The sequence below is a fragment of the Streptomyces sp. HB132 genome, assembly GCF_016909575.1.
Taxonomy (GTDB): domain Bacteria; phylum Actinomycetota; class Actinomycetes; order Streptomycetales; family Streptomycetaceae; genus Streptomyces.
The window spans coordinates 284,054-325,913 of record NZ_JAFBGA010000009.1 but is presented as its reverse complement, the minus strand read 5'-3'; the positions used below and the strand labels follow the sequence as shown (position 1 = coordinate 325,913).

Below are 41,860 nucleotides of genomic sequence, written 5' to 3'. Positions count from 1 at the left end.
CCCGTTTCACCGGGGCCCTCCGGGCGCTTCCCTTCGTTCTTGCGTTTCCGACTCTATCAGACTCTTTCGTGTCCGATTCCCGGCCGAAGCGGGATACTGCTTTTTCGCTTTCCAGTTCTTCGCTTTCGCGTTTCCCTTTCCGGCGAGTCCGACTCTATCAGGCCTTTTCCCATTCCCTGACCGGGGTCTCGCGAACATGCGAGAGCACAGTCAGAGTTACAGTCTGGGCTTGGGAGTCGCTGCCGATCCCGGACTCGAAGGTCGCGTTGGGGTCAGGCAGGGGTACGACAGTACAGGCCCTTGTGAGGCGAGGCAAATCGTTTCCGGTGCACCCCTAGGTCGGCCAACCGGTAGCTCTCGGGCGGAACCGGGACTTCATATGACTTACGCTGCTGATCAGTACGCCGCCCTCCGTCAGCCATGGCGGTGACATGCGGATCCCCACCCCTGGGAGGCTTTCCATGACCACAGTGACGTCCCCTCTTGACGGTCGCGCCATCGGACTCACCGCGGTTCCCGACCCCGTCTTCTCCGGAGCGATGGTCGGCCCGGGTACCGCCATCGACCCCGTGCGCGAGCCTTCCGAGGCCGTCTCACCGGTCGACGGGATCGTCGTCTCCCTCCACCCGCACGCCTTCGTCGTCGTCGACGACCAGGGACACGGAGTGCTGACGCACCTCGGGATCGACACCGTGCAACTCAACGGCGAGGGCTTCGAACTGCTCGTCAACAAGGGGGACACGGTGGCCCGCGGTCAGGGCATCGTCCGATGGGACCCCTCGGCCGTCGAAGCGGCCGGGAAGTCGGCGATCTGCCCCGTCGTGGCCCTGGAGGCCACCGCCGAGTCCCTCTCCGACGTCCGCGAGGACGGCGACGTGAAGGTCGGCGAGACGCTCTTCGGCTGGCAGTGACACCCTCGGCGCAGTGAAGAGCCAGTTGGGCATCCACCGCGGTGACGCAGTCGCCGCACAATCGGAGACGGGTGAAATGGAGACAACGCTGCGAGGCGTCGGTGTGAGCCACGGTGTGGCGATCGGCGAAGTTCGGCACATGGGCACGGCGGTGCTCGAGCCGCCGGCCAAACAGATTCCCGCGGAGGAGGCCGAGCGCGAGCAGGGGCGTGCCCGCCAGGCCGTGGAAGCTGTTGCGGCCGACCTGATTGCGCGCGGCAATCTGGCGGGGGGCGAGGCACAGCATGTGCTGGAGGCCCAGGCCATGATGGCGCAGGACCCCGAGCTCATCGCCGATGTCGAGCGTCGTATCGCGGTCGGCAGCACCGCCGAGCGCGGTGTGTACGACGCGTTCGCCGCGTACCGGGCTCTGCTGGCCAACGCCGGGGAGTACCTGGCGGGACGCGTGGCGGACCTCGACGACGTACGGAACCGCATCGTTGCGCGGCTGCTCGGCGTGCCGATGCCGGGTGTCCCGGACAGCGACGAGCCGTATGTACTGATCGCGCGTGACCTGGCTCCCGCCGACACCGCCCTGCTCGACCCGACGCTGGTGCTCGGCTTCGTCACGGAGGAGGGCGGGCCCACCAGCCACAGTGCGATCCTCGCGCGTGCGCTCGGAGTTCCGGCCGTCGTGGCTCTCCCCGGCGCGGGTGAGATCGCCGAGGGCACGGTCGTGGCGGTGGACGGCAGCACCGGTGAGATCTTCGTCGAGCCCGGTCAGGAGAAGCGGGCCGAGATGGAGAGTGCCTCGGCGGCCCGCAAGGCGGCGCTGACGGCAGTGACCGGGCCCGGAGCCACCTCCGACGGTCACAAGGTGCCGCTGCTCGCCAATGTCGGCGGTCCCGCCGACGTGCCGGCCGCCCTGGAGGCCGGTGCCGAGGGCGTGGGTCTGTTCCGTACGGAGTTCCTCTTCCTGGACGACAGCAAGCAGGCGCCGTCCGAGGAGAAGCAGATCGCCGCCTACCGCGCGGTACTGGAGGCGTTCCCCGAGGGGCGTGTCGTCGTGCGGGTGCTGGACGCCGGCGCCGACAAACCGCTGGACTTCCTGACACCGGCGGACGAGCCGAACCCCGCGCTGGGTGTGCGTGGCCTGCGCAGTCTTCTGGACCACCCCGATGTACTGCGGACTCAGCTGACGGCGCTGTCCAGGGCGTCCGAGGGTCTGCCGGTGTACCTCGAGGTCATGGCCCCGATGGTGGCCGACCGCGCCGACGCGAAGGCGTTCGCCGACGCCTGCCGTGAGGCGGGGCTGCAGGCGAAGTTCGGTGCGATGGTGGAGATTCCGTCCGCCGCGCTCCGGGCCCGCTCGATCCTGCAGGAGGTGGAGTTCCTGTCGCTGGGCACCAACGACCTGGCGCAGTACACCTTCGCGGCCGACCGTCAGGTGGGGGCCGTCTCCAGGCTGCAGGACCCGTGGCAGCCCGCGCTGCTCGACCTGGTCGCGCTCTCGGCCGAGGCCGCGAGGGCCGAGGGCAAGAGTTGTGGTGTCTGCGGTGAGGCCGCTTCGGATCCGCTGCTGGCGTGTGTGCTGACCGGTCTGGGTGTCACCTCGCTGTCGATGGGTGCGGCGTCCATCCCCTACGTGCGGGCGACGCTGGCGAAGCACACGCTCGCGCAGTGCGAGCGCGCGGCCTCCGCCGCGCGTGCGGCGGACTCGGCCGACGAGGCACGCCTCGCGGCGCAGGCGGTGCTGTCCGGCGAGTGACGCCGCCCGCTGTCAGCAGTCGGGTGTGATGGGGGTTCCCGCCGGTTCCGGCGGGAACCCCCATCGGCTTTCTCAGCGGTGGGCCTCCGGTTCGTCGGCACCGAGGTCGAACCCCGCGCAGTACTCGACGCCGGACTCCGGCGAGACGGGTTGGCCCGTGTCCGCATCGGTGCAGTAGGCGCTGAAGACCTCCCCCGCCGTGAGCGGGAGGAGGCTGCCCCGGTGCAGACGCCAGCCGTGCACCCGGTCCGGGGCGTCGGGCGTCGTGGTGCGCAGGACGACGCCTCCCCGGGTCTCCAGCGCGACACCCACGGCGAGCACGGTGGCGAACTCCGCCCCTTCCGACGACTCGAGACGGACCGGGCCGTCCGCGTCCCGGGCGGTGTGGAGGACGGCCAGAAGCTGTTCGGCCTCCGTGGGCATGCTGCACACGACGTGGTGGGTGCCCGGCCCCGCGGTGTCGAGCAGACGCGTCAGCAGATGGGACGCCCGGTCGAAGGCCGCTCCGCCGATGTCCTGCCCGCAGTCCGCACAGTCGCCGAGGCCGGCCAGGAGCATGGTGGCGTACTCCCATGTCGCGCGGCGGACGGCTCGTGAGACGAGGAGCGGGACCAGTGTGTCGATGGGTTGGCCGGTGTACGCCACGGTGGCGCCGGCAGCCGCGATCTCGGCGGTGAACCGGCTGCGGCTCGCCCGCTCGTCGGGATCGAGACCGGACTCCGTGCAGAACTCCGCGTAGTCGTCCGGGTCGAAGAGGGCGACTGTGGTGTGCATCCCCTGGGCGGCGCGTGTGCGCAGCAGGCCGTCGACCTGCCGCAGGTATTCGGTGTGGTCCTCGAAGACGAAGCTCCGGTAGTGGCGCATGGCCGCGAAGTCCTCGGAGTCGACCAGGAGCCCGACGGTGCTGGGTGCTTCGCGGCGCAGTGCGCGTCGCATGGATGGTGCGGAGCGCGTTCGGCTGCGCTTGTCGGTCTGCTTGATGTGCGCCATGAGTCCCCCTGTGCGCTGTCGATCGATGCTCACTCAGCGTAACCAGGGGGACTGACAACGGCCTGCACGGCGGTCGGATCAGCGGCGTTCGCGGCCCAGGTCCTCGTAGAAGCGGAGGAGTTCGAGGTTGTCGACCGAGCCCGGGTTGACCGCCTTCGAAAGGGCTGTTCCCTGGAGGAGACGCTTGACCGGAACCTCGATCCGCTTGCCTGTGAGGGTGTGCGGGATACCGGGGACCGCGATGACCTCATCCGGTACATGACGGGGTGAGAGGTTCTCGCGGATGGTGCGTTTGATGCCGTCGCGAAGCTCGTCGTCGAGTGTGGCGCCCTCGGCGAGGTGGACGAACAGGGGCATCCAGTAGCCGCCGTCCGGTTCCTCGAGGCCGATGACGAGGGACTCGTGGATCTCGGGGAGCCTCTCGACCGCCTCGTAGATGTCGGCGGACCCCATGCGGACACCCTGCCTGTTGAGGGTGGAGTCGGAACGGCCGTGGATGACGACCGAACCGCGGTCGGTGAGGGTGATCCAGTCCCCGTGGCGCCAGACGCCGGGGTACGTGTCGAAGTAACTGTCGTGGTAGCGGCTGCCGTCGGGGTCGTTCCAGAAGCGGACCGGCATGGAGGGCATGGGTGCTGTCACGACGAGCTCGCCGACCTCACCGGTGAGCGGCTTGCCGGCGGGGTCCCAGGACTGGAGGTCGGTGCCGAGACAGGGGGCCTGGAGTTCGCCGATGTGGACCGGCAGGGTGGGTACCGCGCCGGCGAAGCAGCTGCAGACGTCCGTGCCGCCGCTCACCGACGCGATCCACAGGTCCTCGGCGACCTCGTCGTGGAGCCAGCGGAAGCCGTCGGGCGGGAGCGGGGAGCCGGTGGTGGCGACGCACTGGACCCGGCTGAGGTCGTGGTCACGGCCCGGGTGGACGTCCGCTTTCCGGCAGGCCATCACGTAGGCGGCCGATGTGCCGAAGAGCGTCGCTCCGGTCTGTTCGGCCACACGCCACTGGGCGCTGACGTCCGGGTAGCCGGGGCTGCCGTCGTACAGTACGACGGTGGTGCCGGTGAGCAGGCCGGAGACGAGGAAGTTCCACATCATCCAGCCGGTGGAGGTGTACCAGAAGAAGCGGTCGTCGGGGCCGAGGTCGCAGTGCAGCCCGATCTGCTTGAAGTGTTCGAGGAGGATCCCCCCCTGGGACTGGACGATCGCCTTCGGAAGTCCGGTCGTGCCGGAGGAGTACAGCACCCACAGGGGGTGCTCGAAGGGAATCTGTTCGAAGACCGGCTCGATGTCGGAGGCGGTGAGTGCCGACCATTCGAGGGCGCCCTCGGGTGCGTCCGTGCCGAGGAGCGGGATGTGGACGACCGCGCGCAGCGTCGGGAGTTCGCGTCGGAGTTCGGCCACGGCAGCGGTGCGGTCGTGCTCCTTTCCGCCGTAGCGGTAGCCGTCGACCGTGAACAGGACGACGGGTTCGACCTGCTGGAAGCGGTCCAGGACACTGCGGGCGCCGAAGTCGGGGGCGCAGGAGGTCCAGACCCCGCCGACCGCGGCGGTGGCGAGGAACGCGACGACGGCCTGCGGGATGTTGGGCAGGTAGCCGCTGACCCGGTCGCCGGGCCTGACACCGAGGGCGCGTAGTTCCGCTGTCAGTGAGCCCACCTGGCGCCGGAGTTCGCTCCAGCTGACGGAGAGCTGGGTGTGGGTCTCGTCGACGTACAGCAGGGCGGGGGCGTCCGCGCGGAGCGGGTCGTCGGCCGTGCGCAGGGCGTGCTCGGCGTAGTTGAGGGTGGCGCCGGGGAACCACTGGGCGCCGGGCATCGTGCGGTTCCTGATGACGGTCTCGTACGGGGTGGAGAAGCGTACGTCGAACCAGTCGGCGACTGCCTGCCAGAAGGTGTCGAGCTCGTCGACCGACCAGCGCTGCAGGGCCGCGTAGCCGCCGTCGGCCGGCGCTCCGTGGCGCTCGGCGGCCCATCGCTGGAAGCGGGTCACGGCTGCGGCCTCGACGCGCTCGGGTCCGGGCTGCCAGAGGGGGGCTTCGCCGGCTGCTGAGGTCATGGAGGCTCCCTGGCCCTTCGGGGTGTACGCGGTGTGTGCGTGCGTCGCGCGCACCGCTGGGATGCGCGCGTTAACGGTCGTTACGGACGATGCCATGTGATCGTCCTGCGCACCAGGGTCCCCCGGCCATGGTCGTGTGTCCGACTGTGTGGCGGAGCCACAGGTGAACGGAAGCTGAACGGACCGCGTTTCCGTCACGGCGAATGGCAGGGTGGTCCGCATGGATGGTCGTGACCTGGTGCGCTCGGTGAAATCGGTTGGTTCTGTGCAGGGGATGCGGGCGGTGAGGTCGGCGTGGCGGAACCGGCGTGCGGATGCGCGGGCGCTGGCACCGCGCGGTCCCGAGCGGGCGCGTGTGCCGGGCCTCCTGGTCGGTGCGGAGCCGGAGCCGGGCGGTGGAGTGGTGCGGTTCGCCCGCTCGCAGCTCCGGATCCGGGTGGCGGCGGGCGGTGCGGTGTTCTGGTCCTGGGACGCCGCCGGGCCGCTGCCTTCGTACGCCCTTGCGGGAGCTGAGCCGGAGCCGGATCCGCGGGCGCGCCTGGAGCCGGACACGAACGGCGGCTGGATGGTGGTGTCGGAGCGGCTGACGGTCGTCGTGTCGCGGCACGGGGCGGTGGAGCTGCGTACGCCCGGCGGGGTGCTGCTGCGCCGCGAGCTGCCGCCGCGCTGGTGGGAACCGGTGGAGGGGGGCGCGGCGCGATGGGTGCAACGGTCCGAGGTACCGGCCGACGCACGCTTCTTCGGACTCGGCGGGCGCTCGGGCGGTCCGAGGCTGAGGGAGGGCACGTACCGGCTGTGGAACACCGATCCGGGCGGGCGTTTCGGTCCGGCGGACGATCCGCTGTACCTGACGATGCCGGTGCAGATGGTGGTCTCCGATGCCGGGACCCATCTGGCGTTCCACGACAACACGTGGTCGGGCGGGGTGACGCTTCGGGAGGGTGAGGAGGGTGCCGGCTCGGGGCATGACCGGCTCGGTACCTGTGAGGTGCGGATGGAGGGTGGTCCGCTCCGCTGCTGGGTGGTCGTGGGTACGCCTGCCAGGGTGCTGCGGGGATGGACGGCGCTGACGGGGGCGCCCGCGCTGCCGCCGGCGTGGGCGCTGGGGCCGCAGCACGCCCGCTGGGGGTTCGGCAGCGAGCGGGAGGTGCGGCGGGTCGTGAAGGGGTACCGGGATCGGGGGCTGCCCCTGTCCGTGCTGCATCTGGACATCGACCACTACGACGCGCATCAGGTGTTCACGGTCGATCCCGAGCGGTTCCCCGATCTTCCCGGACTGGCGAAGGAGCTGCGGGAGGAGGGCGTCCGGCTGGTGTCGATCGTCGATCCGGCGGTGCGGGCGTCTGCGGGCAACGCGGTGTTCGAGAGCGGCCTCGAGGTCGGTGCCGAGGGTGCGTTCGTCCGGGATCCACAGGGTTCTCCCGTGCTCGGTGAGGTGTGGCCGGGTGAGTGCGTCTATCCGGACTTCACCGATCCGATGGTGCGGGACTGGTGGGGCGCGCTGTACGAGGAGCGGCTGGGGCAGGGGTTCTCCGGTGTGTGGCACGACATGAACGAGCCGGTGTCGTTCTCGGCGTTCGGCGATCCGTCTCTGCCTCGGTCGTCGCGGCACGCGCTGGAGGGCCGTGGCGGGGACCACCGGGAGGCCCACAACGTGTACGCCCTGGCGATGGCGAGGGCCGGTTACGAGGGGCTGCGCCGGCTGCGGCCCGACGAGCGGCCGTTCCTGTTCTCCCGTTCGGGCTGGGCGGGGATGCAGCGGTACGGCGGGACCTGGTCCGGCGACGTGGCGACGGGGTGGCCGGGGCTGCGGGTCTCGCTGGCCCTGGTGCTGGGGCTCGGGCTCTGCGGGGTGCCGTACTCGGGGCCCGATGTCGGCGGGTTCGACGGGTCGCCGTCGCCGGAGCTTTATCTGCGCTGGTTCCAGTTGGGTGCGTACATGCCGTTGTTCCGGACGCATGCGGCCATCGGGGCGGGGCGCCGGGAGCCGTGGGAGTTCGGCCCGGAGGTCCTCGCGCGTGCCGGGGAGATCCTGGCGGAGCGGGAGCGGTTGCTGCCGTACTTCGTGACGCTTGCGCACCTGGCGCGGCTCACCGGTGCTCCGTATGTGCGGCCGGTGTGGTGGGGCGCGTCGGGGGACCGGGAGCTGCGGGACTGCGAGGACGCGTTCCTGCTGGGCGACTCGCTGCTGGTCGCTCCCGTGCTGGAGGAGGGGGCGGACCGCAGGCAGGTGCGGTTGCCGCGGGGGCGGTGGTACGACACGGCGACCGGGAAGGCGTACGAGGGGCCGGGCCAGGTGGTGGTGGACGCGCCGCTGTCACGGATTCCGGTGCTGGCCCGGGCCGGTGCGGTGATCCCGGTGCGGGGCCCGGGCGGAGGCCTGGAACTGGAGGTGTGGGCTCCGCCCGCCGGGCGCACCGGGGGCGGGCTGGTCGTGCGGGACGCGGGCGACGGGTGGGAGCGGGCCGAGGTGGAGCGCTACACGTCGCGCCTCGGTGCGGGGCGCGTGGTCGTCGAGCGGGACGGTACGCAGGAGCTGGTTCCGTATCCGGTCCGGGTGCGGGGGCGGTCGGGCCCGGCTCAGCCGTAGGCGCCGGCGAACCAGGCGCGTACGGCTCGGGTGTGCAGGGGAAAGGCGAGTTCGTCCGGGGTGCGCAGCACGTCGTATCCCGAGGTCTCGTCCGTGGGTGCGGAGGGCGGGAGTTCCGCGGCGGCTCGCGGCGGGAGCAGTCCGAAGAGGAGCAGGTGGCCGTCCGGGGAGCTGAGGGCGTCGGCGAGCCGTACGTCCGTCTCGTCCGCCCGGATGCCGGTCTCTTCGCGCAGTTCGCGGGCGACGGCGTGGCGCCAGTCCTCGGTCCGGTCGATGTAGCCGCCGGGCAGCGCCGTCCCGCCGGTGTGCGGAGGGATGGTCCGGGTGATGACGACGAGTCCGGTGCCGTGCGGTCCGGTGACCGGCAGCAGGGCGACGGCTACGGGCAGCGGGTTGCGATAGGCGGTGTGACCGCAGGCCGTACAGGTGCGCGGCCAGATGTCGGCGGCGTACGGGGTCCCGCAGCTGCCGCAGTGGGAGTCCTTCACGGGCGGACTGTATCCGATCACTCTTCTCCTGCGGCTCGGAAGCTGATAGACGGTGTGCCCATGACAGGAATTGCTCGTACTCTCCGCGCTCTGGCCGCAGCCGGCGCCGCTCTGCTCGCCGTGACCGCCGCCGCCCCGGTGGCCGCGGCCAGGCCCGAACCCAAGGCTCCGCCGGAGTTCGTCGATCTCCGTTCCGTCGATCCGACGATCCTCACGGAGATGCGCTACACCACCGCGCACAACTTCATGGGGGAGCCGGTGGACGGCTACCGGCAGCCCGTCTGCATCCTGACCCGGCCCGCCGCCCTCGCGCTGCGCACGGCCCAGCGGAGCCTCCTGCGTCAGGGGTACTCGCTCAAGGTGTACGACTGCTACCGGCCGCAGCGCGCCGTGGACCACTTCGTGCGCTGGGCGGAGGATCTCGACGACCAGGCCATGAAGGGTGAGTTCTATCCGGAGGTCGACAAGACGCGGCTGTTCGAGGACGGTTACATCGCGGAGAAATCCGGTCACAGCCGGGGCAGCACGGTCGACCTCACCCTGGTGAAGCTGCCGGCCCTGCCGACGAGGCCGTACGAGCCGGGCGAGGAACTCACCGCCTGCTCCGCGCCGCAGGACGCGCGCTTCCCCGACAACTCGGTGGACATGGGCACCGGGTACGACTGCTTCGACACGCTGTCGCACACGGACGACCCGCGGGTGCGGGGAGCACAGCGCGCCCACCGGCAGTTCCTCAAGGGGACGCTCACCGGCCTGGGGTTCGTGAACCTGGCGGAGGAGTGGTGGCACTTCACCTACAAGCCCGAACTCTTCCCGGACACCTACTTCGACTTCCCGGTGGCCAGGCGCTCCGTCGCGGGGCACTGACGGCGCGGGCACCGAACGGGCGGCCGGGGCCACCCCCGTGTGCTCCGGCCGCCCGTTCTCCCTTTCGGACGCGGAACTGCCGTGTCCGGTTGCCGGTTCGGCCGTTACGGTGCCCTCATGTCACAGCAGACGTTCGATTCGTATGAAGAGTTCTGGCCCTACTACGTGGCCATGCACTCCAGGGCGGCTACCCGGTGGGTCCACCTGACCGGCACACTGACCGGTCTGGCGGTCACCGCGTACGGTCTGGCACGGGGACGCAGGCGCTATGCCCTGGCGTTGCCCCTGATCGGATACGGCAGCGCGTGGCCGGCGCACTTCCTCATCGAGAAGAACAATCCGGCGACGTTCGGCCATCCCGCGTGGTCGCTGCGCGGCGATGTGCAGATGATCCGGATGATGCTCGCCGGACGGGACGGGGAACTGGCCGGGATCGCGGCAGAGTGGCTCGCGGAGAACCCGGCACCCCCGGGACGCGCGCAGGGTTGACGGCCCGTCACCGCGGGTGAAGACTCCTTCCACGCCCGCTGCCCCCGCACCGTACGCGCGGTCCGTACCCCGGTCGGCGGGGGTACGGGCCGCGTCACGGGCGGCCCTCAGGCCTTGGCGGGTTCGCGGAGCCGGTCGGCACGCACCATGGCGTACTCCACGACCGCGACGAGCACATCGCGGACGGACGCCCGGTCGCGTGCGTCGCAGAGCAGCACCGGCACCTCGGGGTCGAGGTCGAGTGCCGCCTGTACCGTTTCGGTGGGGAACTGCTCCGCGCCTTCGAAGAGGTTGACGGCGACCGTGAAGGGGATCCCCCGGCGTTCGAAGTAGTCGACCGCCGCGAAGCAGTCCTCCAGCCGCCGGGTGTCGGCGAGGACGACCGCGCCCAGGGCGCCCTGGGCAAGCTCGTCCCAGAGGAACCAGAAGCGGTCCTGCCCGGGGGTCCCGAACAGATAGAGGACCAGGTCCTCGCGCAGGGTGATCCGGCCGAAGTCCATGGCCACCGTGGTGGTGCTCTTGGACTCGACCCCCGCCACGTCGTCGACGGGGCGGCCCGCCTCGCTCAGCCTCTCCTCCGTGCGCAGCGGTCTGATCTCGCTGACCGCACCCACCATGGTCGTCTTGCCCACGCCGAACCCGCCTGCCACCAGGATTTTGAGGGTGACGGGCTCGACGTGCCGCTTTCTGCGGCTAGAGCGCCCGAAGGCCATTGATCACCTCGCGGAGAAGGCTCTCGTCCGGCAGCTCGGCCGGCGGAACGGGACGGGTGACGTGCACCAGTTCGTCCTCGACGAGGTCACCGACCAGGACACGGACCACCCCGACGGGGAGATCCAGCCCGGAGGCGAGTTCGGCGATCGACTGGGGCATGTCGCTGCACAGTTCGACGATCTCCACGTGCTCCGGGGAGAGCGTCTGATCCCGGCCGGGATCGTCGGCCGCAGGTTCGGGGATGACGATCGCGATCAGGTCGAGACGATGACGGGAGGCGCTGCTGGTTCGTCCGCGGGTCATCGCGTAGGGCCGGACCACCGGCCCCGCTTCGGCGTCGTACCAGCGGGAGGAGCCCGCTCCGTCGGGAGCGAACGGTGATCCGGGCGCGGTGTCCCGGACGGAGTCTGCGCTCATCCCCCCGCCTCACCCTCCGGCGGGCAGACCGGTGGTACGGGGGGCATTGGCCAGGTGCGCCCCCACGCGCTTGACCATCAGGGTCATCTCGTACGCCACCTGCCCGACGTCCGAGTCGGAGTCGGCCAGGACGGCGAGGCAGCTGCCGTCACCGGCCGCCGTGACGAACAGGAAGGCCTCGTCGAGCTCGACCACCGTCTGCCGGACCCGGCCGGCGTCGAAGTGCCGGCCCACGCCCTTGGCGAGGCTGTGGAAACCGGAGGCCACGGCTGCCAGGTGTTCGCTGTCCTCGCGCGTCAGGTCCTGGGACGTGCCCGTCGCGAGGCCGTCGCTGGAGAGCACCAGCGCCTTCCGGATGCTCGCGACACGCTCGACCAGTTCGTCGAGGAGCCAATTGAGTTCGCCCGATCCCTGGCGTGTGGTGTTGTGTGCTGCGGCGTTCGGTGCGGTCATCGACCGTCCCCTCCCGGAGTGGTTCCTGGTGCTGTCTCGCCGGGGCCGGTCCCGTCCTCGGCGTTCTGCCGACGGCCGCGCTGCCAGCCACGTTGAAGCGAAGCCATGCGATTGCGTACTTCGTCCGCGTCACGTTCGAGGTCGTCGTCGGTGGCGGCGGGGGCGTGCCCGGAAGGCCGCCCTGCGGATTCCTCCCGGAGCTGTGGGGCGAGGCTGGCCTGCCGGACCCTGCGCGGGAGGCCGCCCACGGTGTCCGGAGTGGTCGGCCGGGATCCGGGTCGCACCGGGGCCTCAGCTGCCGGGGAACTGCCGGGGCCGGACTCCGCGGTGGCCGTCTCGGAGCCGCCTGCGGACGCGAGGCGGTCGGGTGTGCCGGGACGGGAACGGCCGCCGTCCCCGATCCGTCGGCCGTGCTCGGCGACGAGGGTCGGCGTCTTGCGGCGCGGCAGCGGGACGGGCCCCGCGGGGCGCATCGGCCGGACGTCCGCGGAGCGGCCGTCCGACGCGTCGAAGGCCTGCTGGTGCTGCTCCCGGTCGTCCTGCCTGCGCAGATCGCGGGCTCGGAAGATGCCGCCGCGCTCGCTCTCGGTGTCCTCGAGGTCGGACACGCCGTCGAGGACGGGGCCGAGCGCCGGATCGAGCTCCCGGTCGAGTGCCGGGTCGGTGAACCCGAGTGTGCCCACCGGGCCTTCGAGTTCGACGGGTCCGTCGAGCACGGACGGGTCGGTGAGGCCCGTCGGCACCGGGGCGAGCCCGGGCGGCCTGCCCGGGATACCGGCGTCCGCCGCCCCGTCCCTGCGGGCCTTGGCGCTGTCGGGCGTGTCCCTGCCCGGCCGGCCGCCGCCGATCGCCTTCTCGGCCCGGCGGTCGAGGCGGAAGCCGGTGCCGTGGGTCTCGGGGGCGTCGGTGAGCAGCTGCGCCGGGATGAAGACGACCGCGGTCGTCCCTCCGTACGGTGAGGTCTGCAGGGACACCCTGACGTTCTGCCGCTGGGCGAGCCGGCTGACGACGAAGAGGCCGAGCCGGTCGGTGTCGGAGAGCTCGAAGTCGGGCGTCTCGGCGAGCCTCAGGTTCGCGTCCAGGAGGACTTCCGGCACCATGCCGAGGCCACGGTCGTGGATCTCCAGGGTGAAGCCGTTGGCCACGCGTTCGCCGTGCACCTGGACCGCGGTGTGCGGGGGCGAGAACACCGTGGCGTTCTCGAGCAGTTCCGCGATCAGGTGGGTGAGGTCCGCGACGGCCGGGCCGCCCACGCCGATGCGGGGCAGACGCCGGACCTCGATCCGCTCGTAGTCCTCCACCTCCGCCACCGCCGCCCGCACCACGTCCATCAGCTGGATCGGCTTGCGCCACTGCCGGGACGGGGCCGCTCCGGAGAGAATCACGAGGCCCTCCGCGTGGCGGCGCATGCGGGTGGTGAGGTGGTCGAGGCGGAAGAGGTCGGCCAGTTCGTCGCTGTTCTCCGTACGCCGCTCCATGGTGTCCAGGAGCGTCAGCTGGCGGTGCAGGAGCACCTGGTTGCGGCGTGCGAGGTTGACGAAGACCTCGGAGACGCCGCGCCGCATGTCCGCCTGCTTGACGGCGGCCTCGACGGCGGCCCGTTGAAGGGTGTTGAGCGCCTGCCCGACCTGGCCTATCTCGTCGCGCTCGTAGCTGAGGTGGGGCGCCTCGGTCTCCACGTCGACCTGCTCGCCCGCGGCCAGTCGGCGCATCACGCTCGGCAGCCGGACCCCGGACACCTCGTGTGCGTCCTTGCGCAGCCGGGAGAGGTCGCGGACGAGTTCGCGTCCCACGCGTACGGAGACGAAGACGGACACCAGCAGGGCGGCGAAGCCCAGGACGCCGGCGACGCCCGCGCGGATCAGCACGCGGTAGCCGGCGGGTTCCGCGCGGTCCTGGAAGCGGTTGGCCATCTCGGTGCCGTCGTTGGCCAGGTGTTCCAGGACGGGCGGGGCCACTTCCTCCCAGCGCGCGGCGTCGACGGTGCCCGGCTTCGTGATGGGCCCGGCGGCGATGAGCTTCTGCTCGGCCGTGCGGAGGGGCTCGGTGTCGGGGCTGCGCCAGAACTGCTCCATGCGCCCGCGCTCGCTCCCCGGCAGGAGCTCGAGGTTGACCTCGTACAGGAGCGTGCGCCTGGCGGCGAGGTCGGAGACGACGCGGAGTTCGGGGGCGCCGAGTCGTCCCGCGATGAGGCCCGAAGCGATCAGGGCGTCCTCACGCGAGAGCATCTCGCGGGCCCGGGAGATGCCGACGAGGGCCCGGACCTGCTTGTCCATCGATACGTTCTCCATCGTGTGGAGACCGTTCAGGAAGCGGTAGCAGGGGTCGACGAGACCGTTGTAGAAGTCGAGGGCCCTGGTCCGGTCGACGGTCCGCTTCTCGACGGAGGCACGCAGTGCGTCCAGGCCGTCGACCTCGCTGAGGATGGAGTCGAGCAGGGCCTCCGACTCCGGGCTGAGCCTGTCCCGGATGTCCTTGCTCTTCGCGCTCTGCCTGACGTCGGCCACGACCCGGTCGGTCGCGGCGCGCTGGCGGCGCAGGAGGGGAAGGGCGTCCGATGCCCGGGGGTCGGCGAGGAAGACGAGTGTCTGACGGCGTTCGCCCTGGACGGCGCGGATCGTGTCTTCCAGCGGATGGCCGACCTGCTCCACGATGGCGCTCGCGCCCATCAGCTCGGTGGCTTCACGGCCGGTGACGTAGGTGGCGAACACCCAAAGGCCCGTAAGTGAGGCGAGCGGCACCAGGAGCAACGCCACGATCTTCCTGCGGATGGACTTCCCGCGAAAGCGCATGGCCTCCCCCAGCTCGGCCCCGCACCGCGGGGTGATTGTGCCGGCGTTCCCGGTCGTTCCGGTTGCCCGGCCTTCCTGATCGTTCGGGTGTCCGGGCGGCGGTCCGAGGGCGTCGGCCGGACTTCCGTCAACAAACGGCGCGAGCCTACTACTGACCCACCGGTAACTCGAAGACATGTCCGGACTGTTTCCGGCCGCCCCGCCTTGAGTTGCTCACCAGTTGTCCGGGTATTCCCGGCGAAGAAGTTCGCGAAAGCGACAGAGATCCCCTGGCCGACCACGAGGTATTCTCACAGGGCAGTTGGCTGGAACTTGACGTTCCGTGACCTTTCGGGGCCGGTTGGGGCCCTCGGACGGGAATCTTCGTGACCTGGCGTTCGTCCAGACGTACGGGGCAGAAGAACCTCGCGGGGTATGTGCGACAGGCGGGCGGCTCCGTTCGCGTAGAACGGCGGCCGGCCGGGCAGCCATGCCACCCTGGGGTCGGACAGTGGTGGGGAGTTGAGGTTCTTGGACACGGATGAGCGCCGGGGCGCGGCGTCGTCGTCGCCCGCCGGTGCGTCGACGGCGGGCACACGGGCGGCCGGTCCTTCACCGGAAGGCGCGTCGGCCGCGGGCGCCCGGATTCCGCGGCAGCTGTGGGTGGAGGAACCCACGACACGGCGGCGGATGCCTGACCCGGTGCGGACGGCCGCCGTGCGCGCGGTGATCATCATGTCGCTCACCATCATTCAGGCCGTGGTGGCCTTCCTGTGCACGCTGGCCGGTTCCTGGCTCGCCTTCCCGATGGTGCTGGGCGGGGTGGCGGGCACGGTGGTGGCGACGTGGTCGGTGCTGGACGTCTGGGTGACCCGGCAGGTGTGGAACCAGCGCCATGGCGTGGTGTCCGTGCCGAGCAGCACGGCACGCCGCATGCGGCGTGAGCGGCGGGTGGCCAGGCGTGCCGCCCGGTCCCGGGCACGGGGGGAATCCCGGATACGACGCCGGAGCGAAGGCCGGCTCTCGCGGGCCTGAGCGCTATCGCTTCTCCGAGGACCGTGCCGGCTCCGCGGTCGTGTCCGTCATCTCTCCACGCATCTCCGGGACCGCCGCACCGCCGCGCGTCTCGTCGGTCCGCCTGAACATGCGGGTGGCGGTGATCTCGCCATGGACGGTCGCGCCCTCGGGGTCCTGCTGCGGCAGCCCCGGCCTGAGGTGCTCCTCCACGCTGATGTACTTCAGCCCAGCCCGAAGGTCCGCGTCGTTGCGCAGGCGGATGACGAGCGGGAACTCGGCGAGCGCCGTGGTGTCGAACAGCCCCGTGGTGTACAGCAGTTGGACCCCCAACGCGTCGGAGACCGCGCGCTGGAGCTCCAACAGGTACGTGGCGTTGGCACGCCCGATGGGGTTGTCGAGGAAGAGTGTGCCCGCGTGCCGGTGCCGGTCCCGGCCCCTGTCGTTGCTGCGCAGGGCCGCCATCGTGCAGTACAGCGCGATCGCGGCGGTGAGCAGCTGGCCACCGGAGAAGACGTCGCCCATCTGTCCGACCGGGACGCGCTCCGCTCGGAGCACCGCGTCCGGCTTGAGGATCTCCACGGCGATGCCCTTGGGCTGCAGCGCCGCCTGTACACCGCGCAGCAGCAGGGACATGCCGTCTCTGCGCAGGTCGGAGTTCTTCTTGAGGGCCGCGTGCGTGGCCTCGTCGATGACCTCACCGAGCCTCTCGGTGAGCGTGGCCTGGTCGGGTTCCTCGAAGCGGATCCGGAGGAACTCCTGGCCGGACCACTCCCCCAGCCCTTCGGGCAGCTGGGAGAGACGCTGCGCGGAGCGGAGCGTCGTGAGGGCCGACTCCACGAGGCCGCGGAGCCGGTCGACGATGGAGTCGCGGTTGCGCTCCAGCTGCGCGAGCTCGTCGGTGAGCACGCGCAGCCTGGGCGCGAAGGCCGCGGCCCATTTCTCCGCGTGGTCGGGCAGGGCCGCTGCCGGCAGTTCCCTGATCTGCTGCCGGGCCGGGGTGCGGACCTGTTCGTAGCGGGTGGCGTTGGCGTGCCGTACGAGGACGTCGCTCGCCTCCCGCACGGAACCCTCCGCGGCCGACAGGTCGGTGACGCAGCCGCGCAGCGAACGGCGTGCCTCGGCGGCGGACTGCCTGGCCTCCTCCAGGGTGCCCGGGTACGGGTCGGGGCTGTCGGCCTCGTCCTCCGGGCCGTGTTCCCTGAGCAGATCGCGCAGGAGGGCGGCGGTCTCGTCGAAACCGCCCGCGGAGTCCTCGGCGGTGCGGTGCGCGCGCAGCAGTTCGGCGTGGGCGGCGCGTGCGGTGTCCAGTGCCGCGGTGGCGGCGGCCAGTTCGGCCGTGGCGGTCCGCAGGAGGGTCTGAGCCTGGTCTGCGTCGGCCGGCGCCAGGTCGTCGGGGAGGTCGGTGTGGTGGGGTGCGTCGTCCTCGGGGGCGAGGCGTTCGGCTTCGCCGCGCAGCCGGCCCAGCTGTTCGCTGGCCGTGGACGCCCGGGTCTCCAGGAGCTGTACGTGGGATTCGGCGCGGGCGGCGGCCGCCTGACGCGAGGGCCCGTCGGCTCCGTCGGTGCCCTCGAGGAGCTGGGCGGCACGGGTGCGGACCTTGTTGGTGAGGCGGTCGAGTTCGGCCAGGGCGGCGCTCTCGTCGCTTTCGGCGCGTGCCTGTTCGGCGCGGAGGTCGGCGCCGACGCCGACCTTCTCGTAGAGCCGGGAGGCCGCCCGGTATGCCTCGCGCAGTGCGGGCAGGGAGGTGCGCGCGGTGGAGGCTTCGGGCTCCGGGAGGGTTTCGGGGGCCCCGGCGATCTCGGCGCGCTCGGCGCGCAGGGCACGGGCGGTGCGGTGGGCGTCGTCCGCGGCACGCTGGGCGGCCCGGCGGTCCTCGTCGGCGGCGCGTGCCCGCTCCAGGCATTCCGTGGCGCGGGCCTCGGACTCGGCTGCCTCGTCGGTGAGTTCACGCAGCCGCGCCTGCCAGCCAGCCCGGTCCCGGAGGCGGTGGGCGAGTCCGGCGAGCGCGTCCGCCGCACGGCGGGCGCGCTGCGCCGCCTCCTGCCGGTCGTCACGGACACGCGAGGCGTCGGAGGCCGCCTCGTCGGCCTCCGCGCGCGCGGTGCGGGCCTCGGCGAGTGCGGCCTCCGCCGTTTCCGCGGCGGCTCGGGCGGTGCGGGCGGCCTCACCGAGCTCGGCGAGCATCCCGGGCGGGCAGTCGGCGCGCCAGGACCCGATGCGGGCGGCGAGGGAGCGGTCGGCGGTGAGCCGGGCGGCGAGCGACCTGATGTCCTCGTCGCGTGCCGCGGCGCGGGCCCTGAGTGCCTGGCGCTCCTCGTCGGCGGCGTGTTCGTCGTGCATCGCGGGGTTCGGCGGGACGAGGAAGACGTCCTCGGCGCCCGTGCCGCCCGGCGCCGGTACCGGGGCGAGAAGGGCCGCGGTGGTACCGACGGCCACGGCCGAGCGGGGCAGCAGTGCCGCGGCGGCCAGGACCTCACGGGCGCGGGTGTGCGCGTCGGGGTCCGTGATGACGACACCGTCGACGAGCTCGGGCCGTGCGGCCAGGACCGCCGCGTGGTCGGCGGGGTCCACCGCCTGGGCGAGGTAGCGCCAGCCGGGCAGGGCGGGGATGCCGTGCTCTCCGAGGTACTCGACGGTGGCGAGGACGTCGGGGCCCGGAGGCAGCAGTCCGCCGTCCCCGAGGGCGCCGAGGATGCGGGAGTCGTCGGCGGCGGCGGTGCGCAGGTCGAAGAGCCTGCGTTCGGCGGCGGCGACCCCTTGGTCGAGGAGCTCGCGCAGTTCGTCGGCGCTGTTGTCGAACTCCTCGGCGGTGAGGGACTGCGCGTCGCCTGCGACCGGTTCGTTCGCGCCGGTCCCGTCCGTCCCGGTGCCGGCGCGGCGGGGGCGTGGGACACCTGCCGCCGCGGGAAGGCCCAGCAGGTCGGCGAGGCGGTGTTCGGCGGCGATCGACTCGGCGGCCCTGCGCTCGGCCTCGTAGGACTGTTCCGCGGCCTGGGCACCGTCGGCGGCGCGCGCCGCGGCGAGCTCGGTGCGGCTCTCCGCGGCCGCGGCTTCCCTGGCCTGGTCCGCGGTGGTCCGGGCGGCCTCCCGCGCGGTGTCCCAGGCGGCGACCGCGGTCTTCTCCGCGTCGTTCGCGGCGAGGGCCGCGCGGGCCGGGTCGGCGTCCGGCGCGGTGTCGTCGAGCCACCCGGCCCGTACGGCTTCGGCGGTCTCCTGCTCGACCTCGGCGAGGCGCTGGCGCAGGTGGCCCGCCTCGCTCCGGGCGCGCTGGGCCTCGGTCGCCGCGGTGGTGGCGTCCCGGTGTGCCGTCTCCCCGGTGGACTGCAGGGTCGCGGAGCGCTCCTCCTCCTCGTCCGCCACCCGCTCCCCCGCCTCGGCGGCGGTGTGCAGGGCGCGTACGAGGTCGGCGGCGGCCGTGGCGCGTGCGGCGAGGGCGGGGGCGGCGTCCCGCTCGGCCTCCCGGATGGCGACGGCGACGCGTGCGGAGCGGTCGGCGGCGGCCCGGTGCCGGAGGACCGCTTCGGCGGCCTGCCAGGCGGAGTGCAGGGTGCGCGCCTCGACCAGCTCGCGACGCTGGGCAGCCGCGCTCTTCTCGGCGGCGGTCAGGGCCAGGGAGGCGTGCCGGTAGGCCAGTTCGGCCGCGATCAGGTCCCGGTCGCCCCGGGTGGCCTCGGCCTCGGTGACGGTGTGGGCGGCGGCCGTGACCTGCTGGGCGAGTGCACCGGTCCGGCCGCGCTCCTCGGCGGCCCGCCCGGAGAGCCGGCGTGCGAGGGTGCGGGTGCGCCGCTCGGCACCGGCGTGGACGTCACGGCTGCGGGCCCTGGTCGTGGTCGCTTCGACGATCCGGCCCAGCAGGTCGACGGAGCCGGCGGTGAAGTCGCGTTCGGCGGTGAGCTCGGCGCGGCGTCCGAGCTTGTTGCCGAAGCCGCTGACGAGGTCGGCGAGGCCGTCCGTGTCGCGGGTGTCGGTGACGGCCCGCAGCAGCAGGTCGGTGAAGTCGGAGTCCTTCTTGACGGCGAAGAGTCCGGCTGCCTCGCCCTCGTCGGCGTTCATCTCCCGCTGGTAGCGGAAGAGTTCGGGGTCGAGCCCGAGGTCACCGAGGTGTTCGTTCCAGCGGTCGTGGATCTCTTCCCAGTGCACGTCGAGGTGCGGGTAGAACTTGCCGGCGTCCGTGAGGGCGTCGCGGAAGCCCTTCATGGTGCGGCGCCGGCCCCGGGCGCCCGATACGCCTTCGACGGGGCGGCCCACCGTGGTCGCCTCCGCGACGGGCAGGCTGTCGAGGCTGAGACCGGGTCCCGGGCGGAAGGAGTACCAGGCCTCGGCGAACTTGCGTGGGTCGTTGGAGACCTGGCGGCCACGCCATTCGCTGACCTTGCCGACGACGACGCATTCGCCGGTGAGCGTGTGCTGCCACTCCAGGGCGACGTGTCCGCAGTCGTCGGCGAGCAGGAACTTGCGCAGCACACCGGAGCTGGCGCCGCCCAGGGTGTTGCGGTGTCCGGGCAGCATCACCGAGAAGATCAGCTTGAGCAGGACCGACTTGCCACCGCCGTTCTCCAGGAACAGCACGCCTGCGGGCGCCGGGCGGCGTGGGGGACCGACCGGCTCGTCCTCGAAGAACTCCGCCTGGGCCGGCGCGGGCCTGGGGACGGGTTTGCCGACTCCACGCAGGTCGAGCACGGTGTCGGCGTAGCGCGCACCGGCGGGCCCGATGGAGTAGAGGCGGACCCGGGACAACTCGTACATGGCGGCGGACTCTCGTCGTTCAAGGGGCGGGTGGGGCGGGCGGTTCAGGAGTGGAAGGGCAGGCCCGCGTCGGCGGCCAGCTCAAGCCCTTCGGTGTCCGGCGGGGGCAGCAGGGTGGCCGAGCCGTCCGTGACGGGGACGACGCCGAGTTCCAGCAGCTCCGCCAGGGCGGCGCTGCCCGCCATGTCACGTACCTGGAGCTGGTAGCGGGCCGTGGTGCGGTAGGCGCCGCCCGCGTCGTCCCCGGTTCGCTGGAGGAAGCCGGAGTCGGTGAGGAAGGCGACGGCCTTGCCGATGATGCCGGTGGTGGATCCGGCGAGCCTGCGGGCGTCCTTGGTGGCTCCGGTCGAGCTGCGGCGGGCGTAGACGCGCCAGCCCGATTCCAGGCCGGGGGTGTCGGTCGCGGGGTCGGTGTTGTCGCCCTGCTCGTCGGCACGCTCCTCCAGGCGCAGGCAGGCCTGACGGACGAACGCGTCGACTCCGTTGACCGTGATGCGGCCGATGTAGGAGTCGTCGGCGAGGTCCTCGGGCCGGGGGAAGGCCATGGCGGCCACGGCGAGGTGGGCGAGTCCGTGCAGGAAGCGGTCGGCGGCGTCGGTGGACGCGCGGCGGGCGTAGTCACCCATGCGTACGGCGAAGACCGAGTCCTCGCCGGCGGTCACGGCCATCCCCGCGCGGGTGGAGACCTCCAGGACGACGAGTCCGAGGCCGGTGGCCACGGCGTCGGCGAGCCGGGCGAAGGCGGGCTCCTCCCGGTAGCGGCGGAGCAGTTCGGTGTACTCGGCGTCGCGGGCGGGCATCAGCTTCGGCTGCAGCCCGAAGGAGACCAGCCGGGCCGCGTCGGCCGCGTCGGCGGGAGTGACGGCGGCGGGAGCGGCCGGCCGGGCGGCGTCGGCCGCGTGCGTGAGGGACCGGTCGCCCCACGCGTCGGTGTGCTCGGCGTGCTGCTCGCTCAACTCGGTGACTCCTCGGTACGGGTGCCGCTCTCGCGCGGCAGCGGGTGGGTGGCCGGCCCGGCAGGGCTCACGAGGCGTCCTTGCGGTCCGCGGCCATGCCTGCGGCGTCCAGCAGGGCCATGCCCACTATCAGGTCGGCTCCGCCGAACTCGTGGTCCTCGAGCGGGGTGCCGTCGTCGACGGCGAACAGCAGTCGGCGCTCGCCCTGGCGGTAGGCCGTGCCGACCGGGGGGCTCGCCGCGTGGACGGCGAGCAGGGCGACCAGGTAGGGCAGCTCGGGATCGCGCAGCCGGGCCTCGGCGAGGAGTCCGGAGAGCCGTCGCGGGGCGTCGTGCTCCAGGTCGAGCAGCTCCATGGCGTGTCCGAGCTGCTCCTCGCTGAACCGGCTGTCGTCCGGGGTGGCGATGAGGTCCGGCTCGGGCATCTCGGCGCCCAGGTGCTCGCGCTCCACCGGGGGCATCAGCAGCAGGTCGACGAGGTCGCCGACCCGGACCGAGGTGGGGGTGCGCAGGCCGGTGCCGTGGGCGAAGAACGCGTCGGTGGGCCGGGTGGCCTGTTCCACGGGAAGCGGCAGCAGGGGGACGACGAGCTGGCCGTACAGGTCGAGGCCCGACCTCGCGGTGGGCGTGGCGAAGGCCTGCCGGTCCTGCTCGGCGCGGAAGAGGGGGCCCGCCTCCAGCAGCCTGGACTGGAGCTGGGTGTGGCGGCGGATGCAGTCCTTGACGATGTCGACGAGTTCGGCGGCGCGGCGCTTGTGCTCGGGTTCCTCCGCCTCGTCCCTGGCCTTGCGGATGTTGGTGAGGATGGCGTTCTCGTGGCGGTAGCGGTCGGCGACGTGGTCGAGCGCTTCGGTGATCATGTCGGGGACGGCGTTGAGCCAGTCGACGGCGCGGACGTTGCGGCGGGTCGCCTCCAGCGTCCGGCGGAGCGTCTCGGCGTACTGCACGGTGCGGTAGCGGGCGTGTTCGGCGGCGAGCTGCGCGTCCGCGAGGCGGCCCCTGCTGATGAGGACCTCCAGCTTCACCTCGGCGGCGATCTGGGCGCTGGTGACGTCCGTGTCCAGGGCGCCGACCAGGACGTTGACCGCCTCGTCGGTGGCGCGGAGGTAGACGGTGCCGCCGTGGCCGGGGACTTCCTCGATGAGCTTGAAGTCGTAGTCCCTGCGGACGTAGACGCCGTCGGGCCCGAAGGTGCCGTACACGGCGCGGAAACCGCGGTCCACGCTCCCGACGTTGATCAGGTTCTCCAGGACCCAGCGCGCGACCCGTTCGTGCTCGGTGACGGGCCGGCGCGGCGCCTGGGCGGCGACCCGCGGGAGGAGTCTGGCCACTATCTGGTCGTGGTCGGCACCGGTGTCGAAGTCCATGTTGAGCGTGACCAGGTCGATCGCGGCGAGGGCGACTTCGGCCATGGCGTAGACCGTGTACTCGCCGGCCAGATTGGCCTTGCGTACGTCCAGGTCGTGCAGCGGGGCGGTGCAGGCGAGCGCGCGCAGCCGACGCGAGAGCCCCTCGTCGGCGGCGGGTCCCGGAGCGGGCCTCGGTCCCGCGCTGAGCTGGGGCGCAGCGGTCTGGATGTCGGCGGTCGAAGTCACGGTGCACAGATTAGGTCCTCGCACCGACATCGGTCGAAACGGCGCAGAAGCGACCGGTCACGGCTGCCCGTAACCGCCCCCTCCCGGGGTGCGCAGCACCAGGACGTCCCCGGCGTCCAGCTCGGCGGTGTCACAGCCCCGGAGCGGGGTCACCGACGATCCACGCGCCCGTTCGACGTATTGCTCGCCGAGTGCTCCGGGACCGCCTCCCGCCATGCCGTAAGGAGGCACCCGGCGGTGTCCCGACAGGAGGGCCACGGTGACGGGTTCGAGGAAGCGGATCCTGCGTTCCAGCCCGCGGCCCCCGTGCCACCGGCCCGGGCCTCCGCTGCCCTCGCGCACGCCGAAGCTCTCCAGAAGCACCGGGTAGCGCCATTCGAGGATCTCGGGGTCGGTGAGCCGGGAGTTGGTCATGTGGGTCTGCACCGCGTCCGCCCCGTCGAAGCCGTCACCCGCGCCGGAGCCGCTCGCGACGGTCTCGTAGTACTGGACGTGGTCGTTGCCGAAGGTGAGGTTGTTCATGGTGCCGGATCCCTCGGCCTGGACGCCCAGGGCCGCGTAGAGGGCGCCCGTGACGGCCTGGGAGGTCTCGACGTTGCCGGCGACGGTGGCCGCCGGGTGGGCGGGGGCCAGCATCGACCCGTCCGGGACGCGGATGTCCAGGGGTTTCAGACAACCGCTGTTGAGCGGGATGTCGTCCTCGACGAGTGTCCGGAACACATAGAGGACGGCGGCCATGACCACGGACTTGGGGGCGTTGAAGTTGCCGGTCTGCTGCGGGGAGGTGCCCTCGAAGTCGAGGACGGCCCTGCGGGCGTCGCGGTCCACGGTCACGGTCACCTCGATGACGGCGCCGTTGTCCGTCTCGTAGCGGCAGGAGCCGTCACGGAGCCCGGTCACGATCCGGCGGACGGACTCCTCGGCGTTGTCCTGGACGTGCCCCATGTACGCCTCGACGACGTCCCGTCCGAACTCGCTCGTCATGCGGCGCAGTTCCGCGATGCCCTTCTCGTTGGCGGCGATCTGGGCGCGCAGGTCGGCGAGGTTGGTGTCCGGATCACGCGAGGGGTGGGCGGCGGCGGTGAGCAGGTTCCTGGTCTCCGCCTCGCGGAGCGTTCCGTCGCGCACCAGCAGCCAGTTGTCGAACAGGACGCCCTCCTCGTCGACCGTACGGCTGAAGGCGGGCATGGAGCCCGGGGTGATGCCACCGATCTCCGCGTGGTGGCCGCGGGACGCCACCAGGAAGCGCAGTCGGCCCTGTTCCCCGTCCGCGGGCTCGTCGAACACCGGCGTCACGACGGTCACATCCGGCAGGTGTGTACCGCCGTGGTACGGATCGTTGATGGCATACACGTCACCGGGCCGCAGGGAGCCCTCGTTGCGGCGCAGCACCTCTTTGATGGACTCCCCCATGGAACCCAGGTGGACGGGGATGTGGGGGGCGTTGGCCACGAGACCGCCGTCGGCGTCGAACAGTGCGCACGAGAAGTCCAGCCGTTCCTTGATGTTGACGGAGTGCGCCGTGTTCTGCAGCCGTACGCCCATCTGTTCGGCGATCGACATGAACAGGTTGTTGAACACTTCGAGCATGACGGGATCCACCCGGGTGCCGACGGCGGTGCGCCCGGGTCGCGGCTCGGCCCTGCACAGCACGAGGTGTCCGGACGCTTCCGCCGTGGCCTGCCAGCCGGGGTCGACGACGGTGGTGGCGTCGTCCTCGGCGACGACGGCCGGGCCGGTCACGGTGTCCCCCGCGCGCAGCGTCCCGCGGCGGTACAGCGCTGCGTCCCGCCATGTGCCCCCGGCGAACATCCGCACGGCTCCCGGTGGCCGCGGTGGCCCTTGTCCCGCACGCGCACCGGTGCGGGGCAGGGTGTGCGGGCCGGCGGCTCCGGTGGCCTCCACGGAGACGGCCTCGACGACCAGGGGCTTGTCCATGGCGAACCCGTACCGCGCCCGGTGGACGCCGGTGAACTCGTCCGTCATGTCGGTGACCGTCCCGTGGGCGACGGGCAGGGCGGCGTCCGTCCCGGAGTAGCGCAGGAGGATCCGCGCCCGGGTGCCGATGGCGCTGTCGGGGACGCCGTCGGCCCGGAGTTCGGCACGGGTGCGTTCCGCCAGGTCCTCGCAGAGACCGCGCACCCTGTCCCCGGTCTCCTCGTCCAGTGCGGCCTCGACGGACTGTTCGCGCATCGCGGTGGCGTCGGCCAGACCGATCCCGTACGCGGAGAGGACCCCGGCGAGCGGTGGTACGAGGACGGTGTCGATGCCCAGGGCGTCGGCGACGGCGCAGACGTGCTGGCCTCCGGCGCCGCCGAAGCCGGTGAGCGCGTAGCGGGTGATGTCGTGGCCGCGCTGGACGGAGATCTTCTTGACGGCGTTCGCCATGTTCAGCACGGCGATCTCCAGGAACCCCGCGGCCACCTGCGCGGGCGTGCGCCCGCTTCCCGTGGCGGTCGACACCTCCTCGGCCAGTGCCCCGAAGCGCTCCTTCACCAGACCGGCGTCCAGCGGCTGGTCGCCCGCCGGGCCGAAGACGGAGGGGAAGTGCTCCGGAAGGACGCGGCCGAGCATCACGTTGGCGTCGGTGACGGTGAGCGGCCCGCCCCGGCGGTAGCAGGCGGGGCCGGGGTCCGCTCCGGCCGAGTCGGGGCCGACCCGGTAGCGCCGCCCGTCGAAGTGCAGGACGGACCCCCCGCCGGCGGCGACGGTGTGGATGCTCATCATGGGCGCGCTCATCCGTACCCCCGCCACCTGGGTGCCCAGCTCACGTTCGAACTCGCCCGCGTAGTGGGAGACATCGGTGGAGGTGCCCCCCATGTCGAACCCGATGACCCGGTCGTGGCCGGCCTGCCCGGACGTACGCACCATGCCGACGACGCCTCCCGCGGGACCGGAGAGCACCGCGTCCTTGCCCCGGAAGTGCGCGGCCTCGCGCAGCCCACCGTTGGACTGCATGAACATGAGGCGGATCCCGGCGAGTTCACCGGCCACCTCCTCGACGTACCGGCGCAGGATCGGCGAGAGGTAGGCGTCGACGACGGTCGTGTCGCCGCGCGGCACGAGCTTGATGAGCGGGCTGACCTCGTGCGAGCAGCTGACCTGGGTGAAGCCCGCCTCCCCTGCTTCCTCGGCGACGGCTCGCTCGTGGTCCGGATGGCGGTAGCCGTGCATGAGGACGACTGCGGCGCTGCGGATCCCGTCCTCCGCGGCCGCCCTCAGCCGCTCCGACACCACGGTGCGGTCGAGGGGTTTCACGACCTCTCCCCTGGCGTCCGTACGTTCGGGAACCTCGATGACCCGGTCGTAGACGGCCTCGGGAAGCAGGATGCGGCGGTCGAAGAGGCGCGGCCGGTTCTGGTAGGCGATCCGCAGGGCGTCCCGGAAGCCTTCGGTGATGACCAGCACGGTCGGCTCTCCCCGACGCTCCAGGAGGGCGTTGGTGGCGACGGTGGTGCCCATCTTGACGCCCGCGACGCGGTCGGCGGGGACCGGGTCGTCGGGGCCGAGACCGAGCAGCAGCCGGATGCCGGCGACGGCCGCGTCGCGGTAGCGGCCGGGGTCGTGCGACAGCAGTTTGCGGGAGATCAGCCGGCCGTCGGGGTCACGCCCCACCACGTCCGTGAAGGTGCCGCCGCGGTCGATCCAGAACTCCCAGCGTCCGGTCATCCCTCCATTCTGGCGCGGGGGACGAACCCTCGCAGAGAGGGCGTACGGCGCGGATCCGCCGGCGGCCGCTCGGCCCGCGCGTCGAGCCGACCGCCCGTGCCGCGACCGCGAGGGCCGGCAGCCGGGGCAGGGGATCCCTGCGCGTCGTCCGCGCGCCGGTTCACAGGGCGGTCGCGTCCGGCCCGATCCTGCTGCGTACGGCGGTCTGGACCTCGGCCTCCTCGGCCGGGTCGGCGGCGAGCCGCCTCAGCCGTTCGGCGACCCGGATGTCCCCGGTCTCGGCGTGGTGTGCGGCGAGCTCCCGGGTGGTCTCCTCGCAGTCCCAGAGGCATTCGACGGCGAATCCGCTGGCGAAGGACGGATCGGTGGCGGCCAGCGCCCGGGCGGCTCTGCCCCGCAGGTGCGAGGAGGACGTCTCGCGGTACACGTGGCGCAGCACGGGTGCGGCGCAGGCGATGCCGAGGCGGCCCGCGCCGTCGACGAGGGCCCACAGGCGCTGGGCGTCGGGCCCCTCGCCTCTGACCGCCTCGCGCAGCGCGGCGAGTACGAGCGGGGCGTCCTGTACGTCGCCGCGGCAGGCCAGGACTCCGGCGGCCGAGGCTCCGAGGGCGTCGGGCCGGTGCGCCCAACCCCGGGCCCGCTCGACCGCCGCTTCGCCGCACATGCGCTCGAAGGCGGCCACGGCCGCCTCGGCGACGGTGCGGGACGGGCCGACGGCGGCCCGCTCGACGAGGTCGAGCACGGCAGGATCCCGCGCCTCGGCCAGGTAGTGGAGTGCGGCACAGCGCGCACCGTCGGAGCCGCCGCGGGCGGCCTCGACGATCAGGGGACGGTCCCCGGCCCCGGCGACGGCGGAGAGGCAGCGGGCCGCGGGGACGTGGAGCGCGCTGCCGCGTTCCAGTCCTTCCTGCGCCCAGTCGAAGACGGCCTGGACGCTCCAGCCGGGTCGCGGACCGCCGGGCCTCATCTGTCGCTGCCACCGGTCGAAGGAACCCTGCTCACCGGCCGCCCTGACCCGGGCGCCGACCGCTTCGCGCGGGTCGTCGGCCCAGAGCCGCCATGGTCGGGGCTCGAAGGCGTCCCGGACGGCGGCGGCCAGACCGGCGGCGCCGTCCGGGGTGGCGGGGAACCGGCCGAGCACGGCCTCGGCGAGGGACCGCAGTCCGGCGTCGTCGTCGCGCAGGGCCAGTTCGTCCAGCGCCCAGGCCCAGTTGGCCCCGGTCGCGGCGTAGCGGCGCAGGAGCACGAGGGCGTCGTCGCGTCCGTAGGAGGCGAGGTGCCCGAGCACGGAGAGCGCGAGACCCGTGCGGGAGTCGTCGGTGTCGAGGTGGTCCTCCGCGTCCCACAGGTGCCGCTCGATCTCCTCGGTGCCGCCGTCGAGATCGAGGTAGAGGCGCGCGTAGTAGAGGGAGCGGTTCTCGACCTGCCAGTCGTGACGTGGATCGCTCAGGACGCAGTGGTTGAGGGCCGCGAGGGCCTCGGGGCGGGGGGCGGCGAGCGCGTGGAGCGTGCCGTCGCCGCGGCCCCTCTGCAGCAGGCCGAGCAGGGTGCCGCTCGGCGCTATGAACGGATCGAACATGGGGAAAGCCTCACATCAAGCTGTCGACGCAACCGGGACTGTGCTGTGGGGTGTGCCGGGGTGACATCCCCTAGGCCACGCAGCAACATGATCGGCCGACCGCCGCCTTTTGCCTGGTGCTCATCTTCCTCTGCCTCTCGTCGGTGGCCCGAAACGGACCCGCGCCGTCATGATGGCCCACCCATATCGCCGACGCGACCACATTTACGGCGCACCGGCCGGCCGGTGGTCCGGGCGGTGCCTCAGCGCGCACCGAAGAGTTCCAGCAGGTCGTCCTTGCCGAACATGCGTGCCGTGTCCACGGCGGAGGGTGTTCCGGCGGCCGGATCGGCTCCCGCGACGAGCAGGGCGTCGATCACTTCGCGCTCGCCCTTGAAGACGGCTCCCGCCAAGGGCGTCTGGCCCCGGTCGTTGGCCCGGCCCGGGTCGGCACCGCGGGCCGCGAGCGCGACGACGGCGGGGGCGTGCCCGTGGTAGGCGGCGAGCATGAGCAGGGAGTCACCCCGGTCGTTGGTGAGGTTCGCGGGGACGCCCGCGTCGACGTAGGCGGCGAGCGCGTCCGCCTCGCCCCGGCGGGCCAGGTCGAAGACCTTGGTCGCCAGCTCGATCACCTCGGGATCAGGTGTTTCGCTCATCGGACGGACCGCCTTTCGTTGCCTCTGTCGCCGCTGCCGACCTGGTGGGGAGTACGGCGGGGGACCGTACGAGTGAATCGACAGGGTACTGCTCCGGGGCATTCGTCAGCCTGCCCCCGGAACGGCGGAAGATCACGGCGGGGCCTCGCATTCGGGCGGAGGGCTTGACCCGTCCGGCTCCCGGAGCGCCTGGTTGACCACTTCTGAGCCACCGGTCGAGTGAAATCAAGCGATTTTCACTCATTTGCACCTTTTATCGTATAGATACATCTTGTGATCCTGGAAGTACTCATGGTGACTGTCCCCCTCAACCAGGAGAACCGCTCATGATCCTCTCCATCTCGGGCGTGGTACTGCTCGGCATCATCGTCTTCCTGTTCTTCAAGAAGGACGGGCTCAAGGCCTCCCACGCCCTCATCTGCGCCCTGTTCGGCTTCTACCTGGCCGGCACGGCCATCGCCCCGAGCATCACCGCCGGCGGGGCGAGCCTCGCCAGCATGCTGGGCGGGATCAAGTTCTGACGCCCCGAGAACCGCTCCCACCTCCACAGGAGACCGACGTGGCCCGGCGACCACTCCCCCGCATCCTTCAGAGCGGCAGCGCTTCGATCACCCGCAGTCGCGAGATCGCGCGCACGGCCGCCGACAACGCCACCGATGTCCTCCATCCGCTGATCACGGTCACCCGCGGGTTGCGGCTGCTGGCGGGAGCGGGGCGGCAGAAGTGGGCCGCGACGCCCAGGGACCGGCGCGGACACGTGCTGTTCCTCGTCGCGGCCTGCGTACTGGTGGTGGCGCTCATCCCCTACGGGCCCCTGCTGGCCCTGATCTCGGTGATGGGCGCTGCCGCATGGCGGGGGCGCGACAGCACTCCCTCGACGGCCGGCCCGGACGAGGCCGAGACCGCACGGCTCCAGGCGCTCTACGAGGCGCTGGTGCCGCACTTCTCGGTGGCCGACGACCCCGGTCCGCTGTTCTCCCACGGCGGCGACTGGGAGAAGGCCTTCGGTACGTCGTACGCCTTCGACGGCAACGGGCGCCTCACCCGCCTCCAGGTGCAGTACCCGGCGTACTTCACCGACGGCGACCCCGCGTCCCGCGCGCGGGTCGAGCAGGTGCTCCACGCCAAGTCGGGCCGGGGCCGCGAATACCACTTCACCTGGGACGAGGAGAGCAACCACCTCCTGATGACCGTCCTCGCGGCACTCCCCACCACCATCGCCGCCCAGCGGTTCGTCACCTCCCCGGGCGAGACCGTGCTGGGTTTCACGGACGCCGACGCCGTCCCGCGCACCGTGCCGGTCGAGGACGGCGACGGGACGCGGGACGCCTCTCCGGTGATCTGGCGGACCGGCGCCCGTTCGACGGAACCCCATCTGCTGATCGCCGGGCACCCCGGCAGTGGCGGCACGACCCTGATGCGTTCTCTCGCCCTCCAGGCCCTCCAGCACGGTGACGTCCTCGTCGTGGACGGCGCGGGCACCGGCGAGTACGGCTTCCTGACCGGCCGGGACGGCGTGCTGGCGGTGGAGTGCGGTCTGGGCGGCGCCCTGGCGACACTCGAATGGGCGGCGCACGAGACCGAGCGACGGCTCATCGCCGCCAACCGGGCCCGCCAGGCCGGACACCCCGAGCCCGAGGACGTCAGGCGCCCCCTCTGGATCCTGCTGGACCGCCCGAGCGCCCTGGGGCACCTGGCCGCCGCCGACGGCAGGCAGGATCCCCAGGAGCTGCTGCGGGTTCCGTTGCGGCACGGCCGCGCGGCCGGGGTGACGGTGGTCGTCGCGGACCAGCTCGACAGCCTGGACGCGCTCACCGAGACCGTACGGACCCACACCAGGGCCCGCGCCGTTCTGGGCCCGGCGGACCACGAACAGGTCGAGGCGGTCCTGGGCACCCGGCCGCACACCACACCCACCCCCGACGTCCCGCCGGGCCGCGGCTACGCCAGGCTGGGCACCGGACCGGTCCTGCGTCTCCAGGTACCGGCCACCCCGGACCCGTACGACGACGCCACGAGCGAATCGCACCGTCAGGCCGTGCTCGACCTGCTGCCGGGTGGAGCGCCCGCTGTGGAGCAGGCGGCTCCGGAGGCGGCCGCCGCGCCCGTCTCCGCGCACTCGGAGCAGTTGATCGGGACGCCGGCCGTCGCGGAGGGGTGAGGTGCCCGGACCCCGGGGCCCGAGCACCTCGAACCGCGGAGGTCCGGGGCGCCTCAGGCCACGAAGGTCCGGGGCGCCTCTCCCCCGCCCGCGCCGGACCCGACCAGCCCGGCGGCCGCTGCGAGCCGGAGAGCCGCCTCGTCCGCCAGCGGGCCGCCCACGGTGAACGGCAGCCGGACGTAGCCCTCGAAGGCCCCGTCCACGCCGAATCTGGGCCCCGACGGGACGCGGACGCCGACCCTCTCCCCGGCCACGGCCAGCCGCGAGCCGGAGAGCCCGCCGGTGCGCACCCACAGGGTGAGTCCGCCCCTCGGCACCTCGAACTCCCACTCCGGGAGCTCCCGGCGCAGCGCCCGCACCAGGTCGTCCCTGTTCTCCCGGGCCTGTTCACGCCGGACGGCCACGGCCTGCTCCCAGCCGCCGCTCCGCAGCAGCCAGTTGATGGCGAGTTGTTCCAGCACCGGCGTGCCCATGTCCGCGTAGGCGCGTGCCGCGACCAGACTGCGGATGACGTCCGGAGCCGCCCGCACCCAGCCGATCCGCATGCCCGCCCAGAATGCCTTGCTCGCCGATCCGACGGTCAGGACGGTGCTGCCCGCGGGATCGAACGCGCAGACCCTGCGCGGCATCTCGACGTCCGCGTCCAGACGCAGCTCGTGCATGGTCTCGTCGACGACCAGGACCGTACCCGCCGAGCGGGCCGCCTCGACCAGGGCGCGGCGCTGCTGTTCGTCGGCCAGGGCCCCGGTGGGGTTGTGGAAGTCGGCGACGACGTAGGCAAGCCTCGGTGCGGCATCCCGCAGGACCTGACGCCAGCGGTTCATGTCCCAGCCGCCGAGGCCGTCCTCCATCGCGACGGGCACCAGCCTGGCACCCGCCTCCCGCATCAGCTGGAGGATGTTGGCGTAGCTCGGGGACTCCACGGCGATGCGCTCACCGCGACCGGCGAAGAGATGGCAGATGGCGTCGATGGCACCCATCGCCCCCGTGGTGACCATGATCTGTTCGGGCATCGTGGGAATGCCGCAGCCGGTGTAGCGGTCGGCGATCATCTGCCGAAGCGCGGGAAGGCCGGCCGGGTAGTCGCCGTGCGTGTGGGCGTAGGGCGGCAGTTCCTCCAGCGCGCCCTGGACGGCCCGCGTCAGCCACGGTTCCGGGGCGGGCAGCGAGGCGCATCCCAGGTCGATCATCGAACCGAGCGACTCCGGAGGCAGCGGTTCCAGTCCGCGGGCCGGCAGCGGATTGCCCGCCGGGACCGCGGTCCAGCTCCCCGCTCCGCGGCGCGACTCCAGGAAGCCCTCCGCCCGCAGCGCCTCGTAGGCGGCGGCGACGGTGGTCCTGCTGAGGGACAGGGCGAGCGCGAGTTCGCGTTCGGCGGGGAGCCGTGCGGCGACCGGGACCCGTCCCTCCAGCACGAGCAGGCGCACACCGTCGGCGAGGGCACGGTAGGCGGGCGGCTTACGGGCGCCGGGCGCCAGGGGGCGCGCCTGCTGGCCCTGGAGCTGACGGGCGAGCTGGGCCGCCCCGACGGTCGAAGTCCACTGCGCCATGGAAATCAGTCCACCTTCCTGCGATTGGCCGTAGTTGGCAGCCAATCCCCTGCCACAGAGTGACATGAAGCAGTCCACCGCTACCACTCAGGGGGCACCACTTGTCCGATTCCACCGCCCGGAGCAGCATCCGGCTCACCCGGCGGCTGATCCATCTCTACGTGGGCCTGGCGCTGTACGGGGCGAGCTCGGCACTCCTGGTCCGCGCCGGGCTCGGACTCGAGCCGTGGGGGGTGCTGCACCAGGGGCTCGCCGAGCGGACCGGCATCTCCATCGGAGTCGTCTCGATCATCGTCGGAGCGGTCGTCCTGCTCCTGTGGATCCCGATCAGACAGCGCCCGGGCCTCGGCACCGTCTCCAACGTCTTCGCCGTCGGGATCGCCATGGACGGCACGCTCGCCCTCGTACCGGACGTGCACGGCCTCGGGGCGCAGATCCCCGTGATGGCCGCCGGTATCGTGCTCAACGGCGCCGCGACGGGCCTGTACATCTCCGCGCGCTTCGGCCCGGGGCCGCGCGACGGTCTGATGACGGGGCTGAACCGGCTCACGGGCCGTTCCATCAGGCTGGTGCGTACCGCGATCGAGGTGGCCGTGGTCATCACAGGCTTCCTGCTCGGCGGGGCCCTCGGCGCCGGCACGGTCCTGTACGCCCTGGCCATCGGCCCCCTCGCCCAGCTCTTCCTGCGACTGTGCGACCTGTCGGCGCCGGACCCACGCACCGTGGCCGTTTCGGGCCGGACACCGCCGGAGGCGATACTTCCGCGGTGACCGCAGCGAATTCGGGGCGCCACCCCTACCTGGACCATCCTTCGACGATTCCCTTCGCCCATCGCGGCGGGGCGGCGGACGGCGTGGAGAACACCGCGGCCGCGTTCCGGCGTGCGGCCGGAACCGGCTACCGCTACTTCGAGACCGATGTGCACGCCACGGCGGACGGCCGACTGGTCGCCTTCCACGACGCGACCCTGGACCGGGTGACGGACTCCCACGGGCGGATAGCGAAGCTGCCCTGGAGCGAGGTGCGCCGGGCGAGGGTGGCGGGCAGCGAGCCGCTGCCGCTGTTCGAGGAGCTGCTGGAGGAGTTCCCGGACGCCCGCTGGAACGTGGACCTCAAGGCGGAGCCCGCCCTCGTCCCGCTCGTCGACCTGATCCGCAGGACCGACGCCTGGGACCGGGTCTGCGTGGGGTCGTTCTCGGAGGCGCGCGTGGCCAGGGCGCACCGCCTGGCGGGCCCCCGCCTGGCCACCTCGTACGGGGTGCGAGGGGTGCTCGGCCTGCGGCTGCGCTCGTACGGCATCCCGGCGGCTCTCCGGGCCGGCGCGGTCTGCGCGCAGGTCCCGGAGAGCCAGAACGGCATCCGCCTCGTCGACCGGCGCTTCGTCCGTACGGCGCACGCACGCGGACTGCAGGTCCATGTCTGGACGGTCAACGAACCCGAACGGATGGCGGCGCTCCTGGACCTCGGGGTGGATGGCATCATGACCGATCACATCGAGACGCTGCGCACGGTGCTGAGCGAGCGGGGGGCCTGGGCCTGACGCCGGGGCCCGCCGCGTCCGCACGGGACGAACGAGGGGGCGCGGCGTGAGCACCGGTACCGCAGGAACGGCGGATCCGTCCGGAGAGCCGACCGAGGCCGCCGGCCGCAGACGGGAGCAACGCGGCTGGTACTTCTACGACTTCGCCTGCTCCGTGTATTCCACCAGTGTCGTGACGGTCTTCCTCGGCCCCTATCTGACGTCGATAGCCAAGGCCGCCGCCGACGCGGAAGGGTACGTGCACCCGCTGGGCATACCCGTGCGGGCAGGCTCGCTGTTCGCGTACACCGTGTCGGTGTCCATCATCGTGGCCGTGCTCGTGATGCCGGTCGTCGGTGCCGCGGCGGACCGCACAGGACGCAAGAAGCCGCTGCTCGCGGCGGCCGCCTACACGGGCGCGACGGCGACCGCCTGCATGTTCTTCCTGGAGGGCCACCGCTATCTGCTGGGGGCCTTCCTGCTGATCGTGGCGAACGCGTCGATCTCCGTGTCGATGGCCCTGTACAACGCGTACCTGCCCCAGATCGCGACCCCCGAGGAGCGTGACGCCGTCTCCTCGCGCGGCTGGGCCTTCGGGTACACCTCGGGCGCGCTCGTCCTGGTCCTGAACCTGGTCCTCTACACGGGCCACGACTCCTTCGGGCTGTCCGAGTCCGACGCGGTGCGGATCTGCATCGCCTCGGCCGGCGTGTGGTGGGGCGCCTTCGCCCTGGTGCCGTTGCGGCGGCTGCGGGACCGCCGGGTGGCACCGGGCGGCGACGGCTCGGTCGGCTCCGGCTGGCGGCAGCTGCGGGCGACGCTGCGCGACATGCGCCGCCACCCGCTCACGCTCTCCTTCCTGCTGGCCTACCTGATCTACAACGACGGCATCCAGACGGTGATCTCCCAGGCCTCGCTGTACGGCTCCGAGGAGCTGGGCCTCGACCAGACGACCCTGATCACCGCGGTGCTGCTCGTGCAGGTCCTCGCGGTGGCGGGGGCGCTGGGGATGGGCCGGCTCGCCCGGGTGTACGGGGCGAAGCGCACGATTCTCGGCTCCCTGGCGGTCTGGACGCTGATCCTCGCCGCGGCGTACGTGCTGCCCGCCGGCGCGCCGGTGTTCTTCTACTCCCTGGCGGCGGCGATCGGACTGGTGATGGGCGGCAGCCAGGCCCTCTCGCGGTCCCTGTTCTCGCACCTCGTACCGCGGGGCAAGGAGGCGGAGTACTTCTCCGCCTACGAGATGAGCGACCGGGGACTCAGCTGGCTGGGACCCCTGGTCTTCGGTCTCGGGTACCAGCTCACCGGCAGCTACCGGGATGCGATCCTGTCCCTGGTGCTCTTCTTCGCGCTCGGCTCGGTGCTCCTGGCGAGGGTTCCCGTACGGGCCGCGGTGGCCGCCGCGGGCAACGCCGTGCCGGAGCGGATTTAGACGTTGAAGTCAAAGGCCGGTAGTGTACGCCTTTGGTCTGCCCGGAGGACCGTTACTGCCAGTGGAAGAAGCCGAACCGTTGGGTGACAACTTCGACCAGAGGTGACAAACCGGGCACCGGTGGGTAGGAAACCCAGACCAAGCAGCGGCACGACGGGCGACGCATGACCGGCAACGGGAATCTTTGCCGCCGACCGGACGTTGACCGGATGACGACGACAGCGACACCTGTCCTGTGGGCGACAAGCCCGGGAGGCACGATTCATGAGTGAGCGAGCTCTCCGCGGTACGCGACTCGTGGTTACCAGCTACGAGACGGACCGCGGCATCGATCTGGCCCCGCGCCAGGCGGTGGAGTACGCATGCCCGAACGGACATCGATTTGAGATGCCGTTCTCGGTAGAGGCGGAAATTCCGGCGGAGTGGGAGTGCAAGGCGTGCGGCGCCACGGCACTCCTGGTGGACGGGGACGGCCCCGAGGAGAAGAAGGGCAAGCCCGCGCGTACGCACTGGGACATGCTCATGGAGCGGCGTACCCGCGAGGAGCTGGAGGAAGTGCTGGCCGAGAGGCTGGCGGTCCTGCGCTCCGGTGCCATGAACATCGCCGTGCACCCGCGGGACAGCAGGAAGTCTGCCTGACCGCGGATCAGCGCACCGAACAAGAGCCGCGGGCCGCGACACAGAACATGTGTCGCGGCCCGCGGCTCTTTGTCGTGTGCGCGTCGTCCCCGCGCTCACGGACGGAAACTAGGGGATCAGCGGCGGGCGGTCCGCGCCCGGGCCGTCGTCGGGGCGGGGGCGCGTGGGTGTGCCGTCCTCCCGGATGACCTCTCCCTGGACCACCTTGCCGTCGGGCCGGTGGATACGGGCCTGCTGGAAGGCGCCCGAGAGGCCTCCCGGTGCCGCCGCCCTCATCCGGCGGTCGAGGGAGCGTTCCGCGTGGCGTCCGAGCACGGAGCGGACCGGAGGCAGCAGGAGCAGCAGTCCCGCCGCGTCGGAGATCAGGCCGGGGATCAGCAGAAGCAGGCCGCCGAGCATCAGGAGGCCGTTGCCCTTGCTGCCGCTCCGGGGCTCGGCCGGGGTGGCGGGAGCGCCGGGCTGCCCAGGCATCTGCTGGAGGGTCTCGGTGAGGTTGCGGAAGGCCCGCCGGCCCGCCCGCTTGATCACCGCGGCACCGAGCACGGCGCCGGCGACCAGGATCAGCAGCACGGTGAAGCCGTTCGCCGCACCGGCCACGACGGTCAGCAGCCAGATCTCCAGCACCAGCCAGGCGGCGATGCCCAGCGGCAGGAGGGTACGGGCGCGTGAGCGCCTTGGACGGGTCGGAGGCGGTGTGCCGGTCGTCATGCCCCCAGTGTGCCTGTACCGGCGTGCAGGCGGCGTAAGGGGGTGATCATGAGGCCGCGGACGGGACCGGTCAGGGACTCTTGCGTCCCAGCACCTTGTTGGCCCGGCCGGTGATGCCCCAGCCGGTGACCCGCCACAGCGCCTCGACGAGGATGTCGCGGCTCATCTTGGAGTCACCGATCTCCCGCTCCATGAAGGTGATCGGCACCTCGACGACGTGATAGCCCGCCTCGACGGCCCGCCGGGCGAGGTCGACCTGGAAGCAGTAACCCTGCGAGGCGACCTCGTCGAGACCGAGTCCGTCCAGGGTCCCGGTGCGGAAGGCCCGGTAACCGCCGGTGACGTCGCGCACCGAGAGGCCCAGCAGCATCCGGGAGTAGAGACTGCCGCCGCGCGAGATCATCTCGCGGTGCCGGGGCCAGTTGACCACCCGGCCGCCGGGGACCCAACGCGAGCCCAGGACCAGGTCGGCGCCCTTCAGCGCGGTGAGGAGGCGGGGCAGTTCCTCGGGCTGGTGCGAGCCGTCCGCGTCCATCTCGACCAGGACGCCGTAACCGTGCTCGGAGCCCCAGCGGAACCCGGCCAGATAGGCGGCGCCGAGCCCTTCCTTGCCCTTGCGGTGAAGGACGTGCACCTGGCTGTCGCCGGCCGCGAGCTCGTCGGCCACCTTGCCGGTGCCGTCGGGGCTGTTGTCGTCGGCGACGAGGATGTCCGCTTCCGGAACGGCGGCGCGCACCCGGGCGACGATCAGCTTGACGTTCTCGGCCTCGTTGTAGGTCGGAATGATCACCAAGACTGTGCCGAGCGGGCCGAACTGCCTCTGACCGCCGTCGTTCACTACTGCCCCTTAAAGTCCGTACGCAGGTGCACACCATATCCAGCAGGCCGCACCCTGACTCCGCCGTGGTCACGAGGTGGCGTGTGCCCCGGGGACAGAAGCATGGAACTGCGGACAGAAGGAAGCACTGCGGGATGGGGGCCCGGCGTCCTTCGGGCCGACCTGGGATCCGCTGGCTGCGGGTCGACCGAGAGCCGTTGTCTACTGAACCTCCGGGCCCCACCCGGGTCGCACCTGCCGTCCGGACGAAACCTTCCCTCGCCACCGAGGCGCCGGCGCTGAACCTGGCTGTCAGTGGTGGTGCGCCGGTGCGGCACACCGCCTCATGACCCAGCGGCGTTCGACGACTGCGTGGAGGTTTGACCGGTCGGACGTCCAGTGGTGGACCCGGCCGAACCTACCGGCCCACGGGCGCTTTCTGTCAATAGCCGCTCTACCTGCCGTTTCTCCCGAAAGCGCCTGGTCAGTGCGGAGGACTCGCAGGTCGCGGGAAAGCCCTCGCGCCTTCGATCGGCGGTACGAAATGTGCCGACGTCACTCGTTCGGCCGTGCGTAGACAGTTTGTCCGAAGACAACCGTGCGCAGACAGACCGGAAGCTCCGCACCCGGAGAGAGATCGGGCAGGCCAGGGGTACCGGAGCGCGGATCGGTCGACCAGCGCGCCACCCGGTCGTCGGGGGTCTGGACCAGTAGTTCGCCGCTACGCCAGACTGCGTAGTCGGCCGGCGCTCCCGGTACCAGAACGCCTCCGTCGTCCCGCCCCACGGCCCGCCAGCCGCCCCGTGTGTGGGCGGCGAAACCGGCCCGTACGGAGACGCGGTGCTCAGGCGTGCGGTGATGGGCCGCGGCCCGCACGGTCCCCCAGGGGTCCAGCGGGGTGACCGGGCTGTCCGAGCCGAAGGCGAGGGGCACTCCCGCGCGCAGCAGGGCCGCGTACGGGTTGAGGGTCGCCGCGCGCTCCGCGCCCAGACGCCGGGCGTACATGCCGTCGAGCCCGCCCCAGGCCGCGTCGAAGGCCGGCTGGACGGATGCGGTGAGGCCGAGTTCGGCGAAGCCGGCCACGGTCTCGGGCGTGAGCATCTCGGCGTGTTCCACCCGGTGCCTGGCGGCCCGGATCCGGGCGAGTCCGAGGGACTCCGCGGCGGTCCGGACGCCCGCCACCACGGCGGAGACCGCCGCGTCGCCGATGGCGTGGAAACCGGCCTGGAGTCCCGCCTCGGTGCACGCCGTCACGTGTGCGGCGATCCGCGCGGCGTCGAGCCGCGCGCTGCCGGTGTGCGGGGCGTCCGCGTAGGGCTCGTGCAGGAGGGCCGTGTGCGAGCCCAGGGAGCCGTCGACGAAGAGGTCACCGGCCGCGCCGAGGGCACCGAGCTCGCGGATCCGACGAGCCCCCTCCGCGTCCTCGACGGGCTCGGCCCAGTAGCCGAAGACCCGGGGGCCGGGCTGCTCGGAGGCAAGCTCCAGAAGCCCGGTGAAGTCCTCCTCGTCCGAGATCTCGGGGCCCGCGCACTCGTGCACGGTCCCGATTCCGAGCGAGGCGGCGTGCGCCAGTGCGGCGCGCTGGGCCGCCGCCCGCTGCCGCGGCGTCACGGCACCGTGGGCCGCCGAGCGCACCGCGTGGTGGGCCTCACCGGTCAGGGGGGCGTCGGGGTGGTAGCCGGACAGCTGGGTCACGCCCGGGACGAGGTCGAGGAGCGCGGTGGTCACGACGGCGGAGTGGACGTCCACACGCGGCAGGTAGACGGCCCTGCCTCCGGCGGCCTCGTCGAGCTCCCGGCGCGAGGGGGGCCGCTGCTCGGGCCAGCGAGCCGCGTCCCAGCCGTGTCCGAGGATCACCCCGCCCTCCGCGTGACCGTCGGCGAACGCGCGTACGAGTCCGAGGGCTTCGGCGAGTGTGCGCGCACCGGAGAGGTCCAGTCCCGTGAGGGCGAGGCCGGTCGATGTGGTGTGGACGTGCGAGTCGGTGAACGCGGGGGTGACCAGGGCCCCTTCCAGGTCGATCACCTCGTCGACGCCGCCGGCGAAGGCGTCGGCGGCCCCCTCCGACCCCACCCAGGCGACATGGCCGCGTTCGACGACCATCGCGGTGGCGAACGGATCGGCGGGACTGTGGACGTCGCCACCGCGCAGCAGCACGGTGCGGTGTTCGCTCTGGGGGGCGGTGCTCTCGGTCATGGGACCAGTCTCGCGCCTGCCCGGACCGGACCCTCCCCCGGCCCCACCGCAGCGTCGGACGGAAGACCTCAGACGCGCGGCGGCCGTGCCTCGTAGGGCGTGGAGAGAACGACGGTGGTCCGGGTGGACACGCCGGCCAGCGTGCGGATCCGGGTGAGCAGGTGCTCGAGCTCGAGCGGGCTGGCGACCCGCACCTTCAGGATGTAGTTCTCGTCGCCCGCGACGCTGTGGCAGGCCTCCAGCTCCGGCACACCGGCGAGCCGCTCCGCGATGTCGTCGGGCGCGCTCGGATCGAAGGGTTTCACCGAGATGAACGCGGTGAGGGGCAGGCCCACGGCCTCGGGATCGACGACCGCGGCGTAGCCCCGGATCACCCCGCGCTGCTCCAGCCGGCGGACACGCTGATGAACGGCCGAGGTGGACAGGCCGGTGGCCTTGCCCAGGTCGGTGTAGCTCATCCGCCCGTCCTTGACGAGCAACTCCACAATCTGACGGTCCAGCTCCTCCATGCGGATCAACCTATGCCCCGGCTCCCTCCAGGCACAGCCGCGGGAGCTCAGGAAGGGCACGATCAGGTGGCATGTGACGAATGCCACAGGTTTACGGGTGGGTAGCCGGCGGCCTCGCGGTTACGGCCGACTTCCGACGGGAAGTGCTTGCTGTGGCCGAGGCCGTGGCGCCTGGCCGGCCCACCCGAGGGGGGAAAGACCCATGCAGAGCTTGAAGCTCACAGGACGTACCGAACCGGAAACCGACGCGAACCTCGCGTACTCCGCTCCGGACGAGGACGCCGTCCTCGACGCGTACGACACGTTCGAGATGTACCGGGTGATCTGCCCGGACTGCGCACAGCCGATCGCCCTGCTGGCGGACGAGGACGTGCTTCCCGAGCACGCGCTGTGTCCCTCGCCGTGGAATCCGTTCGTCCTCACCGTCTGCCCCGGCACGAACCGCGACGCCTCGCGGGCCCGCCCCGCCGACGAGTCACTGGAGGTCCAGGAGCAGGAGACGGCACTGCTGCTGACGCTTCCTCAGGGGCTCGACTGGCGGATGCAGCCCTTCTCGCACGCCGGCGGCCCGGGTTCACGCCCGCTTCGGTACGCCTCCCGGACGCGGCGCACCGCCGCCTGACGCCCGCGCGCCCCGAGGGCGCGTACCTGCGCGCACCACGACGGCCGGGCCGGCGTGGTGCGGACGGTCCACCGGACGGCCGGTGGCCGCGGCACCCGAGGAACGGGCGCGCGAATCGGCCGGACAGTGACCCCGGACCCCGTGGCGGCGTTGGTTCTGTATGACCACGCTCCATTCAGCGGCCGGCCCCGCCCGCCGCCGGCTCGCCGCACCGACGCCCGGAGAATCGGTTTCCCTGCCCGGACCGTCGCCCCGGGAGCCCGCACGGCAGTCCGTGCCGCACAGCACCGACCCGCCCATCTACCGGGCCATGCTGCGCCATTGGGAGAGCGCGGGGCGGACCCTGCCGGGCCGTCACGACCAGGAGTGGAACCGGATCATGACGACACCGGTCTGGTCCGACCGGCCGGTCCGGGTCAGCGCGTTTCGGGACCCGCGAGGTGACGGGCGATGACCATGCGCTGGATCTGATTGGTGCCCTCGACGATCTGGAGCACCTTGGCCTCGCGCATCATCCGCTCGACCGGGAAGTCGAGGGTGTAGCCGTATCCTCCGAGCACCTGGACCGCGTCGGTGGTCACCCGCATGGCCGCGTCGGTGCAGAAGAGCTTCGCCATCGCCGCCTGCCGCGAGAAGGGCAGGCCCGCGTCGCGGAGCCGAGCAGCCTCCAGGTAGAGCGCCCGGCCGGCCTCGATCTGGGTCGCCATGTCGGCGAGCATGAAGCGCAACCCCTGGAAGTCCGCGACGGGCCGGCCGAACTGGCGCCGGTCGGTGGCGTACCGGACCGCCTCGTCCAGAGCGGCCTGCGCGACGCCGACGGCGCAGGCGGCGATCCCCAGCCGCCCCGAGTCGAGAGCGGACAGGGCGATGGCGAAGCCCTGGCCCTCCTCGCCGATACGGCGGTCGCCGGAGATCCGTACGCCGTCGAAGTGCAGCTGGGCGGTGGGTGAGCCCTTCATGCCCATCTTCTTCTCGGGCAGTGCCGCGTGGAGACCCTCGGCGTCTCCGGGGACGAGGAA

Annotated in this window: 32 protein-coding genes (1 of these 32 only partly in view); 13 read left to right on the top strand and 19 right to left on the bottom strand. The window is 72.1% G+C overall.

From position 1 onward, the window contains the following. Positions 1-461 precede the first annotated feature (461 nt). Together JOC24_RS21880 and ptsP are read left to right on the top strand one after the other, a co-directional pair. Positions 462-911, top strand: coding sequence for a PTS sugar transporter subunit IIA (locus JOC24_RS21880; RefSeq protein WP_205022041.1), 450 nt, complete (start codon positions 462-464; stop codon positions 909-911). 76 nt (positions 912-987) lie between these two features. Further along, a complete protein-coding gene (ptsP, locus tag JOC24_RS21875) occupies positions 988-2,658 on the top strand; it encodes a phosphoenolpyruvate--protein phosphotransferase (protein WP_205022040.1) in 1,671 nt (556 codons plus the stop codon). Between the two features lie 72 nt (positions 2,659-2,730). Here ptsP and JOC24_RS21870 read toward each other — a convergent pair whose 3' ends face one another. Then, on the bottom strand, positions 2,731-3,648 hold the full coding sequence (locus tag JOC24_RS21870) for a hypothetical protein (RefSeq protein WP_205022039.1): 918 nt from the start codon (positions 3,646-3,648) through the stop codon (positions 2,731-2,733). 78 nt (positions 3,649-3,726) lie between these two features. Next, the gene (locus JOC24_RS21865; RefSeq protein ID WP_205022038.1) at positions 3,727-5,703 is read right to left on the bottom strand and encodes an acetoacetate--CoA ligase; all 1,977 of its coding nucleotides are present in this window, start codon (positions 5,701-5,703) and stop codon (positions 3,727-3,729) included. A 220-nt stretch (positions 5,704-5,923) separates the two neighbouring features. On the opposite strand from JOC24_RS21865, the gene JOC24_RS21860 reads away from it, so the two are divergent. Continuing rightward, entirely contained in the window at positions 5,924-8,293 is a 2,370-nt protein-coding gene (locus JOC24_RS21860; protein ID WP_205022037.1) for a glycoside hydrolase family 31 protein, read from the top strand. On the opposite strand, the gene JOC24_RS21855 is transcribed toward JOC24_RS21860, so the two are convergent. Then, positions 8,284-8,781, bottom strand: a complete 498-nt coding sequence (locus JOC24_RS21855; protein ID WP_205022036.1) for an NUDIX domain-containing protein — start codon at positions 8,779-8,781, stop codon at positions 8,284-8,286. The genes JOC24_RS21860 and JOC24_RS21855 overlap by 10 nt on opposite strands. Positions 8,782-8,841: 60 nt before the next feature. On the opposite strand from JOC24_RS21855, the gene JOC24_RS21850 reads away from it, so the two are divergent. Then, a complete protein-coding gene (locus JOC24_RS21850; protein WP_205022035.1) occupies positions 8,842-9,648 on the top strand; it encodes a M15 family metallopeptidase in 807 nt (268 codons plus the stop codon). Between the two features lie 117 nt (positions 9,649-9,765). Beyond that, complete coding sequence (locus tag JOC24_RS21845) at positions 9,766-10,137, top strand: Mpo1-like protein (protein WP_205022034.1); 372 nt, start codon at positions 9,766-9,768, stop codon at positions 10,135-10,137. Positions 10,138-10,244: 107 nt separating this feature from the next. On the opposite strand, the gene JOC24_RS21840 is transcribed toward JOC24_RS21845, so the two are convergent. From JOC24_RS21840 to JOC24_RS21825, 4 genes are read right to left on the bottom strand one after another with little or no spacing between them, the layout of a single operon-like run. Further along, positions 10,245-10,850, bottom strand: a complete 606-nt coding sequence (locus tag JOC24_RS21840; RefSeq protein ID WP_205022033.1) for a GTP-binding protein — start codon at positions 10,848-10,850, stop codon at positions 10,245-10,247. Further along, positions 10,831-11,268, bottom strand: coding sequence for a DUF742 domain-containing protein (locus tag JOC24_RS21835; protein WP_205022032.1), 438 nt, complete (start codon positions 11,266-11,268; stop codon positions 10,831-10,833). The genes JOC24_RS21840 and JOC24_RS21835 overlap by 20 nt, the downstream gene beginning before the upstream one ends. A 9-nt stretch (positions 11,269-11,277) precedes the next feature. Continuing rightward, entirely contained in the window at positions 11,278-11,721 is a 444-nt protein-coding gene (locus tag JOC24_RS21830; RefSeq protein WP_205022031.1) for a roadblock/LC7 domain-containing protein, read from the bottom strand. Next, on the bottom strand, positions 11,718-14,513 hold the full coding sequence (locus JOC24_RS21825) for a sensor histidine kinase (RefSeq protein WP_205022030.1): 2,796 nt from the start codon (positions 14,511-14,513) through the stop codon (positions 11,718-11,720). The genes JOC24_RS21830 and JOC24_RS21825 overlap by 4 nt, the downstream gene beginning before the upstream one ends. 510 nt (positions 14,514-15,023) lie before the next feature. On the opposite strand from JOC24_RS21825, the gene JOC24_RS21820 reads away from it, so the two are divergent. Next, entirely contained in the window at positions 15,024-15,527 is a 504-nt protein-coding gene (locus JOC24_RS21820; RefSeq protein WP_239580771.1) for a hypothetical protein, read from the top strand. 3 nt (positions 15,528-15,530) lie between these two features. On the opposite strand, the gene JOC24_RS21815 is transcribed toward JOC24_RS21820, so the two are convergent. The 6 genes from JOC24_RS21815 to JOC24_RS21790 form a co-directional block, all read right to left on the bottom strand. Then, complete coding sequence (locus JOC24_RS21815) at positions 15,531-20,255, bottom strand: coiled-coil domain-containing protein (RefSeq protein WP_205022029.1); 4,725 nt, start codon at positions 20,253-20,255, stop codon at positions 15,531-15,533. A gap of 44 nt (positions 20,256-20,299) precedes the next feature. Further along, positions 20,300-21,211 (bottom strand): hypothetical protein, encoded by a 912-nt coding sequence (locus tag JOC24_RS21810; RefSeq protein WP_205022028.1) that lies wholly within the window; start codon positions 21,209-21,211, stop codon positions 20,300-20,302. 67 nt (positions 21,212-21,278) lie between these two features. Next, on the bottom strand, positions 21,279-22,805 hold the full coding sequence (locus tag JOC24_RS21805; protein ID WP_205022027.1) for a hypothetical protein: 1,527 nt from the start codon (positions 22,803-22,805) through the stop codon (positions 21,279-21,281). A 57-nt stretch (positions 22,806-22,862) separates the two neighbouring features. Continuing rightward, complete coding sequence (locus tag JOC24_RS21800; RefSeq protein WP_205022026.1) at positions 22,863-26,474, bottom strand: hydantoinase B/oxoprolinase family protein; 3,612 nt, start codon at positions 26,472-26,474, stop codon at positions 22,863-22,865. A 160-nt stretch (positions 26,475-26,634) separates the two neighbouring features. After that, complete coding sequence (locus JOC24_RS21795; RefSeq protein WP_205022025.1) at positions 26,635-28,053, bottom strand: HEAT repeat domain-containing protein; 1,419 nt, start codon at positions 28,051-28,053, stop codon at positions 26,635-26,637. Between the two features lie 242 nt (positions 28,054-28,295). Then, on the bottom strand, positions 28,296-28,688 hold the full coding sequence (locus tag JOC24_RS21790; RefSeq protein ID WP_205022024.1) for an ankyrin repeat domain-containing protein: 393 nt from the start codon (positions 28,686-28,688) through the stop codon (positions 28,296-28,298). A gap of 326 nt (positions 28,689-29,014) precedes the next feature. Here JOC24_RS21790 and JOC24_RS21785 point away from each other — a divergent pair, with 326 nt between their 5' ends. Further along, positions 29,015-29,209 (top strand): hypothetical protein, encoded by a 195-nt coding sequence (locus JOC24_RS21785; RefSeq protein ID WP_014044751.1) that lies wholly within the window; start codon positions 29,015-29,017, stop codon positions 29,207-29,209. Between the two features lie 38 nt (positions 29,210-29,247). Continuing rightward, positions 29,248-30,849: a P-loop NTPase family protein gene (locus tag JOC24_RS21780; protein ID WP_205022023.1), complete on the top strand. Its 1,602-nt coding sequence runs from the start codon at positions 29,248-29,250 to the stop codon at positions 30,847-30,849. Between the two features lie 53 nt (positions 30,850-30,902). On the opposite strand, the gene JOC24_RS21775 is transcribed toward JOC24_RS21780, so the two are convergent. After that, positions 30,903-32,399 (bottom strand): SCO1417 family PLP biosynthesis transcription factor, encoded by a 1,497-nt coding sequence (locus JOC24_RS21775; RefSeq protein WP_205022022.1) that lies wholly within the window; start codon positions 32,397-32,399, stop codon positions 30,903-30,905. 101 nt (positions 32,400-32,500) lie between these two features. On the opposite strand from JOC24_RS21775, the gene JOC24_RS21770 reads away from it, so the two are divergent. From JOC24_RS21770 to JOC24_RS21755, 4 genes are all read left to right on the top strand, one after another. Beyond that, complete coding sequence (locus tag JOC24_RS21770) at positions 32,501-33,169, top strand: membrane protein YczE (protein ID WP_205022021.1); 669 nt, start codon at positions 32,501-32,503, stop codon at positions 33,167-33,169. Continuing rightward, positions 33,166-33,939: a glycerophosphodiester phosphodiesterase gene (locus tag JOC24_RS21765; RefSeq protein ID WP_205022020.1), complete on the top strand. Its 774-nt coding sequence runs from the start codon at positions 33,166-33,168 to the stop codon at positions 33,937-33,939. The genes JOC24_RS21770 and JOC24_RS21765 overlap by 4 nt, the downstream gene beginning before the upstream one ends. A 46-nt stretch (positions 33,940-33,985) precedes the next feature. Continuing rightward, positions 33,986-35,350, top strand: coding sequence for an MFS transporter (locus tag JOC24_RS21760; protein ID WP_205022019.1), 1,365 nt, complete (start codon positions 33,986-33,988; stop codon positions 35,348-35,350). Positions 35,351-35,614: 264 nt separating this feature from the next. After that, positions 35,615-35,989: an RNA polymerase-binding protein RbpA gene (locus JOC24_RS21755; protein ID WP_078598328.1), complete on the top strand. Its 375-nt coding sequence runs from the start codon at positions 35,615-35,617 to the stop codon at positions 35,987-35,989. A 108-nt stretch (positions 35,990-36,097) separates the two neighbouring features. Here JOC24_RS21755 and fxsA read toward each other — a convergent pair whose 3' ends face one another. The 4 genes from fxsA to JOC24_RS21735 all read right to left on the bottom strand — a co-directional run bounded on the left by fxsA (position 36,098) and on the right by JOC24_RS21735 (position 40,219). Then, the gene (fxsA, locus tag JOC24_RS21750) at positions 36,098-36,697 is read right to left on the bottom strand and encodes an FxsA family membrane protein (RefSeq protein ID WP_205022018.1); all 600 of its coding nucleotides are present in this window, start codon (positions 36,695-36,697) and stop codon (positions 36,098-36,100) included. Positions 36,698-36,767: 70 nt separating this feature from the next. After that, complete coding sequence (locus JOC24_RS21745; RefSeq protein WP_205022017.1) at positions 36,768-37,535, bottom strand: polyprenol monophosphomannose synthase; 768 nt, start codon at positions 37,533-37,535, stop codon at positions 36,768-36,770. Between the two features lie 534 nt (positions 37,536-38,069). Continuing rightward, positions 38,070-39,710: an amidohydrolase gene (locus JOC24_RS21740; protein ID WP_205022016.1), complete on the bottom strand. Its 1,641-nt coding sequence runs from the start codon at positions 39,708-39,710 to the stop codon at positions 38,070-38,072. Between the two features lie 68 nt (positions 39,711-39,778). Next, a complete protein-coding gene (locus JOC24_RS21735) occupies positions 39,779-40,219 on the bottom strand; it encodes an Lrp/AsnC family transcriptional regulator (protein ID WP_147962434.1) in 441 nt (146 codons plus the stop codon). Between the two features lie 202 nt (positions 40,220-40,421). Between JOC24_RS21735 and JOC24_RS21730 the strand changes: the two genes are divergently transcribed. Continuing rightward, positions 40,422-40,841 (top strand): hypothetical protein, encoded by a 420-nt coding sequence (locus JOC24_RS21730; RefSeq protein ID WP_205022015.1) that lies wholly within the window; start codon positions 40,422-40,424, stop codon positions 40,839-40,841. A gap of 416 nt (positions 40,842-41,257) precedes the next feature. Here the strand turns inward: JOC24_RS21730 and JOC24_RS21725 are convergent, their stop codons facing one another. After that, positions 41,258-41,860: the 3' portion of an acyl-CoA dehydrogenase family protein gene (locus JOC24_RS21725; RefSeq protein ID WP_205022014.1), read on the bottom strand. The gene runs 570 nt beyond the window's last position; the window shows 603 of its 1,173 coding nt (coding positions 571-1,173); its start codon lies beyond the right edge, outside the window — the gene reads right to left on this strand; its stop codon occupies positions 41,258-41,260.

Excerpts from the sequence above, each read along its gene's own strand:
- JOC24_RS21870 (WP_205022039.1), bottom strand. The coding sequence starts at position 3,648 with ATGGCGCACATCAAGCAGACCGACAAGCGCAGCCGAACGCGCTCCGCA.
- ptsP (WP_205022040.1), top strand. The coding sequence starts at position 988 with ATGGAGACAACGCTGCGAGGCGTCGGTGTGAGCCACGGTGTGGCGATC.
- JOC24_RS21790 (WP_205022024.1), bottom strand. The coding sequence starts at position 28,688 with ATGAGCGAAACACCTGATCCCGAGGTGATCGAGCTGGCGACCAAGGTC.
- JOC24_RS21825 (WP_205022030.1), bottom strand. The coding sequence starts at position 14,513 with ATGCGCTTTCGCGGGAAGTCCATCCGCAGGAAGATCGTGGCGTTGCTC.
- JOC24_RS21860 (WP_205022037.1), top strand. The coding sequence starts at position 5,924 with ATGGATGGTCGTGACCTGGTGCGCTCGGTGAAATCGGTTGGTTCTGTG.
- JOC24_RS21800 (WP_205022026.1), bottom strand. The coding sequence starts at position 26,474 with ATGACCGGACGCTGGGAGTTCTGGATCGACCGCGGCGGCACCTTCACG.
- JOC24_RS21835 (WP_205022032.1), bottom strand. The coding sequence starts at position 11,268 with ATGAGCGCAGACTCCGTCCGGGACACCGCGCCCGGATCACCGTTCGCT.
- JOC24_RS21740 (WP_205022016.1), bottom strand. The coding sequence starts at position 39,710 with ATGACCGAGAGCACCGCCCCCCAGAGCGAACACCGCACCGTGCTGCTG.
- JOC24_RS21785 (WP_014044751.1), top strand. The coding sequence starts at position 29,015 with ATGATCCTCTCCATCTCGGGCGTGGTACTGCTCGGCATCATCGTCTTC.
- JOC24_RS21730 (WP_205022015.1), top strand. The coding sequence starts at position 40,422 with ATGCAGAGCTTGAAGCTCACAGGACGTACCGAACCGGAAACCGACGCG.
- JOC24_RS21775 (WP_205022022.1), bottom strand. The coding sequence starts at position 32,399 with ATGGCGCAGTGGACTTCGACCGTCGGGGCGGCCCAGCTCGCCCGTCAG.
- JOC24_RS21755 (WP_078598328.1), top strand. The coding sequence starts at position 35,615 with ATGAGTGAGCGAGCTCTCCGCGGTACGCGACTCGTGGTTACCAGCTAC.
- JOC24_RS21850 (WP_205022035.1), top strand. The coding sequence starts at position 8,842 with ATGACAGGAATTGCTCGTACTCTCCGCGCTCTGGCCGCAGCCGGCGCC.
- JOC24_RS21830 (WP_205022031.1), bottom strand. The coding sequence starts at position 11,721 with ATGACCGCACCGAACGCCGCAGCACACAACACCACACGCCAGGGATCG.
- JOC24_RS21735 (WP_147962434.1), bottom strand. The coding sequence starts at position 40,219 with ATGGAGGAGCTGGACCGTCAGATTGTGGAGTTGCTCGTCAAGGACGGG.
- JOC24_RS21880 (WP_205022041.1), top strand. The coding sequence starts at position 462 with ATGACCACAGTGACGTCCCCTCTTGACGGTCGCGCCATCGGACTCACC.
- JOC24_RS21795 (WP_205022025.1), bottom strand. The coding sequence starts at position 28,053 with ATGTTCGATCCGTTCATAGCGCCGAGCGGCACCCTGCTCGGCCTGCTG.
- JOC24_RS21845 (WP_205022034.1), top strand. The coding sequence starts at position 9,766 with ATGTCACAGCAGACGTTCGATTCGTATGAAGAGTTCTGGCCCTACTAC.
- JOC24_RS21840 (WP_205022033.1), bottom strand. The coding sequence starts at position 10,850 with ATGGCCTTCGGGCGCTCTAGCCGCAGAAAGCGGCACGTCGAGCCCGTC.
- fxsA (WP_205022018.1), bottom strand. The coding sequence starts at position 36,697 with ATGACGACCGGCACACCGCCTCCGACCCGTCCAAGGCGCTCACGCGCC.
- JOC24_RS21865 (WP_205022038.1), bottom strand. The coding sequence starts at position 5,703 with ATGACCTCAGCAGCCGGCGAAGCCCCCCTCTGGCAGCCCGGACCCGAG.
- JOC24_RS21815 (WP_205022029.1), bottom strand. The coding sequence starts at position 20,255 with ATGTACGAGTTGTCCCGGGTCCGCCTCTACTCCATCGGGCCCGCCGGT.